This is a genomic window from Rhizobium sp. CFBP 8752 (assembly GCF_014842035.1).
In the GTDB taxonomy this organism is placed as follows: Bacteria; Pseudomonadota; Alphaproteobacteria; order Rhizobiales; family Rhizobiaceae; genus Neorhizobium; species Neorhizobium soli.
The window spans coordinates 1,127,368-1,183,751 of sequence record NZ_JACYUZ010000001.1; the positions used below are offsets into that span (position 1 = coordinate 1,127,368).

The 56,384-nt window shown below is 58.8% G+C and carries 57 protein-coding genes and 2 tRNA genes (2 of these 59 only partly in view); 31 read left to right on the forward strand and 28 right to left on the reverse strand.

Annotated features, from left to right (window positions below):
- Positions 1–787: the 5' portion of a glutamine-hydrolyzing carbamoyl-phosphate synthase small subunit gene (gene carA, locus IFT59_RS05395; RefSeq protein ID WP_192086280.1), read on the reverse strand. Its footprint begins 419 nt before the window's first position; only the first 787 of its 1,206 coding nucleotides appear in the window; its start codon is at positions 785–787; the stop codon falls past the left edge of the window.
- A gap of 307 nt (positions 788–1,094) precedes the next feature.
- Between carA and IFT59_RS05400 the strand changes: the two genes are divergently transcribed.
- From IFT59_RS05400 to IFT59_RS05425, 6 genes are all read left to right on the forward strand, one after another.
- The gene (locus IFT59_RS05400; protein WP_062455897.1) at positions 1,095–1,547 is read left to right on the forward strand and encodes a GatB/YqeY domain-containing protein; all 453 of its coding nucleotides are present in this window, start codon (positions 1,095–1,097) and stop codon (positions 1,545–1,547) included.
- 384 nt (positions 1,548–1,931) lie between these two features.
- The gene (dnaG, locus tag IFT59_RS05405; RefSeq protein ID WP_192086281.1) at positions 1,932–3,947 is read left to right on the forward strand and encodes a DNA primase; all 2,016 of its coding nucleotides are present in this window, start codon (positions 1,932–1,934) and stop codon (positions 3,945–3,947) included.
- Between the two features lie 537 nt (positions 3,948–4,484).
- Positions 4,485–6,536: an RNA polymerase sigma factor RpoD gene (gene rpoD, locus IFT59_RS05410; RefSeq protein ID WP_062455900.1), complete on the forward strand. Its 2,052-nt coding sequence runs from the start codon at positions 4,485–4,487 to the stop codon at positions 6,534–6,536.
- A 113-nt stretch (positions 6,537–6,649) separates the two neighbouring features.
- Complete coding sequence (locus IFT59_RS05415; RefSeq protein ID WP_192086282.1) at positions 6,650–7,975, forward strand: DUF930 domain-containing protein; 1,326 nt, start codon at positions 6,650–6,652, stop codon at positions 7,973–7,975.
- 25 nt (positions 7,976–8,000) lie between these two features.
- Positions 8,001–8,423, forward strand: coding sequence for a secondary thiamine-phosphate synthase enzyme YjbQ (locus IFT59_RS05420; protein WP_192086283.1), 423 nt, complete (start codon positions 8,001–8,003; stop codon positions 8,421–8,423).
- A 155-nt stretch (positions 8,424–8,578) separates the two neighbouring features.
- Positions 8,579–8,920 carry a hypothetical protein gene (locus IFT59_RS05425; protein ID WP_092661070.1) on the forward strand — a complete coding sequence of 114 codons (342 nt, stop codon included), beginning with the start codon at positions 8,579–8,581 and terminating at the stop codon, positions 8,918–8,920.
- 78 nt (positions 8,921–8,998) lie between these two features.
- Here IFT59_RS05425 and IFT59_RS05430 read toward each other — a convergent pair whose 3' ends face one another.
- Positions 8,999–9,766: an SIMPL domain-containing protein gene (locus tag IFT59_RS05430; RefSeq protein ID WP_192086284.1), complete on the reverse strand. Its 768-nt coding sequence runs from the start codon at positions 9,764–9,766 to the stop codon at positions 8,999–9,001.
- Positions 9,767–9,960: 194 nt separating this feature from the next.
- On the opposite strand from IFT59_RS05430, the gene IFT59_RS05435 reads away from it, so the two are divergent.
- Positions 9,961–10,036: transfer RNA gene (locus IFT59_RS05435), tRNA-Ile, on the forward strand.
- Between the two features lie 14 nt (positions 10,037–10,050).
- Here IFT59_RS05435 and IFT59_RS05440 read toward each other — a convergent pair.
- The 3 genes from IFT59_RS05440 to IFT59_RS05450 all read right to left on the reverse strand — a co-directional run bounded on the left by IFT59_RS05440 (position 10,051) and on the right by IFT59_RS05450 (position 13,568).
- Positions 10,051–11,136: a tyrosine-type recombinase/integrase gene (locus IFT59_RS05440; RefSeq protein ID WP_192086285.1), complete on the reverse strand. Its 1,086-nt coding sequence runs from the start codon at positions 11,134–11,136 to the stop codon at positions 10,051–10,053.
- A 417-nt stretch (positions 11,137–11,553) separates the two neighbouring features.
- Positions 11,554–13,284 (reverse strand): relaxase/mobilization nuclease domain-containing protein, encoded by a 1,731-nt coding sequence (locus IFT59_RS05445; RefSeq protein ID WP_192086286.1) that lies wholly within the window; start codon positions 13,282–13,284, stop codon positions 11,554–11,556.
- Complete coding sequence (locus IFT59_RS05450; protein WP_192086287.1) at positions 13,281–13,568, reverse strand: hypothetical protein; 288 nt, start codon at positions 13,566–13,568, stop codon at positions 13,281–13,283. Before IFT59_RS05450 ends, IFT59_RS05445 begins: the two co-directional genes overlap by 4 nt.
- 412 nt (positions 13,569–13,980) lie before the next feature.
- Between IFT59_RS05450 and IFT59_RS05455 the strand changes: the two genes are divergently transcribed.
- The gene (locus IFT59_RS05455) at positions 13,981–14,430 is read left to right on the forward strand and encodes a class I SAM-dependent methyltransferase (protein WP_249407494.1); all 450 of its coding nucleotides are present in this window, start codon (positions 13,981–13,983) and stop codon (positions 14,428–14,430) included.
- Here the strand turns inward: IFT59_RS05455 and IFT59_RS05460 are convergent.
- From IFT59_RS05460 to IFT59_RS05480, 5 genes are all read right to left on the reverse strand, one after another.
- The gene (locus IFT59_RS05460; protein ID WP_192086289.1) at positions 14,427–14,735 is read right to left on the reverse strand and encodes a hypothetical protein; all 309 of its coding nucleotides are present in this window, start codon (positions 14,733–14,735) and stop codon (positions 14,427–14,429) included. The two genes, IFT59_RS05455 and IFT59_RS05460, sit on opposite strands and share 4 nt — an antisense overlap.
- Positions 14,736–14,788: 53 nt before the next feature.
- A complete protein-coding gene (locus IFT59_RS05465) occupies positions 14,789–15,736 on the reverse strand; it encodes a 5'-nucleotidase (protein ID WP_192086290.1) in 948 nt (315 codons plus the stop codon).
- A gap of 128 nt (positions 15,737–15,864) precedes the next feature.
- Entirely contained in the window at positions 15,865–16,893 is a 1,029-nt protein-coding gene (locus IFT59_RS05470) for a reverse transcriptase domain-containing protein (protein WP_192086291.1), read from the reverse strand.
- A 159-nt stretch (positions 16,894–17,052) separates the two neighbouring features.
- Entirely contained in the window at positions 17,053–17,373 is a 321-nt protein-coding gene (locus tag IFT59_RS05475; RefSeq protein ID WP_192086292.1) for a hypothetical protein, read from the reverse strand.
- A 3-nt stretch (positions 17,374–17,376) separates the two neighbouring features.
- On the reverse strand, positions 17,377–18,189 hold the full coding sequence (locus IFT59_RS05480) for a phosphoribosyltransferase-like protein (protein ID WP_192086293.1): 813 nt from the start codon (positions 18,187–18,189) through the stop codon (positions 17,377–17,379).
- 235 nt (positions 18,190–18,424) lie between these two features.
- Between IFT59_RS05480 and IFT59_RS05485 the strand changes: the two genes are divergently transcribed.
- The gene (locus IFT59_RS05485; protein WP_192086294.1) at positions 18,425–19,105 is read left to right on the forward strand and encodes a recombinase family protein; all 681 of its coding nucleotides are present in this window, start codon (positions 18,425–18,427) and stop codon (positions 19,103–19,105) included.
- Here the strand turns inward: IFT59_RS05485 and IFT59_RS05490 are convergent.
- Positions 19,088–20,137, reverse strand: coding sequence for a hypothetical protein (locus tag IFT59_RS05490; RefSeq protein WP_192086295.1), 1,050 nt, complete (start codon positions 20,135–20,137; stop codon positions 19,088–19,090). The genes IFT59_RS05485 and IFT59_RS05490 overlap by 18 nt on opposite strands.
- Positions 20,138–20,815: 678 nt before the next feature.
- On the opposite strand from IFT59_RS05490, the gene IFT59_RS05495 reads away from it, so the two are divergent.
- Positions 20,816–20,944 (forward strand): hypothetical protein, encoded by a 129-nt coding sequence (locus IFT59_RS05495; RefSeq protein ID WP_446737804.1) that lies wholly within the window; start codon positions 20,816–20,818, stop codon positions 20,942–20,944.
- A gap of 55 nt (positions 20,945–20,999) precedes the next feature.
- On the opposite strand, the gene IFT59_RS05500 is transcribed toward IFT59_RS05495, so the two are convergent.
- From IFT59_RS05500 to IFT59_RS05510, 3 genes are all read right to left on the reverse strand, one after another.
- Positions 21,000–21,431, reverse strand: a complete 432-nt coding sequence (locus tag IFT59_RS05500; protein ID WP_192086296.1) for a hypothetical protein — start codon at positions 21,429–21,431, stop codon at positions 21,000–21,002.
- Entirely contained in the window at positions 21,428–22,363 is a 936-nt protein-coding gene (locus tag IFT59_RS05505; RefSeq protein ID WP_192086297.1) for a hypothetical protein, read from the reverse strand. The genes IFT59_RS05500 and IFT59_RS05505 overlap by 4 nt, the downstream gene beginning before the upstream one ends.
- A gap of 382 nt (positions 22,364–22,745) precedes the next feature.
- A complete protein-coding gene (locus tag IFT59_RS05510; RefSeq protein ID WP_062455952.1) occupies positions 22,746–23,063 on the reverse strand; it encodes a hypothetical protein in 318 nt (105 codons plus the stop codon).
- Positions 23,064–23,435: 372 nt separating this feature from the next.
- On the opposite strand from IFT59_RS05510, the gene IFT59_RS05515 reads away from it, so the two are divergent.
- From IFT59_RS05515 to IFT59_RS05575, 13 genes are all read left to right on the forward strand, one after another.
- Positions 23,436–24,299, forward strand: coding sequence for a branched-chain amino acid ABC transporter permease (locus tag IFT59_RS05515; RefSeq protein WP_274598248.1), 864 nt, complete (start codon positions 23,436–23,438; stop codon positions 24,297–24,299).
- Position 24,300: 1 nt separating this feature from the next.
- The gene (locus IFT59_RS05520; RefSeq protein WP_192086298.1) at positions 24,301–25,305 is read left to right on the forward strand and encodes a branched-chain amino acid ABC transporter permease; all 1,005 of its coding nucleotides are present in this window, start codon (positions 24,301–24,303) and stop codon (positions 25,303–25,305) included.
- A complete protein-coding gene (locus IFT59_RS05525) occupies positions 25,302–26,081 on the forward strand; it encodes an ABC transporter ATP-binding protein (protein WP_184653500.1) in 780 nt (259 codons plus the stop codon). Before IFT59_RS05520 ends, IFT59_RS05525 begins: the two co-directional genes overlap by 4 nt.
- Positions 26,062–26,778 carry an ABC transporter ATP-binding protein gene (locus IFT59_RS05530; protein WP_192086299.1) on the forward strand — a complete coding sequence of 239 codons (717 nt, stop codon included), beginning with the start codon at positions 26,062–26,064 and terminating at the stop codon, positions 26,776–26,778. Before IFT59_RS05525 ends, IFT59_RS05530 begins: the two co-directional genes overlap by 20 nt.
- Positions 26,778–27,599, forward strand: a complete 822-nt coding sequence (locus tag IFT59_RS05535) for a phosphate/phosphite/phosphonate ABC transporter substrate-binding protein (RefSeq protein ID WP_192086300.1) — start codon at positions 26,778–26,780, stop codon at positions 27,597–27,599. Before IFT59_RS05530 ends, IFT59_RS05535 begins: the two co-directional genes overlap by 1 nt.
- Positions 27,600–27,691: 92 nt before the next feature.
- Positions 27,692–29,182 carry an HAL/PAL/TAL family ammonia-lyase gene (locus tag IFT59_RS05540; RefSeq protein ID WP_192086301.1) on the forward strand — a complete coding sequence of 497 codons (1,491 nt, stop codon included), beginning with the start codon at positions 27,692–27,694 and terminating at the stop codon, positions 29,180–29,182.
- 81 nt (positions 29,183–29,263) lie between these two features.
- A complete protein-coding gene (locus IFT59_RS05545; protein WP_192077087.1) occupies positions 29,264–30,061 on the forward strand; it encodes an NAD-dependent epimerase/dehydratase family protein in 798 nt (265 codons plus the stop codon).
- A 15-nt stretch (positions 30,062–30,076) separates the two neighbouring features.
- Positions 30,077–31,510, forward strand: a complete 1,434-nt coding sequence (locus tag IFT59_RS05550) for an aldehyde dehydrogenase family protein (RefSeq protein ID WP_192086302.1) — start codon at positions 30,077–30,079, stop codon at positions 31,508–31,510.
- A gap of 143 nt (positions 31,511–31,653) precedes the next feature.
- Positions 31,654–32,541, forward strand: a complete 888-nt coding sequence (locus IFT59_RS05555; RefSeq protein ID WP_192086303.1) for a helix-turn-helix domain-containing protein — start codon at positions 31,654–31,656, stop codon at positions 32,539–32,541.
- A 140-nt stretch (positions 32,542–32,681) separates the two neighbouring features.
- Positions 32,682–34,856: a TonB-dependent siderophore receptor gene (locus IFT59_RS05560; protein WP_192086304.1), complete on the forward strand. Its 2,175-nt coding sequence runs from the start codon at positions 32,682–32,684 to the stop codon at positions 34,854–34,856.
- Between the two features lie 113 nt (positions 34,857–34,969).
- The gene (locus IFT59_RS05565; RefSeq protein WP_249407496.1) at positions 34,970–36,025 is read left to right on the forward strand and encodes a siderophore-interacting protein; all 1,056 of its coding nucleotides are present in this window, start codon (positions 34,970–34,972) and stop codon (positions 36,023–36,025) included.
- 112 nt (positions 36,026–36,137) lie between these two features.
- Positions 36,138–36,227: transfer RNA gene (locus IFT59_RS05570), tRNA-Ser, on the forward strand.
- A 126-nt stretch (positions 36,228–36,353) separates the two neighbouring features.
- Positions 36,354–36,632, forward strand: a complete 279-nt coding sequence (locus tag IFT59_RS05575) for a hypothetical protein (RefSeq protein WP_062581198.1) — start codon at positions 36,354–36,356, stop codon at positions 36,630–36,632.
- Positions 36,633–36,696: 64 nt separating this feature from the next.
- Here the strand turns inward: IFT59_RS05575 and IFT59_RS05580 are convergent, their stop codons facing one another.
- A complete protein-coding gene (locus tag IFT59_RS05580) occupies positions 36,697–37,356 on the reverse strand; it encodes a peroxiredoxin (RefSeq protein ID WP_092660551.1) in 660 nt (219 codons plus the stop codon).
- A 281-nt stretch (positions 37,357–37,637) separates the two neighbouring features.
- On the reverse strand, positions 37,638–38,036 hold the full coding sequence (locus tag IFT59_RS05585) for a DUF1236 domain-containing protein (RefSeq protein ID WP_062455989.1): 399 nt from the start codon (positions 38,034–38,036) through the stop codon (positions 37,638–37,640).
- Positions 38,037–38,426: 390 nt separating this feature from the next.
- Here IFT59_RS05585 and IFT59_RS05590 point away from each other — a divergent pair, with 390 nt between their 5' ends.
- Complete coding sequence (locus IFT59_RS05590; RefSeq protein WP_162734960.1) at positions 38,427–39,128, forward strand: hypothetical protein; 702 nt, start codon at positions 38,427–38,429, stop codon at positions 39,126–39,128.
- An 11-nt stretch (positions 39,129–39,139) separates the two neighbouring features.
- On the opposite strand, the gene IFT59_RS05595 is transcribed toward IFT59_RS05590, so the two are convergent.
- Together IFT59_RS05595 and IFT59_RS05600 are read right to left on the reverse strand one after the other, a co-directional pair.
- Positions 39,140–39,805 carry a response regulator gene (locus IFT59_RS05595; protein ID WP_192086306.1) on the reverse strand — a complete coding sequence of 222 codons (666 nt, stop codon included), beginning with the start codon at positions 39,803–39,805 and terminating at the stop codon, positions 39,140–39,142.
- A complete protein-coding gene (locus IFT59_RS05600; RefSeq protein WP_325262364.1) occupies positions 39,802–41,184 on the reverse strand; it encodes a sensor histidine kinase in 1,383 nt (460 codons plus the stop codon). Before IFT59_RS05600 ends, IFT59_RS05595 begins: the two co-directional genes overlap by 4 nt.
- A 271-nt stretch (positions 41,185–41,455) precedes the next feature.
- Here IFT59_RS05600 and IFT59_RS05605 point away from each other — a divergent pair, with 271 nt between their 5' ends.
- From IFT59_RS05605 to IFT59_RS05615, 3 genes are all read left to right on the forward strand, one after another.
- Complete coding sequence (locus tag IFT59_RS05605) at positions 41,456–42,118, forward strand: phosphatase PAP2 family protein (RefSeq protein WP_062457946.1); 663 nt, start codon at positions 41,456–41,458, stop codon at positions 42,116–42,118.
- A gap of 49 nt (positions 42,119–42,167) precedes the next feature.
- On the forward strand, positions 42,168–42,815 hold the full coding sequence (locus tag IFT59_RS05610; protein WP_446737805.1) for a nucleoside triphosphate hydrolase: 648 nt from the start codon (positions 42,168–42,170) through the stop codon (positions 42,813–42,815).
- 80 nt (positions 42,816–42,895) lie between these two features.
- The gene (locus IFT59_RS05615) at positions 42,896–43,600 is read left to right on the forward strand and encodes a Crp/Fnr family transcriptional regulator (RefSeq protein WP_062581192.1); all 705 of its coding nucleotides are present in this window, start codon (positions 42,896–42,898) and stop codon (positions 43,598–43,600) included.
- Here the strand turns inward: IFT59_RS05615 and IFT59_RS05620 are convergent.
- Positions 43,597–43,971 carry a response regulator gene (locus IFT59_RS05620; RefSeq protein ID WP_192086308.1) on the reverse strand — a complete coding sequence of 125 codons (375 nt, stop codon included), beginning with the start codon at positions 43,969–43,971 and terminating at the stop codon, positions 43,597–43,599. The two genes, IFT59_RS05615 and IFT59_RS05620, sit on opposite strands and share 4 nt — an antisense overlap.
- A gap of 202 nt (positions 43,972–44,173) precedes the next feature.
- Between IFT59_RS05620 and IFT59_RS05625 the strand changes: the two genes are divergently transcribed.
- Complete coding sequence (locus IFT59_RS05625; protein WP_062456004.1) at positions 44,174–44,887, forward strand: Crp/Fnr family transcriptional regulator; 714 nt, start codon at positions 44,174–44,176, stop codon at positions 44,885–44,887.
- 9 nt (positions 44,888–44,896) lie between these two features.
- Here IFT59_RS05625 and IFT59_RS05630 read toward each other — a convergent pair whose 3' ends face one another.
- The 9 genes from IFT59_RS05630 to IFT59_RS05670 form a co-directional block, all read right to left on the reverse strand.
- Positions 44,897–45,127 carry a DUF6894 family protein gene (locus IFT59_RS05630; RefSeq protein WP_062456007.1) on the reverse strand — a complete coding sequence of 77 codons (231 nt, stop codon included), beginning with the start codon at positions 45,125–45,127 and terminating at the stop codon, positions 44,897–44,899.
- A gap of 99 nt (positions 45,128–45,226) precedes the next feature.
- Positions 45,227–46,462, reverse strand: coding sequence for a peptidase T (pepT, locus tag IFT59_RS05635; protein ID WP_192086309.1), 1,236 nt, complete (start codon positions 46,460–46,462; stop codon positions 45,227–45,229).
- 125 nt (positions 46,463–46,587) lie between these two features.
- A complete protein-coding gene (locus IFT59_RS05640; RefSeq protein WP_192086310.1) occupies positions 46,588–47,868 on the reverse strand; it encodes a TRAP transporter large permease in 1,281 nt (426 codons plus the stop codon).
- Positions 47,868–48,389, reverse strand: coding sequence for a TRAP transporter small permease (locus IFT59_RS05645; protein ID WP_062456015.1), 522 nt, complete (start codon positions 48,387–48,389; stop codon positions 47,868–47,870). Before IFT59_RS05645 ends, IFT59_RS05640 begins: the two co-directional genes overlap by 1 nt.
- 87 nt (positions 48,390–48,476) lie before the next feature.
- A complete protein-coding gene (locus tag IFT59_RS05650; RefSeq protein ID WP_062456018.1) occupies positions 48,477–49,463 on the reverse strand; it encodes a TRAP transporter substrate-binding protein in 987 nt (328 codons plus the stop codon).
- 51 nt (positions 49,464–49,514) lie between these two features.
- Positions 49,515–50,396, reverse strand: coding sequence for an amidohydrolase family protein (locus IFT59_RS05655; RefSeq protein ID WP_192086311.1), 882 nt, complete (start codon positions 50,394–50,396; stop codon positions 49,515–49,517).
- The gene (locus IFT59_RS05660; RefSeq protein WP_192086312.1) at positions 50,396–51,547 is read right to left on the reverse strand and encodes a mandelate racemase/muconate lactonizing enzyme family protein; all 1,152 of its coding nucleotides are present in this window, start codon (positions 51,545–51,547) and stop codon (positions 50,396–50,398) included. Before IFT59_RS05660 ends, IFT59_RS05655 begins: the two co-directional genes overlap by 1 nt.
- A gap of 4 nt (positions 51,548–51,551) precedes the next feature.
- A complete protein-coding gene (gene kdgD / locus IFT59_RS05665) occupies positions 51,552–52,457 on the reverse strand; it encodes a 5-dehydro-4-deoxyglucarate dehydratase (RefSeq protein ID WP_062581182.1) in 906 nt (301 codons plus the stop codon).
- A gap of 71 nt (positions 52,458–52,528) precedes the next feature.
- Complete coding sequence (locus IFT59_RS05670; protein ID WP_092660568.1) at positions 52,529–53,281, reverse strand: FadR/GntR family transcriptional regulator; 753 nt, start codon at positions 53,279–53,281, stop codon at positions 52,529–52,531.
- Positions 53,282–53,466: 185 nt separating this feature from the next.
- On the opposite strand from IFT59_RS05670, the gene IFT59_RS05675 reads away from it, so the two are divergent.
- The 3 genes from IFT59_RS05675 to IFT59_RS05685 form a co-directional block, all read left to right on the forward strand.
- Entirely contained in the window at positions 53,467–54,039 is a 573-nt protein-coding gene (locus IFT59_RS05675; RefSeq protein WP_197978024.1) for a DUF922 domain-containing Zn-dependent protease, read from the forward strand.
- Positions 54,040–54,070: 31 nt separating this feature from the next.
- Complete coding sequence (locus tag IFT59_RS05680) at positions 54,071–55,222, forward strand: M20 family metallopeptidase (protein WP_192086313.1); 1,152 nt, start codon at positions 54,071–54,073, stop codon at positions 55,220–55,222.
- A gap of 113 nt (positions 55,223–55,335) precedes the next feature.
- On the forward strand, positions 55,336–56,384 hold the 5' portion of the coding sequence (locus IFT59_RS05685) for a VOC family protein (RefSeq protein ID WP_192086314.1). 508 nt of this gene lie beyond the right edge of the window; the window shows 1,049 of its 1,557 coding nt (coding positions 1–1,049); it begins with the start codon at positions 55,336–55,338; its stop codon lies off the right edge, out of view.

Sequence of the window (56,384 nt, forward strand, 5' to 3'; positions counted from 1 at the left end):
CGGTGGCTGCCGGATCGCCCGGGCCGTTCGACAGGAAGATGCCATCCGGCTTCAGCGCCAGAATGTCTTCCGACGAGGTCTGGGCCGGGACGACCGTGACCTTGCAGTCGAGGCCGGTGAACAGGCGCAGGATGTTGCGCTTCACGCCGTAGTCGATGCAGACGATGTGATACTTGGCATCCTCGGCCTTCACTTCCTCGGAACCTTCGTTCCAGACCCAGGGCTTTTCGGTCCACTGCGACGACTGGCCGGAGGTCGCTTCCTTGGCGAGGTCGAGACCTTCGAGACCACTCCAGGCCTTGGCTTCCGCCTTCAGCGCTTCGATGTCGAAATTGCCGTTCGGATCATGGGCGATCACGGCGTTCGGGGCACCGTTCTGGCGGATCCAGGAGGTCAGCGCGCGTGTGTCGATACCAGAGAGGCCAATGACGCCGCGGCTCTTCAGCCAGGCGTCGAGATCCTTTGCCGAGCGGTAGTTCGACGGTTGGGTGATATCGGCCTTGAAGATCGTGCCGACGGCGCCGCGGCGGGCAGCGGGCGTCAGGTCCTCGATGTCCTCGTCATTGGTGCCGATATTGCCGATATGCGGGAAGGTGAAGGTGACGATCTGGCTGAGATAGGACGGATCGGTCAAAATTTCCTGGTAGCCGGTGAGGGCGGTGTTGAACACCACTTCGGCGGTGACCTTGCCGGTCGCGCCAATGCCTGTTCCTTCAATCACGGTTCCGTCGGCAAGCACGAGAACGGCGGTGGGTTTTTTCGTGGTCCAAGGGGTGGTCGCGGTCATATCCATCCTTCTGCCCCAGCGGCCCGTTTCCCGAAACGGAAAACAGGGTGTCGAGGTCATCTCTCGTCGCAGAAAAGGGCGCGCGGAAACCCGCTTGCGGCCCACTATCCAATTGTTGTGCAGGTCCTCGACATAAACAAGGCAGAACAGCGGGTCAATTGCCGTTTATGAGAAAGCTGGGCGCAAAGGCCGGCAATCGGTGAGTTTTGCCGTGTCGGCAAAACGTTTGATCGCCGTTCACGCTTGATCTATGACGTCGCAAAAGATCGGTCCGCTGCGGATCGAGTGACGTTCAAGGAGACAGGCCATGTTGCGCGAGAAGCTTTCCGAAGCGATGAAGGAAGCGATGAAGGCGAAGGAAACCCGCAGGCTTTCGACCGTGCGGCTGATCCAGACCGCCATCAAGGACCGTGACATCGCCAATCGCGGCACCGGCAAGGACGCTGCCACTGACGACGAAATCCTGCAGATCCTGCAGAAGATGGTGAAGCAGCGCGAGGAGTCGGCGAAGATCTACGAAGACAACGCCCGCCCGGAACTTGCAGCACAGGAACGCGAAGAGATCGCCGTCATCAAATCCTTCATGCCGGAACAGATTTCCGACGAGAAGGCGAGCGAGATCGTCGCTTCCGTCATCGCCGAGATCGGTGCTGCTGGAATGAAGGACATGGGCAAGGTGATGGCCATTCTGCGCGAACGCTATGCCGGCCAGATGGATTTCGCCAAGGCGTCCGGCACGATCAAGGCGCAGCTGAGCTGAGGTCTAGCCGCTACGCATAAAACGAGAAAGGCGGGAAGTCCTTCATGGAGTTCCCGCCTTTTGCTCTTCTACGCCTCCCATCGGCCGACCGCGGACATGCCACCGGTGGGAGAGGACGATCGACCGCAGTCATTGCAGGCAGCCGTCCTGAAGAGCAATCTCAGATGCCGTACCCGCCTGTCGAGGCGACTGACGGCACGTCTTGTCGGATTCAACGCTATGCAGGGAACCTGCGTATCGCAAGTTACAATTCGTTAATTTCTGTGGGTTGATCGGGTCGGTGGTCACGGGAGCGGCGGCCTGTGAATAGCGGGCATGATTTGCGGCCGGGCTGGCATTCCTGCGCACTGAGCATTAATATGGTCTCTGGCCCGCGAGGTAGACATGCGCTTTTCAAACAGTTTTCTTGATGAGATCCGGGATCGGGTGCCGATTTCGACGGTGATCGGCCGTCGTGTCACCTGGGATCGCAGGAAGACCAATGCCGCGCGCGGCGATTTCTGGGCCTGCTGCCCGTTCCATGGCGAGAAAAGCCCGAGCTTTCACTGCGAGGACCGCAAGGGCCGCTATCACTGCTTCGGCTGTGGCGTGTCGGGCGATCATTTCCGCTTCATGACCGATCTGGAAGGGCTGAACTTTCCAGAAGCCGTCCAGCAGGTTGCCGATATGGCTGGTATCGCCATGCCGCAACCCGATCCGCAGGCGGAAAAGCGTGAACGGGAGCGGATGTCGCTTCTCGACGTCATGGAAATGGCGACGCGCTTCTTTCAGGACCAGTTGCAGAGCCCAACCGGCGCCAAGGCACGCGCCTATCTTCGCGACCGCGGACTGACGGCTCGCACGATCGAGAATTTCCGGCTCGGCTATGCGCTGGACAGCCGCAATGCGCTCAAGGAGTTCCTCGCCGGCAAGGGTGTGGCCAAGGAGCAGATCGAGGCCTGCGGGCTGGTGCGTCATGGCGAGGGGATTGCCGTATCCTACGACTATTTCCGCGACCGCATCATGTTCCCGATCCTGTCGTCGCGCGACAAGGTGATTGCCTTTGGTGGACGCGCGATGGCGCCGGATGCGCCGGCCAAATACATGAACTCGCCGGATACCGAACTCTTCCACAAGGGTCAGGTGCTCTACAATTTTACCCGCGCCAGGCGGGCGGCCCAGCCAGGGCCGGGATCCAAGGAGCCGGGCACGATCATAGCCGTCGAGGGCTATATGGATGTGATCGCGCTCAGCCAGGTGGGCGTCGAGAATGCCGTCGCGCCGCTCGGTACGGCCTTGACCGAAAACCAGCTGGAGCTGCTTTGGCGGATGACGCCGGAACCGATCCTGTGTTTCGATGGCGATGGTGCCGGTATCCGTGCCGCGAACCGTGCTGCGGATCTGGCACTTCCCTCTATCAAGCCCGGCCGCTCGGTGCGGTTCGCGCTGCTTCCGGACGGCAAGGATCCGGACGATCTCGTCAAGCACGAGGGCAGGGCGCCGTTCGATGGCGTGATCGCGCAGGCGCGTCCGCTGGCGGAGATGGTCTGGCAGCGGGAAACCAATGGTGCCGCCTTCGAGACACCGGAAAAGCGGGCGGAACTCGAGGCAAGGCTCAAGCAGATCGTTTCCGTGATTGCCGACGAAAGTGTGCGCCGTCACTACCAGCAGAATGTGCGCGATCGTCTCAACGGCTTGTTCCAGCCGCAGCGCAATGGCGGCGGTGGCGATCGTCGTCAAAGCTACCAGCAGCGCGAAGGCGGCGGGTCCGGCAGAGGCGGTGCGGCCGGCGGACGGGGTGGATCGTCGTTCCAGCAGCAGGGGCGCGGAATGGGTGTTTCCGACCGCCTGACGCGATCGGGGCTGGTGCGGGGACATCTCGACCTTCCGGCCCTGCGCGAAAGCGTGCTGGCGCTGACCATCGTCCATCATCCGCAGCTTCTGCTCAACGAGTATGACGAGATCGCCTCGATCGAATTCGAGAACCGCGATCTGAAGCGGATGTGGTCTTGCGTGCTGACTATTGTCGGGCAGGCCGGTGCCGGTTTGACGGTGCAGGACCTGAAACGGGAACTCGGCGAGAATGGCTTTGAGGAACTGTTGAAGTCGATGAACACGCAGATCCGCAATGCGCGGCTGTGGACCGCGACGGAAGAGGCCGATCCGCAGGATTCGCTGCAAGCCTACCGTCAGACCCGGGCACTGCATTCCAGAAACAAGGAGCTCCGCTGGCAGAAGATCGAGCTGGAGCGTGAACTCGCGGAGATGACCGAGGACGAGGCCGAGCGTGCCGAGATCCTGCTGCGTGCACTTCTGGAGGTACAGAATGAAATTTCCAGGCTTGAAAACCAGGAAGCGATCATCGACGGCTTCGGTGTTCTGTCAGGACGCGTCAAGGGCGCTGCCGTCAGTCACGGATAAAGGAGAGCTGCGCAGATACTAAACCGTGTTGAATTGGTCGCCTGATGGATTAACAGCGCGAGTGGAGTGGTCTATACAGCTCTTGATTGATCACTGTATTGTTGCAACGCATCGGAAAATGGCGTCAATCCCGCGCATTTCGGGTAGAGCCAAGGGTTTTTACCGGGCGGCGGGCTCTTGTCTTTCATTGTGCACCGCTTACATATGGCTTCAATATGACGGGAGTACCGCCAACGGGGACATGGTCGTAAGGTAATTTCCACTTTTCCTGGGCACAAGCTTTGGAAGAACTTGACGAAGCGTTATTTTGTGGGAATCACCATTTCGGGCAATATTGGTGGAGTGGGTCTAGCGCCGCGGCGATGTTCGGCATCTTCGTTCTGGCGGTCCCCGCGAGTAGCGGTCGCCGATGGTAATCGGGAGTTAAAGGTCATTCCGTTACGAGTTGGATATTGATTCGCGGCTGGTGTGGCTTTTGCCCTCCGCCGCAGGCCACGAAGCGCTGCGCAGTGGCGTTCAGGGAAAGCGACGACATACATGGCAACTAAAGTCAAAGAAAACGAAGAAGCCGATACCGAGCGCGAAGGCTCGGTCGACGGTCCGCTTCTCGATCTTTCTGACGACGCGGTCAAGAAGATGATCAAAGCCGCGAAAAAGCGCGGCTACGTGACGATGGACGAGCTCAACTCGGTCCTTCCGTCCGAAGAGGTCACTTCCGAACAGATCGAAGACACGATGGCGATGTTGTCCGACATGGGCATCAACGTCGTTGAAGATGAAGAAGCCGAGGAGGCCACCACCGAGGAGGAGGACTCCAACGAGAGCGAAGAGAGCGAAGGCGGCGAACTTGCCCCGACGTCCAGCACCGCTCTTGCCACGGCGAAGAAGAAAGAACCCACCGATCGTACCGACGATCCGGTCCGCATGTATCTGCGCGAAATGGGCTCGGTCGAGCTTCTGTCGCGTGAAGGCGAAATCGCGATCGCCAAGCGCATCGAGGCCGGCCGCGAGACGATGATCGCCGGTCTGTGCGAAAGCCCGCTGACGTTCCAGGCGCTGATCATCTGGCGCGACGAACTGAACGAAGGCACGACGCTGCTGCGCGAGATTATCGATCTCGAGACGACCTATTCGGGTCCCGAGGCGAAGGCTGCGCCACAGTTCCAGAGCCCGGAAAAGATCGAGGCGGACCGCAAGGCTGCCGAGGAAAAGGAAAAGACCCGCAAGGCTCGTTTCTCTGCTGCCAACGATGACGACATCACCGCTGTTGGCGGTGACCAGGGCTTGGAAGAAGAGGAAGAGGACGACGACGAGTCGAACCTTTCGCTTGCCGCCATGGAAGCGGAACTGCGCCCGCAGGTCATGGAAACGCTCGACACGATCGCGGATACCTACAAGAAGCTGCGCAAGCTTCAGGACCAGCAGGTCGAGCAGCGGCTTGCCGCCTCCGGCACGCTGTCTTCCGCTCAGGAGCGCCGCTACAAGGAACTGAAGGACGAGCTGATCACGGCAGTGAAGTCGCTGTCACTGAACCAGAACCGCGTCGAAAGCCTTGTCGAACAGCTGTACGACATCTCCAAGCGTCTGATGCAGAACGAAGGTCGTCTTCTGCGTCTGGCTGAATCCTACGGCGTCAAGCGCGACTCGTTCCTGGAACAGTATCAGGGTGCCGAGCTTGATCCGAACTGGATGAAGTCGATTGCCAATCTGTCGGCACGCGGCTGGAAGGATTTCGCCAAGGCGGAGTTCAACGCCATTCGCGATATCCGTCAGGAGATCCAGAGCCTGGCCACCGAAACCGGTATTTCGATCACCGAATTCCGCCGGATCGTGTCTATGGTGCAGAAGGGCGAGCGCGAAGCGCGGATCGCCAAGAAGGAAATGGTCGAGGCGAACCTTCGTCTCGTGATTTCCATCGCCAAGAAATACACCAACCGCGGCCTGCAGTTCCTGGATCTTATCCAGGAAGGCAATATCGGCCTGATGAAGGCCGTCGATAAGTTCGAATACCGTCGCGGTTACAAGTTCTCGACCTATGCGACCTGGTGGATCAGGCAGGCAATTACCCGCTCGATCGCCGACCAGGCCCGCACGATCCGTATTCCGGTGCACATGATCGAGACGATCAACAAGATCGTCCGGACATCGCGCCAGATGCTGCACGAGATCGGCCGCGAGCCGACCCCGGAAGAGCTGGCCGAAAAGCTTGCCATGCCGCTCGAAAAGGTCCGCAAGGTCCTGAAGATCGCCAAGGAGCCGATTTCGCTCGAAACCCCTGTGGGTGACGAAGAGGATTCGCATCTGGGTGACTTCATCGAGGACAAGAACGCGCTGCTGCCGATCGATGCCGCCATTCAGGCGAACCTTCGTGAAACGACGACGCGGGTTCTTGCATCGCTGACGCCGCGTGAAGAACGTGTTCTTCGCATGCGCTTCGGCATCGGCATGAACACCGACCACACGCTCGAAGAAGTCGGCCAGCAGTTCTCGGTCACCCGCGAACGTATCCGCCAGATCGAGGCGAAGGCGCTGCGCAAGCTGAAGCACCCGAGCCGGAGCCGCAAGCTTCGCTCGTTCCTCGACAGCTGATCGCTGGACCAGACCCATTAAAAGCCCGGCCGTTATGACGTGCCGGGCTTTTTTATTGATGTTGTGATCGGGTCGGCCTCGATCCCGCCCGTTAACCATCCTACATGGGAGCCATGCCGGATTTGTCTCCCGCCCCGTCGCATAAGAAGGTGATCGCAACGGCGCTCGGGGCGTCCGTGGCTCTGCATCTGATCGTTGCCGGTGCGCTTCTCGTCAAATTGCCGGTGCCGAGCGAAGCGGCTCCCGAGGAGGAGATTGTTCAGGTGGAGATCGTGCCGCCACCGGAAGAGGAAAAGCCGGAGCCGGTCGAGGAGGCGAAGAAGCCCGACGCGTTGAAGCTCAAGGAAGAGGCGAAGGCCGAAGAGCCGCCACCGGAAAAGCCGCCCGAGCAGAAGCCTCAGGAAGATCCGCTCGAGGACCCCGTGATTTCGGCGAGCAAGGCTTCTGCACCGGAAGCTGCTCCGCCGCCTTCCCCTGCGCAGGACGAACAGCCGGAGGAGACGAAGCCGCCGGAACCTCAGCCTCCCAAGCCTGAAGAACCAAAGCCCGAAGAGCCGCAGCCTCAAGAAAAGCCGCCCGAAGAAAAGGCGCCGGAAGAAGTGAAAGAGCCCGAGGCACCGCAGAAGGCCGAGCAGCCGGCACCGCCGCCGCCGCCTGCAAGCCAGACACCGGCCGAGGAGGAGAAGCAGGCGTCAGCTCCGCCGATGTCCGCACTGCGGCCTGTGTTCCAGTTTGGCGAAAAGGATAGCGGTCCGCGCCAGGCGCTTGACGGCAATGCTGCGGAGGATACGCCAGCGCCCGCTGCGACCGATGCCGATCCGCCAGCGCCGGAGGAGCCTGCACAGACGGCGGGTCCCGACGGACAGGGCGAGGGCGCGCCAGCAGAAGCGCCGGTACCGAGCAATATGACGCCACCGCAGCTCAGTGTTCCAGGCTCCGATCCGTCGGGAATGCCCGGACCTGCCGGCGGTGCGTCTCCTGATGCGATGACGGCCGGGCTCTTTACAGGGCCGCCTTCCTCCGCACCCGTGCCGACGCAAAAGCCGGCGCCGCCGAAACCATCCGATACGGCCGGCGATCTCAAGCCCGTCAGAACGTTGTTTTCCGCGCGCGATACCGGCGAGACGCTGGCGACCGTCGCGATGTCCGGTATTCCGCGCGGCGTTCGCGCAGGGCAGCTGTGCTCGTCGGAACTCAGCGCGCAACTTCAGAACGGCTCGCCCGCCTACAATCCCGATGTCTTGCCCGCACCGAAGCTGCCCAATGGGACGGTTCTCGAGGCGCGCAATATCGGCTTTCGCGCCAAAGGGCATTGGCATGATGTCAGCTTCCGCTGCGAAGTCGATGCCGATGCCACGAAAATAATTTCGTTTTCGATGAATGTGGGTGGCCTCGTGCCGCGCTCGGAATGGCGCAAGCGCGGTTTTCCCGAGTTTTGATCTTCAAGCAGACAAGAGAATTTCGATGCCGCAGACCGCGATCCAGATTTCGACCAGAGGCCAAGGGCTATACGAGTTCACGGATGAAGCCGAACGCTTCGTGCGCCAGGCCGGGCGCGACGAGGGCCTGCTGACCGTCTTCGTTCGCCACACGTCCTGTTCGCTGACCATTCAGGAAAATGCCGATCCGGACGTGAAGCGCGATCTGAATGCGTTCTTTTCCCGCCTCGTTCCGCCGTCGGATGATCCTTCGATGGGCTGGGTCAGCCATACAATGGAAGGGCCAGATGATATGCCGGCACATATCAAGGCGGCACTGACGGCAGTCTCGATCGGCATTCCCGTATCCGGCGGCAGGCTGGTGCTTGGCACGTGGCAGGGGATCTATCTCTTCGAGCACCGCGACAGCCCGCACCGTCGAGAGATCGTGCTGCACCTTTCGTCGTGATGATCGTTGTTTTCCAAATGAACAAATACTGAATGATCGGTTTTGCAGGCATTCAGCTGGGTTGGATAGAGTTGCATCGACCGTTGGCCCGAAAGGCCGGCGCGAGACAGCCGGACAACCGGTGACAGGTTCAGGAGAAGCAAAAGATGACTACAATCACACGCCTGATGGCGAAGGCCGGCCTTGCAGCCTTGATCGCCCTGACAGGGATTTCGGCGTCCGCGCCAATCGCCGCCGCCGCCGGCCCGGAATTCGTACAGTACCGTGAGCGCGACTGGCGTCCGCACCACCCGCCGCGCTATGAGCGCCCGCGCCACATGCGTCCCGTCGGCTGCTCGCCGCGCTTGGCTGAACGTCGCGCCGAAGCGATGGGTCTGCGCCGTACCCGCGTCGTCGACATCTCCCGCCGCAGCGTGACCGTCGTCGGCGTCGACCGCCGCGGACGCGACCGGGTCGTGTTTGCCAACGTGCGCGGCTGCCCGCTCATCCGTCGCTAACGGATCTCAAGCGTCCCAGTCTATCTTCAGCCCCGTCCAGCATTCGCCGGGCGGGGTTTTGTCGTTGAAGCGATCCGATCAGGGATCGATGGAGAACACGACGTTGACGTTGACCGTGTAGCTGGTCTCGCCGGCCGCCACCGGAACGCCGTTGCCGGAATCCTTTGCCATTGTCATGCGCATCATCGGCGGGGCCATGGGCGGTGCCGAATTCTCGCTGATCTCCATGATGCGGCCAAGCTTGACGCCGGCAGCTTCCGTCAGCGTCTTTGCCTTGGCGAGCGCTTCGGCAACGGCTGCCTTGCGCGCATGCGTCATCACTTCGTCGGTATTGGTATTCGTGAACTCGATCTGTCCGCCCTGGTTGACACCGAGCTTGACCGTCTTGTCGATCAGTCCGCCGAGCTTTTCGAGATCGCGCACCTTAAGCGTCAGCGTGTTGGACACTTCGTAACCGATAATTTCCTGCGGCGGCTCGATGCCGTCCTTCGGGGCTACCTGGCGATATTGCGGGTAGATCGCAAAGCTGCTGGTCTGGACGTCGCGATCGGCAATGCCTTCAGCCTTGATGGCGGCGAGCACTTCGCTCATTGCCGTGTTGTTGGCGGAGACGGCCGCATCGGCGGTCTTTGCCTGCCTCACGACGGCAAGCGACAGGATCGCCATATCGGGCGCGACCGCGGCCTTGCCCTCACCGGACACGCTGATGATCGGTTCGCGCGGCGTGCGGGCTTCCTGCGCAGAGGCGCCCGTTGCCGAAAACGGCGACAGCGGGAGGAAGGCCGTGCCGAGGGCAAGGGCTAGGAAAGCCGGCGCGAGAGAAGGGGCGGTGGGCAAACGGCGCATTGTGTCTCCTTTGATACTGGTTGTCCGACCTCGACGATCCCGGCCAAATGCCTGAGTTGAAAGCCGAACACCCTCTAGGTGACGTGTGATTGTGAACCTATTGCGGCGAGGCCTTGTGAGCGCTCACAATTTGAGCTAGACGGACCCTTGCGACCGGCGAACCATTGCGCCAGTCGTCATGCCTTCAAAGGGCAGGGCCTGTAGCTCAATGGTTAGAGCCGGCGGCTCATAACCGCTTGGTTGGGAGTTCGAGTCTCTCCGGGCCCACCACTCAATTTCTATCCTTATGATTTCGTTGTATTTTTTTGGTTCTTGCCCGCACCGATATCGAGGTGCGGGGCTATCTCGGTCTCGAAATGTTCTGCGACGAGACGCGATGTCGCCTTACCGAGACGTTCACGGTCAGCCTTTTTGGTGTAAACTTCCGCTTGATCGATGGTTGCCCATCCAAACATCGCCATCAACTGATGGGCTGTCGCACCAGCGTTTGCGGCCATCGTTGCACTGTATTTTCGAAGACCATGAGCGCTTTTATGGACACCTGCGGCGCGACAAGCGCTGCGAAAATAGTTGCCGAAGCTTTCTTTTGTCAGCGGCAACCCTCTTTTTCCAACGATCAAAGCAAGATCGCCCTTTTCTGAACCGTCGATCAAGCCGATTAATCGCTTAGAGAAGTCAAGCGTAACAGCCGTGTTGGTTTTTACCGTTTTTATTCGAACGGTCTCATTTGCCATATGTTGTTTGCCAAGCCGAACAATGTCTGAGCGCCTTAGGCCAGATGCCAGGATAAGTTCGAAAGCCAGACGCTCACGCGAACCGATAGGCCATCGTTGAGTGAATAGGCGAATCTCGTGGTCCGTCCAAATTGGAAATCCCTCGGACGTATGTTTAACGCGCTCAACGCTTGACGCCGGATTGTTATCCAAGTGGCCTTGTTTTACAGCCCATTTGAACAAGGCTCTCAGTGCCTTGAGGAAATTGTTTGCCAGGGCTGGCGTTCTTGCCCGGCGCTCCACGGCTTTACTGATGTCGCTCGTCTGGATTCGCCGGTAGTCGATGTCGCCACTGGCCTCTACGATTTGAGCGTAGAAAAGGCCGCGTTGCTTTCTAGTCGCGACGCTTAGTAGCGCCCACGTATCGCTGTGCATATATTGATGCACCAACCACCGAATTGAGAGCGGTTTTTCGACCGTTTTCACATATTCCAGTTTTTGCCCGCGCAGAGCATAAGCGTATGCTGCCTTGAACTCCTTCGAGCCTGGAATTCCAGGCAGGCGAATTCGCGGCCCCTTGTCTACTCGGAAATAAAAGACAATTTTGCCATGCCGGGAAATCTCTCTGACGACGTACAGCGGAAGTGGTCTAGGCATTAAAGCACTACTCCCCCTCGTAAGATCGGTAGGCCACTCGAATTTCCGATCTGATGGGCTAGTGGGCTGACACGTATTATCCTGCCGCCACATTCTATTTCGATTGTTACGTGTTCTTTTCTAGCTATGTCTGCGGCTCGGCAAATCTCGGCCTTGGATATGGAGTTTCGTTTAGTCATCGTTCATCGTGCGCATCTGGATCGCGCTGTTTCGATGAAGAAAGGCTGATGCAAAAAAAAAGATGTGGCAACAAAAAAATGAAACGAAAACATAAATAGATTCAATTCACTAAATCTCAAACGCAGTTCACTAACGAACTTCACTAGCGTTAGGGAATATCGTTAGTGAAGCTCGTTTGAAAACTAGGGGATTCCTTTCGTGTGGTAATCCACACCTGATTGGAGGCAGTCGTTAGGGCTATCTCCCGTAGCCAAACCCCTCGTTCTGAACGGATATATCGATCTGAGCTTTAAGCCTTTTGTCTTCGTCCAATTTTTTAATCGAACGGGCTAAAAGGAAACTTAGGTCGTAGACTGCAACTGCCGGATGGATGCGAATGAGATCATTGGCAGCCTCCACCTGTTCGAGTGCTGGACCGGCTGCTCGCCTACGCTCTGTTATATCCCGAACAAGGTTCTCATGCTTCTGTTTGTCCTTAAGCTCCTGAAGGACCAGCTTTGTCTTCAACGCCTCCAGGTCTCGGTTACAGGACTCCATCGCCTTGGAGGCTTGCTGAACCGCTGACATGCATTGCCGCTGCTGCCGCTCAACCATAAAAGAAATTCCTAATAGGTAATGCCACCATCGCGGACGAGGGGCCTTCGCAAGTCGTCGCTCGGCATCGAAAAGTATGTCCCATTTTTTTCCGAGACTCTTCTCCAGGTCAGCAACTTCGCCACGCATGCGCGTCGTCTTTTCGGAAGCTTTGAAGTCGGGAATTCGGCGATTGAGATCAGCTCTCGCCTGTTCCTCAATCTCCCAAAGGGACACAGCAATGCGCTCCTCCGGTGTCATGGCCAAAACGTTGACCTTGCCCATCAGCAGAGAAAGCTGATCATTGTAGCCATTAAGACAACTGAGCCAGCCTATGGGGCTGGAGGTGACAGCGTCGGGCAATTCAGTCTCTGGTTTAGCCGTTCGACCTGGCTCAGTACGTTTTCGAGAGCTTCCAAGATTTTGACTTGTATCTGTATCAGAACGTTCGGGCCGGGCATTTGCTGGTCGTTTGCTGGTTGAAGGAGGCTGCGGATGGCCCTCGCTTCGGCGAGAATTGCCTGTTCGATTGTCGGGTTTGTCGTTGGCTGGCTCATCGTCCACACCTTTCATTATTTTATCGATTTCAGATTTTTTCTTTCCAGCTAGTCGTGCAAGCGAGCCAATGAACTGTCCGTCCATGTCGGTCACGATCCATGTGGAAGGCTTATCTCCAGCCATGATCTGCAGCTCTGACGCGGCCAAAGTGGCTTCCAGCTCGGCTCTTTTGGACGCCGTGGCCAAGGCGTGCTTCACGGCCTGCCTAATGGCTGGGACATCGTTTCCGACGCGCTTCGCGGCTTGATGTTGCTCATTCGTAAAGGCCTCTTTTGATGTTGGCTCCGATCCACAAAGTTGGCCTGCAACGCTTCTGGCGGCATCGACAGCGCCGCGTTGTTGCAGTCCAGCGACAACTGATCGTGTATGGGCTCCCTGAGTAAAACGGTGCCCAAATTTGAATTCCGACCAACGAGCTATAAGCTCGTGCACGATACGATCAAATGAACACCGGAGCGTTTTGCGCGTGACGGGATCAACCTCACCAACAAGGAAGTGCCAATGTACGTTGTGGGCATCCGCCGTTGCACGCCCTTTCACATGTTCAACTATGACCGCTCGCGCTGGATCGAAATCAAACTCTTTGGCGATCATTGTCACTACTTCGCGCATCTGCACCCTAGTTGTGGCCTCATGTGGACTGATAATCCAATGTCGGATCGAGTATGTTGAGCGCTTCGCCAATGCATCCCGATGCATGTCGGTGATATCCGTAGACGTCCCGCTGAGGAACTTCACAACCTCGTTGTCGTCGCCGTTTTGAAGATGACTGATCAGCCTGGTAACGCTCGACTTAGTCCGAAATCGAATAGCTTTGATAATCATGTCGCAGATCATGCCAGAACCCTGACTGCGTCTTTACGAACCTGCGCCGCGATTTCCCTCAGCCTCGGGATATCGATGGGCTTTCCTGTGAAAGCATCAAGCATCTGGTTCGTTGAACGGCGCAGTTTCGCAATATTCTCGCGCCGCTGTTGACCGGCAACCCGTCCTTGTGTGGTTTCGTCAATGGCAGAACGGACGATCTCCGAGACGGATTTCCCGGCTGCATCCGCAAAACGCTCCAGCCGCACTTTGTCGACATCTGAAATTCGAATTTTTACAATTGCGCTCTTGGTCAATGTTAACTTCTTTGGGGGTCCACGGGGGCAGAGCCCCCTGGCCTGCTGACTTCGTGTTCACGAAGGCATGGCTGGCAGCCGTAGGCCCCTAGTAGATTTGTGCCTACACCAAGGATTGTCCGGAAATTTATCGGCCGCAATAGCTGAAGCAATCAGGTTCAAACAAAGTAGCGATGTTATTTTGGGTAAAAGGCATTTATGGCATGCCACCGCTGTCAGCGGTCAAGCCTCACAGGAACCAGAAATGCAAAACATATCCCACGCTGTGATGGCACAAAGGCACGAGGCCGCCGACAGCCCAGACGACTTTCCAACGCCGCCATGGGCCACTAGGGCGCTCATTGAGCACGTTGTCGGCACAGAGGGTGTCAAACCTCTATCTTGTCTGGAACCGGCCTGTGGCAGGGGTTACATGAGCCGTCCGTTGGCAGAGTATTTCTCATCGGTGGATTCAGCGGATGCATACGATTATGGTTTTGCCCCGATCCAAGACTTTTTGACTTTGCCCTGTCGGCGCAACTCCTATGACTGGGTCATCACCAACCCGCCGTTCCGTTTGGCAGAAGAATTCGTTCTCCAGGCTCTGGATGTGGCGAGGATCGGAGTGGCGATTCTCGCAAGGACGGTCTTTCTCGAAAGCATTGGGAGGTATGAAACGATCTTTCGGCATAAGCCGCCGTCCGTTTTCGCCCAGTTTTCGGAGCGTGTTCCGATGGTAAAAGGGCGCGTAGATCAAAAAGCTTCCACGGCGACCGGATACGCATGGTTTGTCTGGAATAAGGCCGAAGACCGAACCGGTCCTCGGCTTGCCTGGATACCGCCTTGTCGCAAACTACTGGAGCGCCCTAGAGACTATCTCTAGGCCTCATTTTTTGCGAAGTCGGCAAGGCCATCCTTGAGTAGCTCCATCGCAGCCGGAACGTCATTCTTCTCAAGCGCTTCGACAGCTTTTGTCACCTTGCCCCGAAGACGTCGCCCTTTGGGACCAGGCGCACCCTTCGGAGGAAGCTCATTGGCAGGCGCGGCTGCGACGCTCCCAAATTGTCCCTGCTCAACTTCGGCAATCCGTGCCTGGTTCTCGCCGAACCAGGCGGCGATGTCGTGTTTCTTGTCGCCCCTTGCCGACATCCCCAGTACCAGCGATGCATCCCTATTTGTCAGTGTCAATTTCCACCTCCTCCATCTGTGGTTGAAGGAGATTATCGTGAGATCAGGGAAACTCAAGCTCCCTGAGCCGGAATGACGGGTTCATTTGGGTCGTGTGGTCCGGGAACGTGGCCTGAAGGAACAACATCTGATGCGCTCAGGACGTGCTTTTCCTGGTCATCGAAAAATATGTGGGCACCGAACGCCTTGAGTAGCGGAGCCTTAGACCATGTGCCGACGAAGTGGGCTTCATCAGCAGGTGTCCCCCATGCTCTGAGGGTATTGATCACACGAGCATGGGCGTGCCTGTCGCGTGCAGTGACAATACCGATCCTGACCTTGCTGACGCCATCCTCTCGAAGATAGATAGCCCTCAACATCGACAGTTTTTTCAGGAAATTACCGAACGGACCAGTGTCCATTGGACTGTTCGCATGCTCTTGCTCATGCTTCCGAAACCCGTCTAGTCCCTGCGCTTTGTATATTTCATCGGATTTCGCGCTAAAGACTACGGCGTCGCCATCGAAGGCAATCCGAACCTCTTCAGCTGGAACACGTTCCCATGCGGGCGAGACCGGTCCCAAACGGGCTGCGGCCGCACCGGCATCGACTGCGGCCTGAACGTCATGGCTGTCATTCGAAAGAAAGAGATCAATCGACCACGCCGACACGAACGGGGCGAGCGAATTGCCGCTGGTAAAGCTTCCAGTGATGACGGAAAGACCATAATGCTCAATTGATTTGAAGGCTCGGATCGACAGGTCTGGAGAGTTTTTTGATAGGAGAACAACCTCGACGTACGGCTTCTGGCTTTCCTCGTTTAACCCAAGCAGGCGCTCGATAACCTCGAAGCCAGCCCCCTTACCAACGATGACATCCTCCCTCTCAAGCTGAAGTTGACAATATGCCTGAACACCGTGCTTGAGGAAAACAGTGTGCTCTTCTTCGAGGTCGAAGAGTGCTCGTGTCGATATGCCAATCCGAAGTGGTGCCTGCCGAAGACTATTTTTCACTTCTTCCATATGAAATATCCAGGTTGGGTAGGGCCTTCCCGATTTTCGTCCTAGCTGAGGACTTTCTGGCCCAAAGCTAATGCAGGCGAAGTGGGTCGGCAATTGCGTCATTAAAATCAGCCTGCCGCCTGCGCTATCTATAGAACTTTTTTCAGCTCCTGGAGATAGCGCATATCTTCCTGAAAGTGAGCTTCTTTGGTGATAAAGAAAGCAAAATTCAAACGCCCAGCAAGACGATCAATGTAGTTTGAGCTGTGATTTTCAGTTTTTCGAAGGTGTCCGTTGATTCCGAACTTCCGAATGTAATACATTTCCTGCCGAAGGTTCTTTCGATCTTCTTTCAATATATTTAGACGTTCATTGACGACAACACCAGTTAAATACTTGCGGGCACCAGTCCCAGAGAAAGACGTCTTCTTTTCGTTGATCTGAAGTCTGCACTTCTTAAGCTCGCTGCGAATAAAGGGGATTATATTCCTAACTCGCTCATCAACGGCGCTGAATGTCATGTCGTCAGCGTAACGAGTGTAAAATATTTCGTTTTGAACGCAGTGCTCAAATACTGCGTTGTCGAAGCTTCGCATGGCCAGGTTGGAGAGCATCGGGCTTGTAGGTGCCCCCTGCGGCAAACAACCATTCAGAGTACAAAGACCTGTCAGTAGACGAGCGACCTGCTCTGTATAGCCTGTCTCATAAAACAGCGTGTATATCGCGTGTTGGTCGATGTTTGAGAAGAAGTCTTTGATGTCGACTTTCAACATGAACGGACGACGGCGATGAATAACCGCGTTACCGCGTAGGGTATGATTTTTCCGGAACGCCTTCGCTGCCTTGTGGGGTTCCACGTCCCGAAATATGTCGTGCACAATAACCTTTTGGACTGCTTTTAGCGTAGGTAACGGTTCGTTTAAGGTCCTTAAGCCACCGCTTTTTTTCGCAATTTTGTACTCACGATAGAAATGAACAGGAGAGGCCGACACGGAGAAGAGAAACTGCTCCGAGTAGCCGACCAAATGGGACAAATGCTGCGTATCGAAGATCGGTTTAGCGCGGTTGCTTGATATACGTTCTATATATTCGGAAACGACTGATTCTCTATCTGCCAATCCAAAATCATGGAATAGATCGAGCTGAATATATTCTTCTGAAAAGCGGAAATTGAGCATCAAACGTTCCAGTTACCAAATAACCATTACCTTTAGGTAATGCGCCGTTAGGCGCTTCAATGGAAATTACTTATTTTTCGCTCCGTGAAAAATTCATTTCCATTGAATGGGCCTAAAGTTCCATCCACTCCAGATTGACGACTCGCCAATCCTGCGGTTTTACCGCTTGGTTCTAACTCGCTCTCTAATTTGAGTGAACGTTTGATGCTCGATAACATAATGAGCATTTTCATCTATTTTTTCAACTGCATATTCCGCAAGTGGCGTTAGCAATTTCGGAGGCGGACGTTTAATAGTCGGCAACGTTACACCAGGTCCAAGAGCGAATTTCGATCCGTTTCGAACAAGGCGACCTTCTCTGAGTAGGTTTCTGATCGCCCCCGCGATCTGCGCAGCTTCAAAGCCCATTTTCTCTACTGAAGAGAGAGAGCCGTCACGGGCAACGGCAATAAGAACTGCATCTTCAATTGGGGTCGCCATTATTCAACCTCTCGGAAAGATCGCTGGCCATACATCCCCATTCTGGTCATGCCTGCACCAGAATATTGGCAGCGTGTTGTTCGGCGTCTTTTTCATAGTTACAAGTGCCTCAGAGCGCAAAAAACCACGACGATAGTTCTTGCCAACGTCCACTAAACCTTCGATTCGACCGTAGACGGTGATAGGGTCTAGTGGTTGATCGAGCTGAAACGGATCGGACAGGGACCTTGAAAACTCGACCATTGGAGTCGCAGCATAACAATAATCACTGATGCGTTCTCTGGCCTTCGCCATCATCGCTATGGAGTACAGGTAGATGTTGGACGCCTGCAACCCGTAGTTTGCTGCACATTTTCTGGCAAAGGCACGGAACTGCGAACCACTTCCGACGAAGTCATCAACCACAATCACACTGAATTCCGATATGCGCCCGCTCACTGAGTCGAGCGACTCCTGTATTCGCATTTCGGAGAATACCTCTTCATCAAGGAAACGCGTGAGGTCGTAACTGATGGCGTGACCACTTTTGATCTTGCGATTGTCATCACTCACGGGAATGATGATTATGCTCTCACCATGAAATATACTCTCAATATGTTTCGCAATATCGAAACAGTATTGATCGTAGTCTGTGCATAGGAAATACCTATCAAGCAATGTTTTAAGGAGGAAAAATTCTTCCTCATCGTTTAGGCGCTCGAACAATGAAAATGTTAGGCTATCTAAGGACTCTCCCTTGTTGTTCTTTAATTCACCCCAGCCCTTTTTTAGCAGTATTCCGTCTATCTCGTTCAATTGCTCAAGACTTATATCCATTTAAATTTCCAAAGGACCAAATCAGAGGTTCAGACGAAGCTGCACAAGCCTCTCTATTTCGCTTCTCGATGGCCGAAAGAAAGCGGTACGGCGACGACCGCGTCAACAAGTAAAGTTTCGGATACGGCGTCACGCGAGAAAAGACGTTAAGGCGGCTTTTTCCTTTGCAGCTTGACGCTAGGCAACCCGTAGCAACACAATACGAGCATATAGAGTTGTTACAAGCGTGCCCGGTATGAAATTTGCCATTGCCTATCTTCGCGTTTCCACCGTTGCACAAGGAAAAAGCGGTTTGGGGCTGGACGCTCAACGGGGAGCCATAGCGCGATTTGCCGAGGCAGAAAGCATAGTCATCACGGATTGGTTGGAGGAAGTAGAGACTGGTAAGGGAGCAGATGCCTTGGATCGTCGACCAGTCCTTACTGAAGCGTTGCGAAAAGCCCGGAAATCGAAGGTTCCTGTTGTTGTAGCCAAGCTCGACAGGCTTTCCCGCGATGTAGCCTTCGTTGCAGGTCTAATTGCGCAACGCGTACCATTCGTTGTTGCCGAACTAGGCGCTGACGCCGACCCCTTCATGCTGCATATCTACGCCGCGTTGGCTGAAAATGAACGTGCACTGATCTCAAAGCGCACCCGGGAAGCTCTTCAAGTGAAGAAAAACGCTGGTGCCGTCCTTGGTAACCGCACAAATCTCGCTGAAGCCCAAATGCTTGGTGCCGCTCAGAACGCTGCGGAAGCCAATGCATTCGCTGCCAACGTTCTACCTGTGGTGCAGCAACTACAGGATCAGGGCGTAGCTACATACCGCGCAATAGCCGACGCCCTCAACCAGCGGGGCGTCAGGACTGCTCGCGGTGGGGAATGGGCAGCGATGACAGTCAAGCGGCTTCTGGATCGCTCAAGGGTTGCCATGTAACGCAGGAATAGATTCGGCGGGATTGACGCCGTCATTGCCATAAACCTGAAGCACGTCTTTTATCTTTGGTGGAAAGAATGCGAGGCCCTTTTCAACAGCATATCCGCGCTCCCTGTCTAGAGCCATTCTGATCGCTTCGCCGTTGCGTTCTTTTCCCGAGAGGTGCCATTTGAGGTGAAGAGCCAACCTCGCGATCTGTGCTGCACTTGGCCGGTGCTCGAACGGCGTCGTAGGAATTTGTTTCTTCTGTTGCTCGTCTTCTGATTCAGTATTGAAAACAACATTTGCAGCACCGAAGGCATGTGCCAACGAATTGATTTGGCCCCAGGCCTCCACTCCCAGGTCCTCAAGAAGGCTGAGGATGACGTTTGTTTTTTTCCTATTGACGAGTGCGGCCCAGATTGATGCGGGTAAATAACCGGCTGTGCAGCCATGCTCTAACTTCACACAGTCATCGTCATGACGAATATCCAGGCGAACCGCTATTGACCGGGTTATAACGCATGATCTCGTCCCGGGCATAACAGTGGCGTATTCGCGCCAGAGCTTTTTCATACTCTCTGAGCCAGAAGCCCGCTGTAAGATATCAAAGGGGTGTAGGTGCTTGCCTTGCCTCGCAACATCGTTCTGTGGGCTCCAAACATCATTCGTGATCCGCCCGACCCCTTTTCGCAGATAGAGGATGTAGTTTCTCGGGTCGCGTATTAGTGAAACCTCTTGGCTACGAATGTCGGCAGTAAACCCAGCCTTTTCCAAGTACCTGAGGTATCGCTGAACAAACCAATGGCCCAATGCCTCTGGGTTTCCGCTGTTTTCGGTCAGGAAGCCATGATGGATATGGAAATGCCAGCCATTCCTATGCGAATAGGTCACCTCGGGTGCTGACAAAACGCCAATGACCTTGTGTAACTTCTTTTGCCGGTTCCAAGGCTCACCCTGCCTAGCATTCCTCGAAGCCGTTTCAATGGCGTTCTTGACGTTCATCAAACTGGATTCCCTCCCGTGGCTGACGGTGATCGTGATGGAGGCCATTTTACCCTTCGCCGCGACGAGGGCGTCTGCAAGGTTCTGAAGCCGTTCGAGACGTTGCTGGGCTTTCAGCGGGGCGCAAACTGCGCACAGCCAAGGTGAGCCACATCGAAGGGTCCCAAGAGTTCCAGCGGTTCCATCTTTCCTGAGGATTAAGGCTACGGTTTCTGATCCTTTCCCAAGATGTCCACATGCGCAAACGGCACGTCCACGACCTTGTTCGGGTTGAAGGATATATGCTGCCGTATCTCGCAGGGCCGTCCGTTCTCGACGGGAAAGTTTGCGCTGATTCCAATATATTTCTGGAAAGGTCACTACCGGGGTCAACGGGCCGCCTCCAATGTCGAGAAGGAGCTTTCACCCGGTGCCGCCTGAAGAGCCCGCGAAGTGGTAAACTCCTTAGGGAAGCTTTTTTTAGATGCGGCCACGGGGCATCGGTTCAACACCGTAGAAGTGTCGAAGTTGACGGTTTTGGCAGGGATTATTTTGTTCATTTCCACTCATCCTTGAAGATGAGCGGTGCGGGGTGCAGATCAGATCACGAAATGAATACAATGCCTGTTTTTCCGCAGGTGCGGGGCGTTAAGTAATTGATTTTGCTTATCTATGCTGCCGTCTCCGGGCCCACCATTGTTTTTCTTTGCGATTGTGTAGCTCGATGCCTGACGCGGCGTCGCGCCTGTGCATAAAAAGGCGATGCCGGCGATCCTGATGATCCAGGAGATCGAGACCGGGCTTACGGCCACCTGGGAGGAGGCCAATTCGCTACAGCGGCCGCTGCCGGACGACGCTCTGGTGAGGGTTGGGTGAGGCTTGCCCAACGTTTCATGCAGGCTCTCCACCAACGCTATTCGACGCGATCTGGCTACGCACTTTGGGGTTTCCCGCCCCCGAATAGCTTTTTGGAGATGGCGCCGAGGAATGCACCGAAAGCTGACTCCAGGGCCCCGAGCGTCAGCTTCAACTGATCCGGACCGAAGCCATCGACCTGCCAATAAAACAGAATGAATATCAGGAAGATTGCGGACAAGAGAAGCAACGGGATCGACAGGCATAGCACCACCACGAAGGGATCCTCATTAGCCCGGTCAGCCGATTGAGCGTCTTTCGTGAGCATATGGGTCAGCGCTGCGACGGCGGTAGACGCCAAAACCGGACTTGCCATCAGAAGTGTCTGCAGGGCATCCGACCCAATCATCAAGCGGAACACGCCGACCAGCAGGCCCGTGAAGAAAACGCCCAGATGTCCGAAGATTATCACCAGTGCGACCGAACCCGTGAGGACCGCCTTTCTCATCGAGTCTTTCCTACTCGAGCTTCTGTGCATGAGGCGGGATACCCGTCTTGCCCCGGGTAAAACCCCTCCCCCTCGACGACACAAAAGCTTCTAAAGAATTTCGCGAAATGCGCGGCGATACTGCCTGAGATGATGTATTCACGATCCCAATGATCCTCGCTGTCATCCCTGAAGAACTCGGCAGACGGAGGGTTGTCTCGCCCTGCGCGCGGTGCCGTCTTGTATTTTTCGATGACGACGGTGACGAGGCTGTCTGCCTCGTCAAGTTTCCATAGGTTGAAGACGACGTCGAACTGATCCCATGTGTTGTTGCTCGATTGGTCTCTGGATATCTCCGATGCGAGGCGGAACCTGACGCGACCTAAGGGCAGGTGCGGTTCAATCGGAAAGACGGTGAAGCTCTTCAACTCGGTGATGCCTGCGCGTTGAAGTCCCGGCACCCGGCGGCTTTCGACATAGCTTACCGCTGCACTCTGGATGACGTTCTGGAAGTTGGCGGGTTGTCGGAGGGACATCTGGTCCTTCAACTTTCCGAGGGAAAAGTAGGCGATCTCGGCGCCGCCGCAATCACCCCACGGAAGGGCGACATCATAGACTAGGCCCGTCTGCGAGAGCTGCTTTGCAAGATAGTCTTCAGAACCGATCGGAACATCTATTCCAGAGGCGCCTGAGACATAGCTATAATACGGTGCGGTTTTCAGTCGAGCATAAAACGATGCGACACGCCGCCTGTCGTGAACGTTCGTTTCGTATGTCTCTCTGGCCCAATCCATACTTTCGAATTGCTTGGCTAGCTTTTCTGGCGTCACAGATTTTTTGAAGATGAACGATAGACCGCCATACAGACTACCGCAGGATCTCCGCTCCAGGTCAGCCCAAGCATTGCCCGCAAGCAGAAAGAGAGAAAAGAAAGCAATTATTACGTGGCTCATTAAATTAAACCTCGCTAAATATTCGCCTATACTATGCCTGTTTATTTATCTGTACAGGGGAATTTGCCGAAATTTGCTATCCCCGGTCGTCACGAGAAGCTCCTTTAACGCCTTGCCACGTCTGCCACTTCCGATTGAATAGCTGCAATCGACCTCTTCGATCGCAAACATTAAAACGTCTCATAGACCCGTAAACCGCGTATGCGGACAGGAGGAGGCGGTTTCTAGCGTACCTAAAACTTGCACCATCTCCTCGGACAGATCAAACCCCTCGCGGTTGGAAACTAGTCATCTCATTGGTCCGAGATTCTCCCCGCCACCTGCCCAAAAAAAAGCGCCCCCCGCGATATCGCGGAGAGCGCTTTTGGGGAAAAACTGCTGATTAGCAGTTGGTGCCCTGGACGGTTGTGCCGGTGTTGTTCGGGAGGTTGCCCGAGTTGGCTGCGTCACCTGGCTGGCCGCCGTTGTTGCACTTCTTGCTGCCTTCGCCCATCGTGCTGCTGCTCGGCATGGTGCTGTTGGTAGCTGTCGAATCGACGGTGCCGGAAGCTGCTGGCTTCGGCGGGATGTTGCCACCTTCGCCTGCGGTGTTCTGCTGTACATTGCTGCGGTCTGCGGCGGTGCCGGACGTTGCCGTCTGGGCCATAGCCGACGTTGCGAGACCAGCGGAAAGGATCGTTACTGCGAGAAGCTTCATCATTATGGTGTTTCCTTGTATTCCCTACGGTGACTTAACCCGATGGCGGGCAAAAGGTTTCCTCACATTAGCAAAAGATCTTCATGCGGGCGGGCCGTGGGTTTTTGATGATTGGCAGCTTCGTCGGTTCGGTTGCGTCATTCGGGAGCACGGTTGCCGGCAACTTCTAGGCCACTCGCTGGCGACTGGTCGGCCACGAGGCAGCTGGTGGCGTTCGTGCATGGTCGGTTCGCTTCGTTCGCCATGCCGTAGCCCCGCTCTGTGGATAACCCCATGTCGGGTGAATTCCGGCTTTTGTCACCCCAGCAATTTTCTTGACCTTCGGCTTCAATTATAAGCAGCCTGCAGTTCAGGACCGCATGGGAGGCGAGACGGTTGCAGACGATTTTGAGCATCGGTATCGATGCGCTCGCCTATGGCATGATCCTGTTCGTGATTTCGATCGGGCTTTCGGTGACGATGGGGCTGATGCGGGTAGTCAATCTCGCCCATGGTGCCTTCGCGATGATCGGCGGCTACGTCGCCTCCTACGTTTCGCGGGATCTCGGCCTTGGCTATGCGCCGGCTATCCTTGCCGCCGTGGTTGCGACGATCGTGATTGCGGTGCCGATCGAGCGGTTTCTCTATCGGCGCATCTATGGCGCGCCGGAGCTGACGCAGGTGCTGATGACGATCGGTATCACCTTTTGCATCATCGGGCTTGCCAATTACCTGATGGGGCCGACGCTGAAGACCATTCCGCTTTCGGATGTGCTGCAGCAGCCGGTCGATCTCGGTTTCCGCAGCATTTCCGCGCATCGTCTGTTTGCGATCTTCTGCGGTCTTGCCGTGGCACTTTGCCTTTGGCTTGCGATCGAGAAGACCGGTTTCGGCATCAGGCTGCGGGCCTCGGTCGACAATGCGGCGATGGCCTCAGCGCTCGGGGTTCGCACCGAAATCATCTATGCGGTCAGCTTTGCGGTCGCGGTCGGGCTTGCGGCCTTCGGCGGCGTGGTCGGGGCCGAGTTACTGCCGGTCGAGCCCTATTATGCGCTGCGCTATCTCGTGACATTCCTGGTCGTCGTTTCCGTCGGCGGGGCAGGCTCGATCGGGGGCACGCTGCTCGCCTGCCTGCTGCTCGGCGCGGTCGATACGACCGGCCGCTATCTGCTACCCGAGTTCGGCGAGTTCTTCTTCTACCTTGCGGTGATCGCCATCATCTGCGTGTTTCCGAACGGCCTCATGAAGGGGGCGAAATAGAATGGCGGTCGATGTGAGTTTAAGGGATATGGGCGCGATGCGCCGGCGGCGTTCGCTGATGCGCGATGTCGTGGGGTTCGGCGTGATCGTCCTTGCCGCGGCAATCGGCTATTTTGCCTTTCCGGACAATCTGGCGCTTCTGACGCGCATCATCGCGGTGGCGCTGCTCGTGCTGTCGCTCGATCTTGTCACCGGCTATTGCGGCGTGGCAACGCTTGGTCATGCGGCGCTGTTTGGCAGCGGCGCCTATGCGGCCGGCATCCTCTCTGCCCATTACGGCATCAACGATCCGCTGCTGATGACGCTCGCAGGTCTGGTCGGTGGAACGCTTGCCGGGCTGTTGTCCGGGCTTGTGATGCTGCGTGCCCATGGGCTGCCGCAGCTGGTTCTGTCGATCGCGCTTATTCATCTGTTTCACGAGCTTGCCAACAAGATGTCGTCCTTTACCGGCGGCAGCGACGGTCTTTCGGGGATCGCGCCGGATCCGATCTTCGGCCGTTACGAATTCGATCTGTTCGGCAATACGGCCTATGTTTTCGCGGTCGTGATGCTGCTCGTCGTGTTCGTTCTCCTGCGTATTCTCGTGCGGTCTCCATTCGGCATGCTGTGCCGCGGTCTCAAGGAGGATCCGCTGCGGATCCGGGCGATGGGCGCCTCGCCGAAGCGGGCGATCGTCAAGATGTATGGCATTTCCGGCGCTGTCGCGGGGCTGGGCGGCGCGCTAAACGCCATCTCCACGCAGGTGGTCGGGCTCGATACGCTGTCGTTTACCCAGTCGGCGGAAGCGCTGGTCATGCTGGCACTCGGCGGCACGGGATCGCTGTTCGGCGCCCTTGCCGGCACCGTCGCCTTCATGATGTTCCAGGACTATGTCTCGTCAGTCAATCCGTTCCACTGGCTCACCATGGTCGGCGCGCTTTTGATTGCCGTGGTTCTGTTTGCGCCGAAGGGCATCTACGGAACGGTGGCGGCGCTTCTTGAAAAACGGCGGGAGGGACGGCCATGACCGCAGCTGTCGGAAATCCCGTGTTCGAAGTCGTCGCCCTCAACAAGTCATTCGGCGGACTGGTGGTCACGAACGATGTGTCGCTGTCCATGGCGGCGGGCGATCGGGTGGCGTTGATCGGCCCGAACGGTGCCGGCAAGACGACCTTCGTCAATCTGGTGACGGGAACGCTGGCCCCCAGTTCCGGTGAGGTGCGGCTGGGCGGCGAGGTGATCACCGGGCTCGACGCAAGCGCTCGCGTCAAACGCGGGCTGGTGCGGTCCTTCCAGGTGACACGGCTGTTTCAGGATATGACGGCGGCCGAACATCTGGGCCTTGCGGTCCTGCAGCGGGAAGGGCGGTCCGGCCGTATCTTCGGCAATTTCCTGACCATGCCTGACGTGATGCAGGAGGTGGAGCACCGTCTCGAGACATTGCGGCTGACCGCGCTCATGCACCGCAAGGTTCGCGAGATCGCCTACGGTCAGCAGCGTCTTCTGGAAATCGCCATCGCGCTCGCCTTGAAGCCGAAAGTGCTTCTCCTCGACGAACCGGCGGCCGGCGTGCCGCAGAGCGATGTCGGGCTGATCGAGCAGGCTCTCAACGAGCTGCCGGCCGATCTGGCGGTGCTGATGATCGAGCATGACATGGACCTCGTTTTCCGGTTTGCCAAAAAGGTGGTGGTGCTTGCCGCCGGCGCTGTCATTTTCGACGGCGCGCCGGGCGACGCCACACGCGATCCCCGCGTCAGGGAAGCCTATCTGGGGAGCTATGCCGATGCCGGCCGCGTCGCTTGAGATCGAAAACCTGTCGGCGGGCTACGGCCCGACCAGGGTGCTGGAAGACATTACCATCACGGTTCCGGCCGGACGGCGGCTCGCCGTCCTCGGCCGCAACGGAATGGGCAAAACGACGCTGCTTGCGAGCCTTGCCGGACAGACCCGTCGTTATGGTGGCCGCATTGCGATTGACGGTGCCGATATCAGCACTGCCGCGAGCGCCGACCGGGCCCGTGCGGGACTGGGTTACGTGCCGCAGGAACGCTGCGTCTTCCCGAGCCTGACAGTGGAGGAAAACTTGTTCGTCGGCCTCAAGGCGCGCCCGAAGGATGCGATCGAGGAGGCCTATGCCATGTTTCCGCGGCTGAAGGAGCGGCGTAGCAATCTGGGCAACCAGCTTTCCGGCGGCGAACAGCAGATGCTGACGACGGCCCGCACCATTCTCGGCCGTCCCTCCGTGCTGCTTCTCGACGAACCGCTGGAGGGTCTCGCCCCGGTCATCTGCGAGGAACTGATGATTGCCTTCGCGGCACTTGCGACATCAGGCGACATGACCATCCTTCTGGTGGAGCAGCGGATCCAGAGCGCGCTCGATTTCGCGGAAGATGTCATCATTCTGGAGCGCGGGCGCATTGCCTGGAGCGGCACGCCGGATGCCCTGTCGAAGGATCAGCAGACCGTGGACCGTCTGCTCGGTGTCGGCGGCCTGAATTGATGGACATTGAGCAGCGGATCGCCAGTCTCGCGATGTATGTCGCGCCGCCACCGGTTGCACAGGCGACCGATGCGCTGTGGGCGTTTCTGTCACGTTATCTGACCGATGCGGGCATGGAAGGGGTTCCCGACAGGCTCGACCGTTCGATTTCCCATGACGATGCCTGGCTGCTGCCGGATCTGCTGTTGTCGCAGACCTGCGGCTACCCTTACGTCAGCAGTCTGCGCGGAAACGTGCGGCTGGTGGCGACGCCCTGCTATGACTATCCCGGTTGCAGCGGGCCGGATATGTGCAGCTTCGTGATCGTTCGGAGGGATGCGGGGATATCCTCGCTTGAAGTTCTGCGCGGGCGGACGGCGGCGATCAACAGTCCCGACAGCAATTCGGGCGCCAACCTGTTTCGCGCGGTGATCGCCCTGATTGCGCGCGGACCGCTCTTCTTCGGTAAGGTGATCGAGACTGGTGGGCATGCCGCCAGCATAGCTGCGGTTGCCGAGGGCAGGGCGGATTGCGCTGCGATAGACTGCATCACGTACGGTCATGTGGCGCGGTTCGCGCCTGACGATCTGGCTGATATCGTCGTGGTGGCAGAGACCCCATCCGGCCCCGGCCTGCCGTTGATCACCCGTGCATCTGCGTCCGATGACGAGGTGGCGCTTTTGCGAGAAGCGCTTGAGGCCGCCCTTGTCGAACCGTCGCTTGCGGATGTGCGTGACGTGCTGGCACTGTCCGGTTTCGCGGTTCTCGACGATTCCCGTTACGAGAGGCTGCTCGAGCTTGAGCGGCAGGCCGCAGCGCTTGGCTATCCTGCCGTCGCCTGACACATCGACGCCGCTGCCGGGACTTTGCCTTATCCCTTGAGACGCCTATCGTAGCGCCTTCGCCAACCCCGGCCTTTCAAGGGACGCTGCCCATGACGATCCTTGTCGACAAGGTACTGACGTGGCGTGATGTCGCTCACGTTGCGGAAGGCGAGGATCTCGCGCTTTCGCAAGGGGCTTGGGACCGCGTCGCCTATGCCCGACGTATCGTCGAGGCGTTGGTGGAAAACGGCGCGAGGGCTTACGGCATCACGACGGGCGTCGGGGCGCTGTCCGATACGGTCGTCGATCGCGAGGCGCAGAGCCGGCTTTCGCGCAATATCGTCATGAGCCATGCCTGTGGTGTCGGGCCACTGCTTGGCCGCCGCGAGGTGCGGGCGGTGATCGCAGCGCAGATCGGCAATTTCGTGCATGGGTATTCGGGGGTACGCCCTGATATCGTTCGATACCTGTGCCGGTTTCTCGAGGCCGATTGCATTCCGGATATGCCGTCGAAAGGCTCGGCCGGCTACCTCATTCACAACGCCCATACGGCGCTGGTGCTGATCGGCGAGGGACATGCCTGCGTGGCGCGGGAGCGGATGACCTGCCGCGCGGCGCTTGCCGCAATCGGGCTCGAACCGTTGGTGCTCGGCGCCAAGGAAGGGCTCAGCCTCGTCAATGGCACCGCCTGCTCGACCGGTCTTGCCTGCGTGGCACTTGCCCGGGCCGAACGGCTGCTTAACTGGGCCGATGCGATTGCTGCTGTCACGCTGGAGGCTGCCGGATGCCAGATGTCGGCTTTCGGCGAGGATGTGCTGGCGCTGAGACCTTCGGCCGGCATCGCTATGGTCGGAGCGGCGTTGCGGTCACGTCTTCAGGGAAGCGGTATCATCGCGGCCGCGGTCGGGCGTCGAACACAGGATGCGCTCAGTCTTCGCGCCATACCGCATGCGCATGGCGCCGCCCGCGACGTGTTTGCCCACGCGTGCGGAATTGTCGATCAGGAGCTTGCCTCCGTCACCGACAACCCTGCAATTGCCGGCACGCCGGGTGCGCCGCTCGTCTGGTCCGAAGCCCATGCGGTGGCGCCGGCGCTCGGGCATGCCGCCGATGCGCTTGCGAGTGCCATTGCCCAGGTTGCGGCCATGAGCGAACGTCGCATTGACCGGCTGGTCAATCCGCTGGTAAGCGGCCTGCCGCCGTTTCTTGCGACCGATGCGGGCAGCCATTCCGGCTTCATGATCGCGCAGTATACCGCTGCCGCACTCGTCAACGACAACCGTCGGCTGGCCGCGCCCGCCGCGACCGATGGCGGTCTGACATCGGGGCTTCAGGAGGATTTTCTGGCGCATCCGACCGCGGCAGCCAACAAGCTGCTCGCCATACTCGACAATGCCGAACAGGTGCTTGCGATCGAATTGATGGCGGGCGTCCAGGCGCAGGACATTCTCGCCGAAACCAATTCTCCCGCAAACGGCACCCGCGTCGTGCATGATTTGGTGCGGCAGCATGTGGCCATCTACGCGGACGATCGCCCGCTGGGTCAGGATATGGACTTGCTGCGCCAACTCATCGCCGGCAATCCGCCGCCGCCTGCTTGACCTCCCTCGCGCATCTTATAGTATGAGTTAGGTCATCATGTATGATGACATTGTGATAGGAAGCTGTCCTGGGGAGGATCAATGCTGAAGAGACTTTTGCTGACCGGCGCCGCCGGCGGGCTTGCGCGCGGAATTCGTCCGCTGCTGAGCGAGCTTGCAGAAGAAGTGGTGCTGTCGGATCTCACCGACATCGATGATCCCGGTGCGAACCAGCGTTTCGTGCGCTGCGATCTGTCCGATGCCGCAGCCGTCGCCAAACTGGTTGAAGGCGTCGACGGTATCATCCATCTCGGCGGTGTTTCGATCGAAAAACCGTTCGACATGATCCTGCAGGCCAATATCGTCGGCCTCTACAATCTGTATGAAGCCGCCCGCCACAGCGGCAAGCCGCGCATCGTATTTGCCAGTTCCAACCATGTCGTCGGCTATTACAGACGCGACGAATTCATCGACAACAGCGTCGCACCGAAGCCGGACTCGCTCTATGGTGTTTCCAAAGTGTTCGGCGAGGCGGTTGCCAGCATGTACTGGCAGAAGTTCGCCCAGGAGACGCTGTCGATGCGGATCGGATCCTGCTTCGACAAGCCGCTCACCCGACGTATGCTCGCGACATGGCTGAGCTACCAGGATTTCATTTCGCTTTGCGGGCGGGCCTTCTCCGCTCCACGGCTTGGCCATACGGTGGTCTACGGCGCTTCGGCAAACGACGAACAATGGTGGGACAACGGCAACGCGTCCTTCCTTGGCTGGAGGCCGCAGGACACATCCGCCAAATGGCGCGTGGAAGTGGAGGCGGCTGCGGTTGACGATCCGGCCGATCCGGCTGTGATCTATCAGGGCGGTGCATTTACCACGGCCGGGCATCCCGACGATATTTGAGATAGGAATTTTGCTATGACGATCTACCAGAACCTGATTGCCGGCGAATGGGTCGGCTCGGACGCGTCCGAGAATATCAGCCCGTCCGACACAAAAGATGTCGTGGGGCTTTATGCACGGGGAAGCGCCGAGGATACCAAGACCGCGATCGCGGCGGCGAAGGCTGCGTTTCCCGCATGGTCGCGCTCCGGCATCCTGGAGCGGCACGCGATCCTGAAGAAGACCGCGGACGAGATCCTGGCCCGCAAGGAAGAGCTCGGCAAGCTGCTGGCGCGCGAAGAGGGGAAGATCCTGCCCGAGGCGATCGGCGAGGTGACGCGCGCGGCGCAGATCTTCGATTTCTTCGCGGGCGAAGCGCTGCGCCTGACCGGCGAGATCGTGCCGTCGGCACGGCCGGGCATCACCGTCGAGATTACCCGCGAGCCGCTCGGCGTCATCGGCATCATCACGCCGTGGAATTTTCCGATCGCCATTCCGGCTTGGAAGATCGCGCCGGCGCTTTGCTACGGCAACACGGTCGTGTTCAAGCCCGCCGAACTCGTGCCGGGCTGCGCCTGGGCGATCGTCGATATTCTCCACCGCGCAGGCCTGCCGAAGGGTGTGCTCAATCTGGTGATGGGAAGCGGATCGGTGGTCGGTCAGGCGATGCTCGACAGCCGCGATCTCGGCGGCATCACGTTCACAGGCTCGACCGGCACCGGCAAGCGGGTGGCGCTCGCCTCGATCGAGCATAACCGCAAGTTCCAGCTGGAAATGGGCGGCAAGAACCCGATGGTGGTGCTTGACGATGCAGACCTTAACGTCGCCGTTGAAGCCGCTGCCAATTCCGGCTTCTTCTCGACCGGCCAGCGCTGCACGGCCTCGTCGCGGTTGATCGTGACGGAAGGCATCCACGACAAGTTCGTGGCTGCCATGACCGACAAGCTGAAGTCACTGACCGTTGACAATGCACTGAAGGCCGGCACGCATATCGGTCCCGTCGTCGACGAACGGCAGCTCAAGCAGGATACCGACTACATCGAGATTGGCAAAAGCGAGGGCGCCAAGCTTGCCTTCGGCGGCGAGTTCGTGTCTCGCGATACGCCCGGCTTCTATCTGCAGCCGACGCTGTTTACCGAAGCGACCAACCAGATGCGCATCAGCCAGGAAGAGATTTTTGGCCCTGTCGTGTCGGTTATCCGGGTCAAGGATTATGACGAGGCGCTCGCCGTTGCCAACGATACGCCGTTCGGCCTTTCCGCCGGCATCGCCACGACCAGCCTGAAGCATGCGACGCATTTCAAGCGCAACTCCGAAGCCGGGATGGTGATGGTCAACCTGCCGACGGCGGGCGTCGATTTCCACGTTCCGTTCGGCGGCCGCAAGGCGTCGTCCTTCGGTTCACGCGAACAGGGCAAATATGCAGCGGAATTCTTCACCGTAGTGAAGACAGCCTATACGCTGCCGTAACCGAATTTGGCCCCGGCGTAGCAGATGTTGCGCCGGGTGCAATCACCGTGATCCTCTGCAACGGGCAACCGGAATTGGCGGGGATTGATGCAAGCGCTTAAACTTGATAATCACAAACAAGTTTAATGTGCCACGGTGAATCGATGACCTTCCAGCCTCGGATGCGAAACCAGATCGAGGGTTTTTCGGTCATCGGCGGCATGCGTCGAAGGCACTGGAATGGGATCACCGTAGATCTGTGGGATGTGGAATGCGGCCCGCATGCGGGCGGTTATTACGTGGCGCAGGATCCGCGACTTTTCATCCTGCTGGAGCACCGGGGTGGTGGACGGCCGCTGGTTAAACGCAGTCCCCGGGCAGGCGGTTCGCCGCAGGACAGTTGCAAAAGCCCGATTTCCTATATTCCGGCCGAAATGGATCTCTGGGTGGATATCGAAGACGTCCAGTATGTGCGGCACCTCGACATTCATTTCGATGCGGATGGTTTGCGGCGCCGGCTGATGGACGAGCTCGATCCGCGGCGTCTGACCGAGCCGCATCTCCTGTTTGCCGATCAGCGCGTGATGTCGCTGGCGCAGCTGATTGCGACGGAAGTCGCCAGTCCGGACCCGCTCCATGATCTCTACGGCGATGGCCTGACGGTCGCGCTGCTCGTCGATGTGCTGAAGATCGTCAAGCTGTCGGACGCTCGCAAGCGCAGCACGCTTGCCCCGTGGCAGTTGCGGCGCGCCGTGGAATTCATCGAGGCCAATTGCCTTCGCAGCATTCGACTGCAGGAGATCGCGACCCTGACGGGGTTGTCGCAATCGCATTTCAGCCACTCGTTCAAGGCGTCGACCGGGTTTGCACCGCACGAGTGGCAGATGAATGCCCGTCTCGACCGTGCCAAGCATATGCTGATTTCCGGCGCCCGGCCGCTGACCGAAATCGCGGTCGAGAGCGGCTTTGCCGATCACGCCCATTTCAGCCGCGTGTTCCGCAAGCATGTCGGCACCACGCCGTCGAAATGGAAAAAGTCACACTCGGTTTGAATCGGCTGCGATGGGGTTCAGTCCAGCAACTTTGCCCAAGATCGTTCAAATATCGCGGATGCGGGCAAGCGACGGCGTTTAATTTGAGTTAAACACTCATCTATTGTGCCAGGTAGTGTGGCGGCGTGAGTGGGGCGAATATGAGTGGAATGTTGGGGAAGAACAAGGTGAAGGCGGCGCTTGGGGCAGGGGTTGCCCTTATGGCGCTCAGCGCATCGTTTAGCGCGCGGGCGCAGGTGCAGAGCGAGGGGACAACGCTTGCACCTATCGTCATCGAGGGCCAAGGAACGGAAGGCGGCGGTACCGGCCCTGTTGAGGGTTACGTTGCCAAGCAGACGACCACGGGTTCCAAGACCGATACGCCGATCAATGAAATTCCGCAGTCCGTATCCGTCGTCGGACGGCAGGAGCTGGAGGATCGCGGCGTCGTCGACAAGGTCGATCAGGCGCTTCTATATACGCCCGGCGTCTTTGCGCAGCCTTATGGTTCTGATCCCGATACCGACTGGATTTATGTGCGCGGCTTCAACGCGTCGCAGACCGGTCTCTTCTACGACAATCTGGCTCTGACCAGCCACGCCTTCGGCAATTTCCAGATCGATCCGTTCCTGCTGGAGCGCGTGGAAGTTCTCAAAGGCCCGGCATCGGTTCTGCTCGGGGGCGCCAATGCCGGCGGTGTCGTGAACCTGGTGCGCAAGCGTCCGACGGACGAGCCCTATTTTTACACCGAGCTCGGAGTGGACAGCAACGGCAGCGGTTATGCCGGCTTCGACTTCTCGGACAAGGCGCTCGGCAGCGATGTCGTCAGCTACCGCTTCACGGGCAAGCTTTCCGGCGGCCAGGGCTATTCGGATGAGCAGGATGACATCCGCGGCGTGTTCATGCCGCAGATCACATTCCAGCCGACCGACACGACCAGCCTCATTGTCTGGGGCTCCGTCAGCAAGCTCGATCAGACCCATACGTCCAACGGTCTGCTGCCCTATACGGGCACCGTGGAAAGCAATCCCGTGTTCGGCAAACTTGACCGTGACGTGTTTGTCGGCGATCCGGATTTCGATATCGGTCGCTCGACCCAGGCAATGGTCGGCTACGAGTTCGAGCATGAATTCGATAGCGGCTGGAAGTTCACGCAGAACCTGCGCTACGCGCATCTCGACAAGCGCGAACGCCAGATCTACGCGTTCGACTTCCTCTCGCAGACCGATGGTCTGGTGCTGACCTACGCAGACGACGTGCGCTCTTCGGCCGACTCATTCAATGTCGACAACCGGCTGGAGAACGAGTTCGAGTTTGGCGGCGCGACCCACAAGGTGATGGCTGGCGTGGATTATCGCTACTACCGTCTCGACAACGATCAGCTCGCGACACCGTTCGGGTCCTATCCGCCGCAATACGATCCGCTCAACCCGAGCAATGACCTGCCAACACCAACACTCGTGCCTTCGACGCATCAGATCTACACGATCAATCAGGTCGGTGCCTATGTTCAGGACCAGATCAAGTTTGGCGGAGGCTGGGTCGCCACCCTCAACGGTCGCTTCGATTATCTTGAAAGCGAGGTTGACGACCGCCTTGGCACCGGTGATGCCAAGCTGAACGATGCCGCCTGGAGCGGCCGTGCAGGCATCGCCTACGAATTCGAAAACGGTGTCACGCCCTACGCCAGCGTCTCCACCTTCTTCAGCCCGCTTGTCGGCACCGGTGCGGATGGCGCGCTGAAGCCCGAAGAAGGCGAGCAGTACGAGGCCGGTGTCAAGTACGAGCCGACCTGGCTCGACGGAAGTCTGACGGCGTCTGTATTCCAGATCGACAAGCAGAACTATACGGTCAGTATCCCGGCCATCGGTGACCGTCAGCTCGGCGAAGTCCGCTCACGCGGTGTTGAACTCGAAGGCAAGTTCAATCTCGATCGCAACTGGAAGCTCATCGCTGCCGCCTCCTACACCGATCTCGAGTTCACCGAAAACCCTGGCGATTCCTCGCTGGAGGGCAATACGCCGGCGGTGGTGCCGAACGCGCAGACTTCGCTCTGGCTGGACTACACGGTCACGGACGGACCGCTCGCAGGCCTGGGTCTCGGGGCCGGCGTGCGCTACCGCGGCGAGTCCTGGGCTGACGACGCCAATACGCTTCGCGTGAAGGATGCGACCGTGTTCGATGCGGGTATCCGCTATGAAAAGAACGACTGGAAAGCTGCTCTCAACGTGACCAACCTGTTCGACAAGGAATACGTCGCAGGCTGCAACACGATGTATTTCTGCGGCTACGGCGAAGCCCGTACGCTGACCTTGAAAGTCAGTAAGGTTTGGTAACTTGACAAACTGAGTAAACTTTAGCAGGAAGGCCCTACGGGGCCTTTCACACTGACCGGCTCATGAGACTGTTGACGAACGGGTGAGCGCAGAGGAGCGCGACGGGAATGTTGATGGACAGGTTTACGCTTTCCGGCCAGGCAATTCCGGTCGACCCGGAGCGCATGCTGTGCGAAATCTGCGAACATTTCGTCGAGCATAGCGAGGTCAAGCGCGACGGCGACCACGTCAATCTCGCAAGCGAGGTTGGCGAAGCCAATATCCGCAAGCAGGGCGGCTGCCTTTCGATCGATATTTCCTGCCCGTCGGCGCAGCTGCTGCAACTGGTGCGCAGCTCGATTGCCGAGCATCTTTTCATGTTTGCCGGCGAAGAGCCGCTGGAACTGAACTGGCATGACGAAGCGGTCCTGACTCCAATCCCGGGCCTTACCGAAATTCGCGTCGTTGCCGCGCGGCATGTAACGCCGCATATGCGCCGCCTGACGCTTGCCTGCGACGACGTTGCCCGGTTCGTCGGCGCCGACTACCACATTCGCCTGCTGATCCCGAAGAAGGGCCGCAAGCCCGTCTGGCCGGTTACCCGTGCGGATGGTCGCCTCGGCTGGCTGAACGGCGAAGACGAAATGGTGATCCGCATCTACACGATCCGCAGCGTCGATGTGGTCCGCGGCGAGATGGATATCGACTTCGTTCTACACGAAAGCGACGGCCGGCCCATGCCGGGTGCCGAGTTCGGCCGCCATGCCGAGCCGGGCGATGTCGCAGGTCTGCTGGGACCGGGCGGCGGCGGTTTGCCGGATGCCCGGCACATGATCCTTGCCGGCGACGATACGGCCTTGCCGGCGATTTCCCGAATCCTCGCCGAAGCGCCAGCCGATGCACGGCTGCAGGTGTTTATCGAGGTCGACGACGTTGCCGATCAGTTGCCACTCTGCTCCAGCGCATCTGTCGAGATCACCTGGCTGCATCGCGAGGGCATTGCGCCTGGCAAAGCCGGCATTCTTGGCCCGGTCGTTCTTCCCGTCATCGAGCAGGCCGGGGCTGAAGCCTTTATCTGGATCGGCTGCGAGAAGTCCGAAGCTCGGCCGATCCGCAACCATCTGAAGTCCCGCGGCCACGACAAGAAGCGCATGTGCGTGATCGGATACTGGGGCGAGAACAAGCACTGACTGAGATTGCATTGGGGCAAATGCCCTAATCGTCAGGCGTGAGCGGCAACATGGTTGACGCCGGCATGGCGAAGCAGGTAGGACGCCATCGTTCCCTTCTTGGGAACAGTGCGGAGAGGTGGCCGAGTGGTCGAAGGCGCTCCCCTGCTAAGGGAGTATACCCGGAAGGGTATCGTGGGTTCGAATCCCATCTTCTCCGCCACTATTTTCCCAGATCGTTTCGTCTCGACATCTTTTCTGGGAACTTTTGTACCTTCAGAAAGATAAGTCAGGAACCACCTCGCGACGTACCCGTTGATAGTCATTCACCTATCAAGAAGGATACCCCATGGCTCGCGATATTTCCTCCGACATCGATCGTCTGTCCGATCAGCTCGCCGACCTGCGTTCGGCTCTCATGAAACAGGCCAGCTCTTCGGCAAGCGAGGCATCCAGCTATCTCGCGCCGCGTGCCCGCCAGGTGGCGCGGCAGTTGCAGCACGGCAGCCATGACATTTCGGAGGTCGTACGCCGCAACCCGGGTACCGCAACCGGCGCACTCGTCGGCGCGCTTGCGATTGGAGCCGCAATCGGCTTCCTTCTGTACAGTGCCGCTGAGCGCGACTAATTAGACCTGAAACAGGCGCATGGATTTTTTCCATGCGCCTGTTTCACATTGTGGACCGTAGGGCTTAGGCCGACGGCTGCTTCGTCTTGCGCAGATACGGAAGAACCGTGTCGAACGATCCAAAACGAGCAAGCGCATCCTCATTCGAAACCCCTGCCGTAATGATCACATCGTCGCCCTGCTGCCAGTTGGCAGGCGTTGCGACCTGATGCTTTGACGTCAGCTGGATCGAATCGATCGCCCTCAAGATTTCATTGAAATTGCGACCTGTTGTCATCGGGTAAGTGAGGATCAGTTTGATCTTCTTGTCTGGACCGATGACGTAGACGGAACGTACCGTCGCGTTGTCTGCAGGTGTGCGGCCCTCAGACGATGACCCGGCGCTTGCCGGCAGCATGTCGTAGAGTTTCGCGACGTTGAGATCCTTGTCGCCGATCAACGGATAATCGACATCGTAGCCGGTTGCCGTGCGAATATCGTCCTTCCACTTGCCGTGGCTTTCGACGGGATCGACCGAGATGCCGACAATCTTGACGCCGCGCTTGGTGAATTCACCTTCGAGCCCCGCCATCGTGCCGAGTTCGGTGGTGCAGACGGGCGTGAAGTTCTTGGGGTGGGAAAAGAGAACCGCCCAGCCATCGCCGATCCAGTTGTGGAATTCAATCGTACCTTGGGTTGTTTCGGCAGTAAAGTCCGGGGCAATGTCGTTGATACGCAGGCTCATGATGAAGTCCTCCAGTGCTTTTCGCATTGTGATCGTTGACGGCGACATACCCGGTCGGGCGCCGCCTTTGGGTCACGTTGGATATTAGCGGTCGGCCCACTGAATACCACCACGTTTGTTCCAAATTGCGAGCGAGATGGGGCGAAAAGTTGCGCATCGAGTAACGATATCGAAGTCGCATTGCGCGGTCTGGGTTCGTCGCCGATGACCGGCGTCTGAATGCAAATCAGCCCCGCATTCCTTTCGGAAGGCGAGGCTGACGGGAAATCCTTCGACCGCGATTAGCGGATGATCTGGACGACCTTACGGGTCTGCGGATCGACGATCACGCGTTCCTCGTTGACGACCGTGTAGGAATATTCCGGCGCTTCTGGGATCTGCGAGAGAACGACGGTTTCAGGAACCGCCTGGCCGACCACGATGCGCTCCTTGACGACGACGCGTTCGGTTGGCATCGGCTGCTGCTCGACATAGGTGACGACGCGCTGCGGCGGCGGATCGATTGCGCTGCCGACGATCGCGCCAGCGACGCCACCAACGGCTGCGCCGACAGGTCCGCCGACGATTGCGCCGGTAACCGCGCCGCCTGCTGCACCATTAACCGTGCCCTGCTGCGCCATAGCGACCGGCGCAATGCCGATGCTAAGAAGGGTAGAAAGAACGAGGATCTTCGTTTTCATAACGTTTACCTTTCGATGCCTGCGACGGGACCGGCCCGGCAGTTTTATGTTCCGCCAGATGCAACGGTCGTTTTCGACCCCGTTCTGGATGAGTATAGCGATGTCCTGATACCCAAAAGGATAATGTGTTCAGCGCCTTGATACGACCTGACAATGGCCGAGCGGGTGGTTCGTTCCAGCCATTGGGCTTCAGTCCTGTGCGGTATGGGACCAAAGGCTGACACTTCGCTGATCTTGCCGAAGAGACGGAAAAGACGGAACAATTCCGGCGGCCGATGGATTTCAAATACTCAGTGCACTGCGCAGGCGGGATGCTGACACCTCATGTGGCAAGAGGCCGATACGACGGGCAATGCGCCCTTTGTCACGGCACATTTGAAGAGCCAACAGATGATCACACGCCGAGACATACTCACCGCCGTCACCACCGCAGCATTCGTCACGGTGTTTCTGCCTGTGCAGCTTCGTTTCGATGTGGCGTCGGATGGAATGCTGATCAGCATCGCCCAGGCACAGGCGCAAGGCAATGGCGGTGCAGGGTCTGGGGGCGGAGCCGGCGGTAATGGTGGCAAGGGAGGCTCGGGTCAGGGTGGCTCGGGGCAAGGTGGTTCTGGCTCGGGTGGCTCTGGTCCCGGTGGCTCTGGCCCAGGTGGTTCAGGCCAAGGCGGGTCAGGGCAGAGCGGCGGCTCAGCGGGTGACGGCGCGGATGGCGGATCGAAGGGTGACGGGGGCAAGGGCGGCTCTGGTAGCGGTGCGCCGGGAGAGGGCAATCGCGGGGACGCGCAAAATGCCGGAACGTCGGGGACACCCTCGGATGCTCCGGCGAATGGAGCCGTGACTGATGGACCGCAGAACACCGGCACCCAAAAGGACAATGCGATCGGAACGACACCCGAGACACCGGACGTCTCGGCCGAAGGACGGAAGAAGACCTCTAAGAATTCGCGCTCGCTGTCTGTTCGTCATGCGAACGGAACCACTGAGCGGATCTCAGGCGATCGGTACGAGATGCGGGATTCACGGCAAAGACCGATCGTGAACCGCGAGGCCACACGATCGGACCGAAAGAGACTTGAGACGCTAAGCCGCTAACGGATACCGCACTAGGCTGCTCCGCCCGTCCGACTTTCGGTCGCATCGCGAAGGGCCAGCGCTGCTTCGGTGCGGTTGGAGACTTTGAGTTTCGACAGAATGCGCGTCATGTGGTGCTTGACCGTCTTCTCATGCAGATCGAGCAGTTGCGCCACCCGCTTGTTGCTGAGACCCGATGCCACGAGGTTGAGGACTTCCTGTTCGCGATCCGTCAATTCCGCCATCAGATCCTGCTTGGCGGCATTTTCCCGTTCCTTTGCCATGCCGGCGAGAAGCCGGGCGGAGAGGCTAGGGGCCAGGTAGGGTTCTCCAGAGGCAACGGTGCGGACGACATCGGCCAGTTCGCGGGATCCGATGCCTTTCAGAACATAGCCTTTGGCTCCAAGCTTCAGGGCACCTGCAATGTCCTCGTTGGCTTCCGATACGGTCAGCATGACGATCTTGATAGGGGGCCAGGCCTCGACGGCGCCGGCGACAGCTTGCAGTCCGTTTCCGGGCATCGAGATGTCCATCAGCATCACGTCGGGGCGTATATGCTCGGCGATATGAAGCGCCTCGTCCTTAGAGCCACCTTCCGCCACGATCTCGAAACCCTCCATTTCAGAGAGGCTGCGGATCACTCCCTCGCGAAACAGCGGATGGTCGTCGATGACGGCTATTCTGGTTGGGGCTTTCATACATGCTCCGATTCATGAACGTTCAGCGACATTCTGACCGTTGTTCCACGAGAAGACGTCGCGAGATCAAAGGTTCCCCCGAGGCTTTCAATCCGCTCCCTGAGACCAGCGATCCCTAATCCTTCCGGCCTCATAGTGGATTTGTCGAAGCCGGGTCCATCGTCGCTTACCTCGACAATGATCATGTTGCCTTCGTAGGTTTGGGTGACTGTCTGGTTTGCGCCAGCGGCGTGCCTGTATCCGTTGTTCAACGCTTCCTGGACAAACCGGTAGATACAGATCTTGGCGGAAGGAAGAAGCGGTCTGGCGGGCGATGCGACGTTGAGGTCAACGGTCGCCGCAGTCCGCTCGCGGTGAGCGCCAACGACCTTTTCGAGGATTTCCGGCACAGCTGCCGTCTCGATCTGCGGCAGGACAAGCCCGCTGCAGATGCTGCGGATCTCATCCATCGCTTCCTGCAAGCGCGCCTTGATTGCAGCAATCTCCGCTTCCCGGACATCGCGGGGAGCTTCCGGATCGACCAGGAGCGCGCTGTCGACGCGCAGCGCCGCATAGGCGACAAGCTGGGCCGGGCCGTCGTGCAGGTCGGCACCCAGCCGCCGCAGGTAGCCTTCGTTCAACGCTGTTGCGCGTTGCGACGCGCGCTGTGCACGGCTGTGCAAGGTCCTGTTCTGGGTCAGCAGGCTCTGCAGATCCACCACCCGCTCCGTGAGGCTGCGCTGCTGCGCCTCGATCATCCGGCTGCCCTTGAAGACGATCGCCGACAAAAGCAGGAAGAACGTCGTCGTGACCCCGGCGACGGCCAGCCAGCTCTGAAGGCGCGCCTGCGACAGGCTTTGCTGGAAATCATCGGCGATTTCGTAGAATTCCGTGACCGCGATCACCTCGCCGGACCACGGCTGCAGAATCGGATTGTAGATTTCGAGAAGCGGCTTTCCGAAACTGCGCTGATCGAAACTTTCGGCATCATCGACATAGTCGAACTGTGCGACCATCTTGCCGGAAAAGGCTGCGGTCAGATCCTTGCCCGGCGGGAAACGTTTGCCCTGGATCGTTTTGTCCGTTGCATAGAGAACGGTGCCGTCTGCGCGCCACAGCCTGAAGGAGACGACCTGCTTCCCGAGAGCGCCCTGACCGAAGGTTTCGTCGAGAACCCGGTTGGTCACGTCGTCGAGCGTGTCCGTTGTCTTGAGATCCGGCAGGATCGGCGCAATGATGCTATCGACATAGAGTGCGGTGGTGGCCGCAGAATTGCGTGTGACCGCGTCCTCGATGAGGTTCGTCACGAAGGCGCCGACCAGCAGCATTGCAACGATGGACACGATGCCGCCGGCAAACAGAAATTGCCGCGCCAGCGTCTGTTGGTTCCAGCGTTCCAAAATTCCTGTCTTCAGCAATGCCCCGGAGCCTCGATTGATTGAGCCATACCTATGGCAGCCGAAAGCAGGATCAATTGTGGCCGTGTCGCGAAAGGAGCGATGATGCCTCCACAACACATTCTTCATGCACCTTCTTTGCCTTCACGTCTCTTCTGCCTATCTGTTGCAGCAATGAAACCGACAACGACGTCGTCGCCATCGCGGCTGATGATGCAAACCCGGAGACGATGCCGTGCTGCAACGCCTGAGAACGATCATTGCCGAGCGGTTCATGACGTTTGAGCCTCTTGGCCTGATCATGTTCTCACTCCTGGCCGGTAGCCTCTTCCTGTTCATCAGCCTGACCGGTATCGTGATCGATGGCGAAACGCACGAATTCGACGAACGGATACTGCTTGCTCTGCGCCAGGCAGGCGACCCTTCGGTGCCCATCGGGCCCTACTGGCTGACCCATGCCGTCGGTGACATCACCGCGCTTGGCGGCATTACCGTGCTATCGCTTATGACCGTGCTTGCCACGATCTATCTTCTGCTCGCGGGCCGCCGCTCGATCGCCGTCTTCATGTTTCTATCCATTCTCGGCGGTTGGCTGCTCAGCAACCTTCTCAAGCTCGGCGTGGCGCGGCCAAGGCCGGACATCGTACCGCATCTCGTCAATGTCCACGACCTGAGCTTCCCGAGCGGGCATGCGATGCTTTCGGCGGTGACCTATCTCACCCTTGCGGCGCTGCTGTCCCGTGCCGAACAATATCGCTCGACCCGCATCTTTTTCCTCGCGACCGGCATCCTGCTGACCCTGCTGGTCGGTCTCAGCCGCCTCTATCTCGGCGTTCACTATCCAACAGACGTGATGGCGGGGTGGTGTGCGGGTGCAGCCTGGGCTGCCGGCTGCTGGATTGTCGCGCGACGGTATATTTCGTCACGCGCATCTTGAATGAAACGACCGCGTCGGGAATGAGTGGGCAAACGAAAAGGCAATAGCGATGGCGGACATGCAACTCGACGAACTGTGCGACTTTATCCTGAAGACGGAGGAGGGAAAGTCTCGCTCGCTCATCGCGGTCGCAGGACCGCCCGGAGCGGGGAAGTCGACACTGGCCGACATTCTGGCATCCAAGCTCTCCGGACGGGGGGAAACAGCCGAAGTCCTGCCGATGGATGGTTTCCACATGGACAACGGCATTCTCGAGGAGCGCGGATTGCTCGCCCGCAAGGGGGCGCCCAATACGTTCGACCTGCGCGGTTTTATCGATGTCGTCCAGGCCGTGAAAGCGGCCGAGGATGAAGTGCTCGTGCCCGTGTTCGACAGGTCGCGCGAACTCGCGATCGCTGCGGCACGGGTCGTCTCGCCACGCCATCGGTTCATCGTGATCGAGGGCAACTATCTTCTGCTGGGCGAGGGTGGCTGGGAGCGTCTTGCACCGCTGTTCGACTACCGGATCCTGCTCGCCCCGCCGATCGAGGAGTTGCAACGGCGTCTGGAGGCGCGATGGACGTTCTACGGTCTGGCCGGCCAGGCGTTCGAAGACAAGATCCACGGAAACGACATGCCGAATGTTCGGTTGGTGCTGGAGAAATCGAAGGGCGCCGATCTGGTTCTCGAAAGACTGGATCTCGAAGCCGCACGATAAGTGCTCCCGGGGGGCTACAAAGATCGACTTCGTGATCCAAATATAACAGGGTAACGATCACAGAGGACGGGTGAAAACCAATGCGATCACCCAACACGCTGCTATCCCTGTTGTCCGAGGACGACTACTCGCACGCGGAACGCTGCATGGAGGAGCTCGAATTGCCGCAGGGCATGCTCCTTTCCGGACCGGACGAAGTCGACCGATACTGCTATTTCCCCTATTCGGGGATTGGGTCGACCGTCGCGATCTCTGCGCGCGGCAAGCAGTCCGAGATCGGACTGTTCGGGCGGGAAGGCATGTCTCCCGCGTCGGCGATACTGGGATCCGATCGCAACCCGTACAAGGTCATCATGCAGGTTCCGGGGCACGGCGCACGCATTGAGGTCGGGCAGCTGGTTGACCTCATCTGGAGCAGGCCGGAGATACGCCGGGTCTTTTTCCGGTGGGCGCATGTTTCTTCGGTGCAGGTTGCTCTGACTGCGCTGACCAATGCCACCCAGACGATCGAGCAGCGTCTGGCCCGATGGATCCTGATGTGTCACGACCGCACGGGCAGCGACGAAGTCAACCTCACACACGAATTCCTGGCAATCATGCTTGCCGTCCGGCGTCCGAGTGTAACGACCTCGCTGCATGTGCTCGAAGGTCGGCAAATGATCCATTCGTATCGGGGAACGATTGTCGTGCGAGACCGTCCGGCGCTGGAGAAACTCGCAGCCGACTGCTATGGCGGAGGTGAGGTTGAATATCAGCGCGTGATGGAGATGTCAGCGTCAGTCTAAGCTCTGGCTGAAACCGCGGCGAGCTTCTGCTCGACGACGGAAACGATGAACGCTGGATCGGCCGGCTTGTCAATCCAGACGCCATCGCTGAAGAGCTCGTTTTCCCAGTCCTGCGGCTTTTCACTGCCCGAGTAGACCACGAATGGGATGCGAGCGTCATGCAACACCTGGATGACCGCGTAGCAGTCACCATCGGTCAGATGAAGATCGAGAATGACAATGCTCGGAACATTCTTCTGCAGCCATTCCAGCGCAGCTTGTTTCGAGCGTAAATTGATGACGCTATTCAGCCCAGCAGCCCCGAGCGCGTCCTCGATATCCAACGAAATGAGCGGCTGATCTTCAAGCAATAAAATCATATGTTTCGACAAACCAGTTCCAAAGGGTCACTGTGTTGAAAGCGCGGATTGTTCTAATCAATTTGCTTCGGACTTTGTCCGTTGGTCTGATAGCGTACCGACGTTGGGAAGCGGGTTGTCTCGCTTATTTTATGGACATAGATGGAATCATTCTATTCAGGCGGAGATATCTCCATAGGCCGAGCAGGCTGGTCTCTGCCTTCAAGGGTTGGCGATGGGTGACATTCAGAAAGATACGGTCCGGAATTCGCTTCTCCGGCTGATGCCCCGAGAAAGCTTCGAAGCAATTGCGCCGCATCTCGAACATGTCGATCTTCCGCGTGGAACCGAGCTATCGGCTCCGAACGAAACGCCCCTGCACGCCTATTTCCCGGAATCCGGTATCGCCTCGATTGTGGCGAGGTCTCCGCAAGGGCAGCATGCGGAGATCGGAATTTTTGGTCGCGACGGAATGACCCCCACGGCGATGGTTCTCGACGCGGAATCGGACCCCTATTCGATCTTTATGCAAGTGGAGGGCCGTGGTTACCGCCTGGCCTCAGATCAGTTGAAGCTGGCTCTAAAGGATCGCGCCTGTCTCAACCTTCTGACGCGCTACAGCCAGGCCCTGTCGGTCCAGGGGGCCTACACGTCACTGTCCAACGCCGTCCATCACATCGACGAACGTCTGGCCCGGTGGATCCTGATGTGTCACGATCGGACCGACGGCGACGAGATCAGCCTTACCCACGAATTCCTCTCGATCATGTTGGCTGTCCGCCGACCGAGCGTGACGACGGCACTGCATCTGCTCGAGGGTCGCAAGCTGATCTACTCCGAGCGTGGCATGATCATCGTCAGAGACCGTAGCGCACTCGAGGATTTCGCCAAAGATGCCTACGGGGAATGCGAGCGGGAATACGAGCGTCTGATCGGACCCTTGAGGTAGAAGTCGACCTCAGTTTGTCGCAGCCGGCAGGGAGAACTCCCCAACCTTCGTTCCCTTGTAGTCACGGACTTCAATCATTGGTGAGACGGAAGGACGACCCTGTCGCAACCGGTCGGCCATGATTTCGCGCGCAGACGCCTCGGCCTCGGCCAGGGCGCTTGGAAGATCCGGAAGATCGTTGCCTTCTTCGTCTTCGATCAAATCTTTGCCGTCACGAACGTGGAAATAAAATCGGGGCATGTGGGTACCTAGCGAGCTTTTTATTCATACCCGCGAGGCTCGCTTAGGTTCCAGATCCGTGTTCATGTCGGCAAAGACTGTACGGTTGCGTACATAGGCTCAGGCGCGCTCTTCCCAGAGCTTGGCCAGTTCAACGATCGTGTCGACCGCCTTTTCCATATCCTGGCTGCTGACCCATTCCAGCGGGGAGTGGAATGCATGGCCGCCGGCAAAGATGTTGGGGCAGGGCAGGCCCATGAAGGATAGCCTTGAACCGTCAGTGCCGCCGCGGATGCTGCCGCGCTTCGGCGTCAGACCGGCCCGCTTGATCGCATCGATCGCATTCTCGACGATCTCAGGATGACGGTCGAGCACCAGCTTCATGTTGCGATACTGTTCGATGACGGTGAACGTGTAGGTCGAACCGGGATAGTCGTGCATGACGTCCTTGACGATATCCTCGAGCAACGTCTCCTTGGTTTTCAAACCCTCGTCGGCGAAGTCCCTGATGATCAGGCTGATCTTTGCCTTTTCCATGCTGCCGCTCAGATCCGTCGGATGGATGAAGCCGTCCCGGCCTTTCGTCGTTTCCGGCGCCATGTGTTTTGGCAGGCGATCGACGATGGCGCCGGCGATGCGGATCGCGTTTTCCATCTTTCCGTAGGCGAAACCGGGGTGGATCGCGACGCCAGTGATGGCGATCTCGACCGCGTCGGCAGAAAACGTCTCATCCTCGATCGTGCCGACTGTTTCGCCATCCAGCGTATAGCCAAAATCGGCGCCGAGCTTTTGAATATCCACCTTTTCCACGCCGCGGGCGATCTCTTCGTCCGGCGTGAACAGGAGGCGGATGGCGCCATGCTTGATGTCGGGGTTGTCGATCAGGTATTTCGCGGCCGTGACGATCTCGGCCAGCCCCGCCTTGTCGTCGGCGCCGAGAAGCGTCGTGCCGTCGGAGGTGATGATGTCGTGGCCGATCTGGTTCTTCAGTTCCCTGTGCTCGCTCTCGCGGATCACGCGACCCGCGTGGCCGGGAAGTGCGATATCGCCGCCCTGGTAGTTACGGATTACCTGCGGCTTGACATCGGTGCCGCTGAAGTCAGGTGCCGTATCCATATGCGCGCAGAAGCAGACGACGGGCACGTTGTTCTTACCCGTATTGGATGGCACCGTCGCATAGACATAGCTGTGTTCGTCGAGATGCGCATCTGAGAGGCCGATCTCCAGCAGTTCTGCGACCAGAACACGGCCGAGCGTCAGCTGTTTCGAGGTCGATGGCTGGGTGGGTGAGGAGGCATCCGACTGGGTATCGATGACGACGTATCGGAGGAAGCGGTCGGTAACGGTATCGGTCATGAGCAAATATCCGGATCAAATCAAAGCCGGACTGTAGCCTGACATCTCCAAAATGCAAAAGGTCCCGTGCTGGACGGGACCTTTGATTTCAGGAGCGATGACTATCCGACTTGAACAGCCTCGGCCTACTTGAACAGAGCCGGCAGCCAGAGCGAGAGGCCGGGGATATAGGTGACCATCAGCAGCACGAAGATGCTGGCGCCGAAGAACGGCCAGATGGTCTTCATGGCTTCGCGGATGGTGATCCCGCCCACCGCGCAGCTGACGAAGAGCACGGTTCCGACCGGAGGCGTGTTCAGTCCGATACCGGCGTTGAGGATCATTACCACGCCGAAATGGACGGGATCGATGCCGAACGCCTTGACGACCGGCAGCAGGATCGGCGTTGCGATGATCACCATCGGCGCCATGTCCATGAACGTGCCGAGCACCAGCAGGATGATATTGATCATCAAGAGCACGATGATCGGATTGTCCGAGATGGCGGAGATCGCGGCGATGATCAGCGTCTGGACCTGCAGGAAAGCCATCAGCCAGCCGAACGAGGCAGCCATGCCGATCACCAGCAAGACCATTGCCGTGGTGCGGACAGCACCCATAACCGCTTCGACGAAACCATCCCAGTTCAGTTCGCGATAGACGATCATCGCGACAAGGAAGGCGTAGAGTACCGCGATACAGGAGCTTTCCGTTGCCGTGAACACGCCCGAGCGGACACCGCCGAAAATGATGGCGATCAGGAGGATGCCCGGGAGCGACGCCAGGAAATAGTAACCCACACGCCTGAAGCCGGGGAACGGGTCCGCCGGGTAACCGCGCTTGACGGCAACCCACCAGGCCGTGACCATCAATGCGGCGGCGAGAAGCAGTCCGGGAATGATGCCCGCGGTGAAGAGATCGGCGACGGAGACATTGCCGCCAGCTGCGATCGAATAAAGGATCATGTTGTGCGACGGCGGGATCATCAGCGCGATGATCGCAGCATTTGCCGTCACGTTGACAGCATAATCCCGGTCATAGCCGCGAGCTGCCATCTGCGGGATCATCAGGCCGCCGACCGCCGAAGCGTCGGCCACCGCAGAACCGGAAATGCCACCGAACAGGGTCGAAGCGACCACGTTGACCTGGCCGAGGCCACCCCGCATGTGGCCAACCAGGCCGGCCGCAAAGCGGATCAGCCGAGTTGCGATACCGCCGCGTACCATCAGGTCGCCTGCGAAGATGAAGAACGGGATCGCCATCATGGCAAACACGTTCATGCCGGAATTCATCTGCTGGAAAACGACGATCGGGGGCAGGCCGATATAGAGCACCGTCGCGAAGGATGCGATGCCGAGGCAAAATGCGATCGGCATCCCGATGATCATCAGAAAGGTGAAGGCGCCGAAAAGAATGGTATAGGCCATTATGCGGCCTCCTGCACAAGTACGTCCGCTGCGATTTCCTCGCCGATCGCGACGTCGATGAAACGTTCGAGTGAAAAGATCGATATCATTGCGCCACCGACGATCATCGGAAAGAAATCCGTACCGCCAGGCCATCCGAGAACGGGGATGCGCGCCGTCCAGGTCCCGATCGCCAGAAGCGATGAGTAATAGGCCATGCCGATGCCAAACAGCACGATCAGTCCGAGGCTGAGCAGGTCCATGGCCCGCTGGATGGCTGGCGGCATGATGTAGCGAACAACGTCGAGCCCGAGATGGACGCTTTCGCGCACACCGACCGCAGCGCCAAGCATGATGAACCAGGACATCAGATAGAGCGACAACGGCTCCGACCAGCTGGGACTATCGTTGAGAATATAACGGCTGAAAACCTGCCAGCCGACGATCAGGGTCATCGAGACCATGCCGATACCGGCGATCCACAATGATGATCGGCTGATCATGCTAAGAACAGGTCTTATCGCCTGCATGAAATTTCGCATTGTCCCGTCCTCCAAAGCCCGACACGTTCCCCGATGTCGGAAAAGCACAGCCGACCCCGGTGTGGCGGGGCCGGCCGATCAGGGCTGTCAGTTGACGGCCTGGATTTCTTCCAACAGGCTCTTCATCTTCGCGTCGGTCACGAACTTGTCGTAGACCGGCTTCATCGCGGCCGAGAACTCGTCCTTGTTGACGGTAATGACCTTGACGCCGCCGGCGCGGACCTTTTCTTCCGAAGACTTTTCGCGGGCAGCCCACAGTTCGCGCATCTTGACGACGCTGTCCTTCGCGGCCTGGCGGATGACTTTCTGGTCATCGGGCGTCAGCTTGTCCCAGGAGACTTTCGACATGACCAGAATTTCCGGGTTCATCGAATGCTGGGTCAGCGAATAGTTCTTGGCGACCTCGTAATGACGGGCCGATTCGTAGGACGGCCAGTTGTTTTCAGCGCCGTCGACAACTCCGGTTTCCAGCGACGAGTAGACTTCGCCCATCGGCATCGGCGTCGGGTTGGCACCGAAGGCCTGCATCATCGCGATCCAGAGGTCGGACTGCTGGACACGGATCTTCATGCCCTTGAGGTCGGCCAGTTTTTCGACCGGCTTCTTGGTAGTGTAGAAGGAGCGCGCGCCGCTGTCGTAGTAGGCCAGACCGATCAGGCCGTGCGGTTCGAAGGCGGCAAGGATCTTGTCGCCGATCGGGCCGTCTACGACCTTATGCATGTGGTCGGTCGAGCGGAACAGGAAGGGCAGGCCAAGAACGACCGTCTCGGGGATGAGGTTGTTGAACGGCGCGGCATTGACGCGGTTCATGTCGATGACGCCGAAACGGGTCTGCTCGATCGTGTCCTTCTCGCCGCCGAGAACCGAGTTGTTCATCACCTGCACGCCGATGCGGCCGCTGGTGCGTTCCTTGACGAGGTCGCCCATGTATTTGACTGCTTCGACAGTCGGATAGCCATCAGGATGGATATCGGCAGAGCGCAGGGTGATCTCCTGCGCGCGGACGCTGGTATGGGCCGTGGTGGTGGCCAGCGCCAGGCAAAATGCGAGCCCGAGGGCTTTCGTCAGTTTCATGTCTTCCTCCTCCAAAAAGCCGTCGCCTCCACGCGCCGGCGGTGATTAAATTTATTTGGTCGATGCACTCCAGTCCGGAAGGCCAAACAGCTGTTCCGGGTTCTTCACGAGCGCCAGCTCAAGCGCTTCTTCGTCCGCCAGCCAGCTTAGAACCGTGTCGGTCAACGCGACGTCGTCCGGATAGTCCTTCTGCTCGCGTGCAAGGTTGTGCGGCCAGTTGCTGCCCCAGACGATGCGTTCAGGCGCATAGGCGGCGATGTCGCGCGAGAAGGCCGCGACATCGGCATAATCAGGTGCGCCGGACTTCGAGGACTCGTAGACGCCTGCAAACTTGAACCAGCATCTGCCGATATCCATCAGTCGCTTGACGGCTGCGATCTCCGGGCCCTCTGGCGTTGCGCCTGAGAAGAACTTGCCGTGATGGTCGAACACCCAGCGGCTCTCGAGTTTGGCAAGGCGTGGCTCATGCTCGAGGATATTGCTGCCGTCGAACTGGACTGCGAGCATCCAGCCGCGGGCGGCAGCCTTGGCGTCGAGTGCTTCGAGCGCCGAAAGGTCCACGGCACCGCCGGGCAGATCCATGATGCGCAGGCCGACGATACCGGCTTCGGCGAGTTGGTCGAGTTCGCCATCGGAGACATCACCCGCGACTGCAGCGACGCCACGGGCAACATCGCCCATTTCCTTCAGGCAGGCGACCAGGTTGGTATTGTCGCGCTGGTGGGCATTGCCCTGCGTGATCACGACACGATCGATGCCGAGCCATGCCATGAACTGGCGGTACTGCTCCGCATCCGGAAGAGTGCCGACCGGCAGGCCCGGACCACCGGGCTGCGATGGGAAACCCGGCAGGTACATATGCATCTGCGAGTCGACTGCGCCCGCCGGCAGTTTGGTCGTTGGCGCGTCTCCGGAGAGCGGACGAACAAGCATCAGACGTCTCCCGACTTCGGTTCAGGCATTTTGAACTCCTTCAGCGCGTCGCGGTTGATCTCGATCCCAAGGCCGGGGCCATCGGGGATCTGCACCACGCCGTGCCGATGTTCGATCGGTGTTTTGATCACCGCCTGGCGGAAAGGGTTGTCGGTGCGGTCGAATTCGAGGATGGGTTCGATCGGATTGACGCGGACAGGGCTCGGGATCATCGCCGCCATGAATTGCAGGGCGGCGGCGATATGAACGGCCGTTCCCCAGACATGCGGCACAACGCGGATACCATGGAGCGCTGCAAGATCGGCGACGCGCTTGGCCTCGGTAAACCCGCCAACGCCGGCAAGATCCGGCTGGAGAATGTCGACGGCGCGGGATTCCACCGGCTCGCGCATGCCCCATCGGCTGTGCCACGTTTCGCCGCCCGCAACAGGGATAGGCTGGCGGGCGCGGACTTCGCGATAGGCGCCAAGCTGTTCCGGCACGACGGGCTCTTCGAACCAGTCGATATCGTATTGAGCGGCCGCGTTGCCGAGTTTGACGGCTTCGATGGTGTCATAGCCATGGTTGGCGTCGATCATGAGGCGCATATCGGGACCGGCTGCTTCCCGCACGGCGCGGATGACGCGAAGGTCTTCCTCGACGCCGAAGCCGATCTTGATCTTCGTCGCGTGGAAACCCTCGTCGCGGTAGCGGGCGACATCGCGGGCATTGTCTTCGACGCGGTCGACGCCATCGCGCTTGAAGCTGCCGGTGGCATAGGCCTTGACGCTCTCGCGAAACCGGCCGCCGAGCAGGATCGAGACCGGCACGCCGAAATGCTTGCCCTTGATGTCCCAGAGCGCGATGTCGATGCCTGAGAGAGCCGTGACCGCAAGGCCGCGCTGGCCCTGGTCACGCAGGGCGTTATAGAGCTTCGCCCAGATCTTTTCGGTTTCCAGCGGATTTTCGCCGATCAGCCAGTTCGCATAGGCCGCCACCACGGCCGCGTTGGGTCGGGCCGGGCCGAGGCATTCTCCCCAGCCGATGGTTCCGTCGTCGCACTCGATCTCGACCAGGATATGGGCGCGGCGGTCGAAGCGCATCGAGGCGCTTTCGAAGGCGACATCCAGCCGGTGTTCGAGAAGGTGAGTGCGGACCGCAGCGATCTTCATGGGTTCACCGCTTCTGATCGCCGATGAGCTTCAGCAGGATCTGCTCTTCTTCTTCCGTCAGGTCATCGAGCGGCGGGCGGACCTTGCCTGCATCAAAGCCCTGCAGGCGCACGCCGGCCTTGATGGCCGAGACGGCATAACCCTTGCGGCGGCCGCGAAGCGCCATGAAGGGGTAGAAGAATTCGGTGAGGATCTGTTCGCAGCGGGTGCGATTGCCGGCACGCAGTGCCTTGTAGAACTCGACAGCAAGACCCGGCACGAAGTTGAAGACGGCCGACGAATAGGTGGTGAAGCCGGCGCCGAGATAGGCTTCGGCGAACAGTTCCGCCGTCGGCATACCGCCGAGATACATCAGCCGGTCGCCCATCGTGGCCGTGATCTGGCGCACGAGGCCGATATCGCCGGTGCCGTCCTTGAAGCCGATCAGGTTCGGGCATTCGTCGCAGAGCCGCTGCAGCGTGTCGACCTGAAGCACGGAGTTGTCGCGGTTATAGACCATGACGCCGATGCCGACCGACTGGCAGATCGCCTTCACATGCTTGTACAGGCCTTCCTGCGGTGCATCGATCATGTAGTGTGGCAGAAGCAGAATTCCGTCCGCGCCTGCTTTCTCGACCTTCTTTGCAAGGTCGACGCCGACATGGGTGCCGAAGCCGCAGCCCGACACGATCGCGGTCTTGCCGGACGCTTCCTTGGCGGATTTCACGATGGCGGGAATTTCGTCGGGGGCCAGCGAGAAGAATTCTCCGGTGCCGCCGGCGGCAAAGAGAACGGGCGCCTCGAAGCCGGAAAGCCACTCGATATGACGCTGATAACTTTCAGGCTGAAACTGGCCCTCGGCATCGAAATGGGTCACAGGGAACGACAGCAGGCCAGCGCCGAGCGCTGCCTTGATCTCTTCAGGCGTCATGTAGTGTTATCCTCTCAGTGTCTCCTCCAGACAATGTTGTCGTACATGTATGATGAATTTGTGTCAACACGTCATCTGACAGATTGGCGAACTTCGCGCAGGAGCGTCCGGTAGCGCAGTTGCGCGCCGCGCAGATGGCTGCGCATGGCCTGCCTTGCGCCTTCTTCGTCGCCTTCCGAAATTGCCACGACGATCGCGTCATGCTCCTTGTCGAGAAGGGCGATATAGGCCGCCTGATCGGATTCGGAATCGTCCGGCCGCAGGGCAGCACGGGGGATCAGCCGCTTGCCGATCATGGTCAGGAACTCGCGGAAGCGCGGGTTGTTGGTCGCTTCGGCGATGGCGAGATGGAGTGCAAAGTCCGCCTCGCTGGTCGGCTTGTCTGCCTCGAGACAGGCGCGGACGGCATGGTGGTGCTCGAAGATGCTTTCTTCCTGTGCCGGTGAGCGGCGCACCGCTGCAAGGCCTGCAGCCTCGACTTCGACGGCGGTTCTGAGCTCCAGGAGCTCGATCATCGAGGACACCTGAGCAAGATCGATATTGTTGAGCGAGAGCATCGTGGGCTGGGTGTTTTGCCGTGGTTCCAGCACAAAGACGCCGGCACCCTGGCGCGCTTCCACAAGACGGTCGGCGCGGAGTGCGGCGATCGCCTCGCGCACAACGGTGCGGCTGACGCCGTGGGTCTCCGTCAGCTGCGCCTCGCTTGGCAACCGCGCACCGGCCGTGAACTGACCGGCGGCGATCGCCTGGCGCAATGTATCCGTCAGCTGAGACACCAGCGTTCCTGCACCCTTTGCCGGCTCCAGCCGCGTCTCTCCAGCCATTCGTCTCTCCTTGTGCTCTCGTTATCTGCTCCCCTTAACCTGTATGATAAGTCGGCTTCGTTGTCACGGTTTTTGCTTATGGAGCCTTTGCGGCAGTTGAAAGCGGCCGCACTTGTCTCTAGGTTGCGGCATTGATTTCAGATTTCGGGTGATGAGTGCGCGAGAGAGTTCGGTGTATCGGTCTGTTGTGTGCTCTTAGTCTCTGGCCGGCGGCGACGCAGGCGCAGTGGAAGCCGGTGGAGCAGGTGAAGACCTATCCGGTCAAAGGCACGTCCGGCATCGAGCTCTACTCCTCGATCGGCGAAAACGGCCCCAAGGTCGGCAGCCAGGTTCGGGCGATTGCTCATACGGATTTCAAGCTGACCTGGTCGCGCAAATACGAACCGCAGCCCGACGGCGCCTGCACGCTGGTTTCGGCACGCCCCAACATCATCATCATCTACACACTGCCAAAGCTTGTCTCGAAGCTGTCGCCCGCGCTTCAACAGAAATGGGACGCGTTTACTGACGGCGTGCGCCGGCATGAGCGGGTCCACGGCGCGATGATCGAGGATCTCGTGCGCCAGATCGAGGCGGCCAGTATCGGGCTTTCGGTGCCTAACGATCCGAAATGCACCAAGGTACGGGCTGAACTCCAGAGCAAGATCGCCGTCATCTTTCCCGCCCATCAGCAACGCAACCGGGATTTCGACAAGGTAGAACTCGGCGATGGCGGCAATGTGCAGCAGCTGATCCTCCAGCTCGTCAACGAGCGCTAGAGACAGGCGAATTTTTCAAAGGAAGCTTTCAATGACGCAGGTTATTTCCGCTGGTGATGTCGATGCCGAGGCTCTGATCGAAGAGCTGAAAGAGTGGGTGCGGATCGAGACGCCCTCCGGCAATGCGGCGGCGGTAAACTTCCTGGCCGATCGGGTGGAGGCCAGTGCGGCTAAGGCCGGCCTTTCCGTCGAACGGCTGCCGGGCACGCTCGGGTTCGGCGATATCCTCGCGGTCCGATCGCCACGGCAGGCGGGGAGCAACGAGAAATCGGTTCTGGTGCTTGCGCATCTCGATACGGTGCATGCGATCGGCGTGATCGATAACCAGCTTCCGCTCCGCCAGGAGGGCGACAAGCTTTACGGTCCCGGCATCTACGACATGAAGTCCGGTGCACTGATGGCGCTGGAGGCGTTGAAGATCGCGGTTGCGAAGGGCAGCAGAATGCCGGTCGATCTCGTTTTCGTGCCGGACGAAGAGGTCGGAAGCTTTTCGTCGCGGGCCTTCATGGAGGAATGCGCGCGCAGCGCCGGTTATACGCTGGTGGTGGAACCGGCGCGCGACGGCGGCAAGATCGTCATCGCTCGCAAGGGTGTGGCGATGTACGATATCGTCGTGCGTGGCCGGGCCTCGCATGCGGGCACACGGCCACAGGACGGACGAAGCGCCGTGCGGGCGGCAGCAAGGCTTGTGCTCGATCTGGAGGCGCTGAACGACGCAGGGCGCGGCATCACCGTCACGGTCGGAACGATCAGCGGCGGCACCGGCCGCAATACGGTGCCGGCGGAATGCCGCATGCAGGTGGATGTGCGCGTCCCCGACGATGCGGCAGCCACGGAAGTCACGGCGAAGATCGCCGCCATGCAGCCGGTCGATCCGGATATTACGTTTGAGATCAATGGACAGATGAACCGGCCGCCATTCGCGCAGTCGGATGCGGGGCGGAGACTGTTCGATAGCGCAGCGAAGGTCGCAACGGATCTGGGCATCGCGCTGGAGGGCGTCACGACCGGCGGCGGTTCCGACGGCAATTTCACCGCAGCGCTTGGCGTGCCCACGCTCGATGGCTTGGGCGCTGATGGCGCAGGAGCGCATACGTTCGAAGAGTATATTTTGCTGTCGAGCGTTGCGCCGCGGACGGCCCTCTTGGCCAACCTGATGATGTCGCTCGAGCCCGAAGCCTGACGGGTGCCGCTTTGTGAACGGTGCGGCACCGGCCGCACCCATCACGGCATCTTTTCATCGTCCAGAAATTGCGTCCATATGGCTGATATCGAAGACCAATCGGGAATTCCGACATGACCAGCGGCCTGCACCACATCACCGCCATCACCCGCAAGATACAGGCGAATGTCGACTTCTATGTCGGCTTCCTCGGATTGCGGCTGGTGAAACGCACCGCCGGTTTCGAGGATGCGCAGCAGTTGCATCTGTTTTACGGCGACGGTGCCGCATCGCCCGGATCGATCGTGACGTTTCTCGCCTGGGAAGATGGATCGCTCGGTCGGGTCGGGCATGGGGCGCCGAGCGAGATCAGCCTGGAGATTTCGCCGGAAGCGATCGGCTTCTGGCTGACGAGGGCCCTCCAATATAACATCAAGCTATCCGGGCCTGCGCAGGAATTCGGCCAGCCCTTGCTGCGGCTGACGGATCCGGACGGTATCATCGTCAAGCTCGTCGGCGTCGAGGAGACGGGACCCTGGGTCTGGTGGCCGGATGGCGGTATCGCCGAAGAAAACGCAGTCCGCAGGCTTTACGGCGCGACGATTCTTTCCGAGAAGCCCCAGGAGACTGCTAAATTCCTTGTGAGGCATATGGGGTTGGCTGTCGGAAGCCGGGAAGGCAACATCCAGCGTCTGGTCTCGGATGCGCATGATATCGTCGATGTCCGCGATGCATCGGGTTTCTGGACGTCGGCGCCGGGCACGGGCGCGATCGATCATATCGCGTTTCGCGCCACCGATCGCGCGGCGGTCGAAGCGGTGCATGCAGAGCTTGCTGCTGCCGATGCGGGCGAGATGAACATCCACGACCGGCAGTATTTCCATTCGCTCTACATGCGCGAGCCCGGAGGTTCGCTGATCGAATTTGCCTCGGACGGGCCGGGTTTTGCCACCGATGAAACTGTCGAGACGCTGGGACGCCAGCTGTTCATTCCGAACCATTTCAAGGGGGATCGCGAGGCGCTGAAGGTGATGCTGCCGCAGTTCGGTCTGCCGGGCGAGGAACGCGTCATCTACCGCGACCTGCCGTTCGTGCATCGGGTCCACATGCCTGACAACTGGGACGGCACGACGCTGGTGCTGATGCACGGAACCGGCGCCAACGAAACGGCGCTGCTGCCGCT

Bases quoted from the DNA above. Each gene is read 5' to 3' on its own strand.
- IFT59_RS05400 (WP_062455897.1), top strand. From the start codon at position 1,095: ATGTTGCGCGAGAAGCTTTCCGAAGCGATGAAGGAAGCGATGAAGGCG.
- dnaG (WP_192086281.1), top strand. From the start codon at position 1,932: ATGCGCTTTTCAAACAGTTTTCTTGATGAGATCCGGGATCGGGTGCCG.
- rpoD (WP_062455900.1), top strand. From the start codon at position 4,485: ATGGCAACTAAAGTCAAAGAAAACGAAGAAGCCGATACCGAGCGCGAA.
- IFT59_RS05415 (WP_192086282.1), top strand. From the start codon at position 6,650: ATGCCGGATTTGTCTCCCGCCCCGTCGCATAAGAAGGTGATCGCAACG.
- IFT59_RS05420 (WP_192086283.1), top strand. From the start codon at position 8,001: ATGCCGCAGACCGCGATCCAGATTTCGACCAGAGGCCAAGGGCTATAC.
- IFT59_RS05430 (WP_192086284.1), bottom strand. From the start codon at position 9,766: ATGCGCCGTTTGCCCACCGCCCCTTCTCTCGCGCCGGCTTTCCTAGCC.
- IFT59_RS05440 (WP_192086285.1), bottom strand. From the start codon at position 11,136: ATGCCTAGACCACTTCCGCTGTACGTCGTCAGAGAGATTTCCCGGCAT.
- IFT59_RS05445 (WP_192086286.1), bottom strand. From the start codon at position 13,284: ATGATCTGCGACATGATTATCAAAGCTATTCGATTTCGGACTAAGTCG.
- IFT59_RS05455 (WP_249407494.1), top strand. From the start codon at position 13,981: ATGAGCCGTCCGTTGGCAGAGTATTTCTCATCGGTGGATTCAGCGGAT.
- IFT59_RS05465 (WP_192086290.1), bottom strand. From the start codon at position 15,736: ATGGAAGAAGTGAAAAATAGTCTTCGGCAGGCACCACTTCGGATTGGC.
- IFT59_RS05470 (WP_192086291.1), bottom strand. From the start codon at position 16,893: ATGCTCAATTTCCGCTTTTCAGAAGAATATATTCAGCTCGATCTATTC.
- IFT59_RS05475 (WP_192086292.1), bottom strand. From the start codon at position 17,373: ATGGCGACCCCAATTGAAGATGCAGTTCTTATTGCCGTTGCCCGTGAC.
- IFT59_RS05480 (WP_192086293.1), bottom strand. From the start codon at position 18,189: ATGGATATAAGTCTTGAGCAATTGAACGAGATAGACGGAATACTGCTA.
- IFT59_RS05485 (WP_192086294.1), top strand. From the start codon at position 18,425: ATGAAATTTGCCATTGCCTATCTTCGCGTTTCCACCGTTGCACAAGGA.
- IFT59_RS05490 (WP_192086295.1), bottom strand. From the start codon at position 20,137: ATGGCCTCCATCACGATCACCGTCAGCCACGGGAGGGAATCCAGTTTG.
- IFT59_RS05500 (WP_192086296.1), bottom strand. From the start codon at position 21,431: ATGAGAAAGGCGGTCCTCACGGGTTCGGTCGCACTGGTGATAATCTTC.
- IFT59_RS05505 (WP_192086297.1), bottom strand. From the start codon at position 22,363: ATGAGCCACGTAATAATTGCTTTCTTTTCTCTCTTTCTGCTTGCGGGC.
- IFT59_RS05510 (WP_062455952.1), bottom strand. From the start codon at position 23,063: ATGATGAAGCTTCTCGCAGTAACGATCCTTTCCGCTGGTCTCGCAACG.
- IFT59_RS05520 (WP_192086298.1), top strand. From the start codon at position 24,301: ATGGCGGTCGATGTGAGTTTAAGGGATATGGGCGCGATGCGCCGGCGG.
- IFT59_RS05525 (WP_184653500.1), top strand. From the start codon at position 25,302: ATGACCGCAGCTGTCGGAAATCCCGTGTTCGAAGTCGTCGCCCTCAAC.
- IFT59_RS05530 (WP_192086299.1), top strand. From the start codon at position 26,062: ATGCCGGCCGCGTCGCTTGAGATCGAAAACCTGTCGGCGGGCTACGGC.
- IFT59_RS05535 (WP_192086300.1), top strand. From the start codon at position 26,778: ATGGACATTGAGCAGCGGATCGCCAGTCTCGCGATGTATGTCGCGCCG.
- IFT59_RS05540 (WP_192086301.1), top strand. From the start codon at position 27,692: ATGACGATCCTTGTCGACAAGGTACTGACGTGGCGTGATGTCGCTCAC.
- IFT59_RS05545 (WP_192077087.1), top strand. From the start codon at position 29,264: ATGCTGAAGAGACTTTTGCTGACCGGCGCCGCCGGCGGGCTTGCGCGC.
- IFT59_RS05550 (WP_192086302.1), top strand. From the start codon at position 30,077: ATGACGATCTACCAGAACCTGATTGCCGGCGAATGGGTCGGCTCGGAC.
- IFT59_RS05555 (WP_192086303.1), top strand. From the start codon at position 31,654: ATGACCTTCCAGCCTCGGATGCGAAACCAGATCGAGGGTTTTTCGGTC.
- IFT59_RS05560 (WP_192086304.1), top strand. From the start codon at position 32,682: ATGAGTGGAATGTTGGGGAAGAACAAGGTGAAGGCGGCGCTTGGGGCA.
- IFT59_RS05565 (WP_249407496.1), top strand. From the start codon at position 34,970: ATGGACAGGTTTACGCTTTCCGGCCAGGCAATTCCGGTCGACCCGGAG.
- IFT59_RS05575 (WP_062581198.1), top strand. From the start codon at position 36,354: ATGGCTCGCGATATTTCCTCCGACATCGATCGTCTGTCCGATCAGCTC.
- IFT59_RS05580 (WP_092660551.1), bottom strand. From the start codon at position 37,356: ATGAGCCTGCGTATCAACGACATTGCCCCGGACTTTACTGCCGAAACA.
- IFT59_RS05585 (WP_062455989.1), bottom strand. From the start codon at position 38,036: ATGAAAACGAAGATCCTCGTTCTTTCTACCCTTCTTAGCATCGGCATT.
- IFT59_RS05590 (WP_162734960.1), top strand. From the start codon at position 38,427: ATGATCACACGCCGAGACATACTCACCGCCGTCACCACCGCAGCATTC.
- IFT59_RS05595 (WP_192086306.1), bottom strand. From the start codon at position 39,805: ATGAAAGCCCCAACCAGAATAGCCGTCATCGACGACCATCCGCTGTTT.
- IFT59_RS05605 (WP_062457946.1), top strand. From the start codon at position 41,456: ATGACGTTTGAGCCTCTTGGCCTGATCATGTTCTCACTCCTGGCCGGT.
- IFT59_RS05610 (WP_446737805.1), top strand. From the start codon at position 42,168: ATGGCGGACATGCAACTCGACGAACTGTGCGACTTTATCCTGAAGACG.
- IFT59_RS05615 (WP_062581192.1), top strand. From the start codon at position 42,896: ATGCGATCACCCAACACGCTGCTATCCCTGTTGTCCGAGGACGACTAC.
- IFT59_RS05625 (WP_062456004.1), top strand. From the start codon at position 44,174: ATGGGTGACATTCAGAAAGATACGGTCCGGAATTCGCTTCTCCGGCTG.
- IFT59_RS05630 (WP_062456007.1), bottom strand. From the start codon at position 45,127: ATGCCCCGATTTTATTTCCACGTTCGTGACGGCAAAGATTTGATCGAA.
- pepT (WP_192086309.1), bottom strand. From the start codon at position 46,462: ATGACCGATACCGTTACCGACCGCTTCCTCCGATACGTCGTCATCGAT.
- IFT59_RS05640 (WP_192086310.1), bottom strand. From the start codon at position 47,868: ATGGCCTATACCATTCTTTTCGGCGCCTTCACCTTTCTGATGATCATC.
- IFT59_RS05645 (WP_062456015.1), bottom strand. From the start codon at position 48,389: ATGCGAAATTTCATGCAGGCGATAAGACCTGTTCTTAGCATGATCAGC.
- IFT59_RS05650 (WP_062456018.1), bottom strand. From the start codon at position 49,463: ATGAAACTGACGAAAGCCCTCGGGCTCGCATTTTGCCTGGCGCTGGCC.
- IFT59_RS05655 (WP_192086311.1), bottom strand. From the start codon at position 50,396: ATGCTTGTTCGTCCGCTCTCCGGAGACGCGCCAACGACCAAACTGCCG.
- IFT59_RS05660 (WP_192086312.1), bottom strand. From the start codon at position 51,547: ATGAAGATCGCTGCGGTCCGCACTCACCTTCTCGAACACCGGCTGGAT.
- kdgD (WP_062581182.1), bottom strand. From the start codon at position 52,457: ATGACGCCTGAAGAGATCAAGGCAGCGCTCGGCGCTGGCCTGCTGTCG.
- IFT59_RS05670 (WP_092660568.1), bottom strand. From the start codon at position 53,281: ATGGCTGGAGAGACGCGGCTGGAGCCGGCAAAGGGTGCAGGAACGCTG.
- IFT59_RS05680 (WP_192086313.1), top strand. From the start codon at position 54,071: ATGACGCAGGTTATTTCCGCTGGTGATGTCGATGCCGAGGCTCTGATC.